Raw genomic sequence first — 57,671 nt, forward strand, 5'->3', positions numbered from 1 at the left:
TACGTGATCCATATTGGCGTTTTTTTTGAGCCGTGTGACGAAGATAGCCCCCATCTGATCGATCTGGTGCCACCAGTTGTAGTCGCAGTAACCCTTGTCGAAAACGTATGTCATGTCCGCTTCGAGCGGCATGGTCAGGGCATCGCTCAGATCGTTGACATTGGCGGCGGTGATGTTCACGTAAGTCGGGGCCGTTTGCCGTGGATCGATCGCCACATGCACCTTCAGACCTTGTGTTATGCGGGTCTTCGTCGCGGTGGTCCAGTCATCGAAGCCCGGACCGCGCAAGGTAATTGAGGTCGAGTCAATCAACGTAATCATGGCTTCGAGGGATTTACGCTGCTTGCGACCAACGCCTTGGAGCAGGTGTTCGCAGGCCAATCGAAACGGCTCTGGGCTGCGCTTGTTCAACGCATCACACAAGGTCGAGCGCACCATGTTCTTTGCGTTGAGATGGTAACGGTGAGGCTCCAGAGATTGCGACGCCGTTGCCAGAGTGCGCAAGCTTTGGGCCTGTGTGATCTGGCCAAAAATCAGCGTGATGAGCAGATCCCAAGAGGTGAATTGTTTGGCGTAGCGATCAGCTCCGCAGCGTTTGACTGCGTTTTTGAAGAGTTGATGAGGAAGTGCCTGGAGCATCTGTGCAAGGCGAGTGCTGCTGAACATGGCCGGAAATCGAGTCTGAAAGAACCGATTATCGCTGAGAAGCGGGCACAGCAAGGGGGAGCAAGCTCCCCCTTCAGTTTTTACCGGACACTAGTGACGCTCTGCGTGGGAATGCATCAAGGGACGCTCCGCGTCTCAAAGGGCGGACGCAGAGCGTCCAGGGAGGCATTCCCACGCGGAGCGTGGGAACGATTATTTACACCCAAAATATCCATCCAACGGGAACATCACACTGTCATCAGGGCCGGTTACACAAGTGACTGACCAGGACCGCACGACGGATGCGTGCAAAAACGCGACATTTTTTGTTGATCTCAAGGCCCTCACGCCCTAAAGTTCGCGCCGAACGTCCATGCTGGAAACGATCCATCCGGCTCAAGTACTGACGACGAGACAGCAAGGCCAAGGGAAGCACCATTTCCCATGGCCTTTTTGCTTTCGGCGACATGCCTTGGGAAGTAGGCGAACCAAAGTGGGGATACGGAGGACGTTCATTTGCACCCATTGATAATTTCAGTTTGCCAGTAGGAGTTCCCAGCATGTCGATCAACGTCGAAGACTATTTTGCGCGCGAAACCTTTCAGAAAATGAAGGCCTTCGCTGACAAGCAAGAAACCCCGTTCGTGGTCATTGATACTGCGATGATTGCCCAGGCCTATGACGACCTGCGCGCCGGTTTCGAATTCGCCAAGGTTTACTACGCAGTCAAGGCCAACCCGGCCGTCGAGATCATCGACCTGCTGAAAGAGAAAGGTTCGAGCTTCGACATCGCCTCGATCTACGAGCTGGACAAAGTGCTGGGCCGCGGCGTAACCCCGGACCGCATCAGCTACGGCAACACCATCAAGAAATCCAAGGACATTCGCTACTTCTTCGAGAAGGGCGTGCGTCTGTATGCCACCGACTCCGAAGCCGACCTGCGCAACATCGCCAAGGCTGCACCGGGTTCGAAAGTCTATGTGCGCATCCTGACCGAAGGCTCGACCACCGCCGACTGGCCTTTGTCACGCAAATTCGGCTGCCAGACCGATATGGCCATGGACCTGCTGATCCTCGCTCGCGACCTGGGCCTGGTGCCTTACGGTATCTCCTTCCACGTTGGCTCGCAGCAGCGCGACATCAGTGTCTGGGACGCCGCGATCGCCAAGGTCAAAGTGATCTTCGAGCGTCTGAAAGAAGAAGACGGCATCCACCTGAAGCTGATCAACATGGGCGGCGGCTTCCCGGCCAACTACATTACCCGCACCAACAGCCTGGAAACCTACGCCGAAGAAATCATCCGTTTCCTCAAGGAAGATTTCGGTGACGACCTGCCGGAAATCATCCTCGAGCCAGGCCGCTCGTTGATCGCCAACGCCGGCATCCTGGTCAGCGAAGTGGTGTTGGTCGCGCGTAAATCCCGCACCGCCGTCGAGCGTTGGGTGTACACGGATGTGGGCAAATTCTCCGGTTTGATCGAAACCATGGACGAAGCCATCAAGTTCCCGATCTGGACCGAGAAGAAAGGCGAGATGGAAGAAGTGGTCATCGCCGGCCCAACCTGCGACAGCGCCGACATCATGTACGAGAACTACAAGTATGGCCTGCCACTGAACCTGGCCATCGGTGACCGCCTGTACTGGCTGTCCACTGGTGCTTACACCACCAGCTACAGCGCCGTTGAGTTCAATGGCTTCCCGCCGTTGAAATCGTTCTACGTATAAGCGATCTCTTGAAATAAAAGGTCCATGTAAACATGGACCTTTTTTTTAATTCCGCAGCCATGCCTCAAGGTGGTTCAACATCGCCATATACTCATTAGTTCCCTCCATAGCTGCGCCCAATTTGAAATTCAACTCCCCGAGTTTGGACACACTCTTTGCCCACAAGAGTTCGTTAATTACGCCGTCTATACGCTGATAGACTTCTTCGATGAACAGGCCCATCTGCGAGTTTACGGAAACGAACCCGCTAAATAACGCCACAATATCGCTTTTATATTCTGCCGCCCTGATCGAAGCGTCCCTGGAAGAGTAAGTGATGTCCCAGACAGGGGTAGTACCAACCTCGCAAAACAACTCCTCCGCAACAGTCGGTTGTGGATGGCAATTACAGGATTGATGATTCATTGCACTCGTGAATACTGCTTTCAGTCCAAATGACTCGCGATACACTTCCTCGATTGTATATTTCAATTGCCGCATCGTAGCTCTTAGATCATAAAGCCGAAGCGTCAATTCGTGAACCAGATCCTGTACATTCTTTGGCGGAAATAACATCCAGGTCGGAGATCTGGATAAACTGTACAGTCTGAAATCCACTTGACCAATGGGTTCGTTCCTGGAGAACTGCCTGGTTATTTCTAACGATTCGCGGGTGAATGTTGCCAGGTCTTCAACATAAGCGCTGCATAAAAGCCTGGTTTCTTCAGTACCCCCCCAAAACGCTTGCAGATATCGCTCATTAAACTGAGCATTGTCCAAGCGCGAATCCTTGGCCAGAACCGCCAGTTGATGGCCGCTTCTTCTACGGCGCTCAAACACAACCGGTATACTGTTGAATGTCGGGTGCAGGGAACCAAGGAAATGGGTGTAACGATCTAACACGTGCCGCTGCGCCGCGGTAAATTCATAGGCAAGTATATTCATATTGCATATTAGAGGGGGCGGGCGTGCGACCCACCTCCTCGACTCCTTATTACTGCTGAATGGTTTTCAAGTATTGAATGACGTCGGCGATCCGGGCAATCGCGGTATCCGTTCGCGCCTCGACGGGCAGTGACTTATCCTGCTTAAATTCGCGGGAGAACTTTTCAATGTCGGAGACCAGATTCGAAAATTCACTCACGTATTCCCAGCGTCCATCGTCCAACTCGTCCAGCGTCTTTACCAATTCAATCTTCCCATTAATCTGGGCGATAGCTTGGGTGTGTTTTTGCAACTGCACCCTCAGATCACCCGCTCTCTCCTTTAGCCTGTTGTAGGCCGCCAGCATGTTGAGATAAGAAATGGCATCCCCAATACCAGAAATCAATTTTTTAAGCGTATCAATAGCCAACAATGCGACTTGAATCTGCGGCGGCGCCAAACCCAGCGCTTTCAAATTATCCAGCGACAACTGCGCCTCCTCACCGATTTTTTCGACTCCGGCTTTCCCGATCAAGTCAATCGCTTCGGACACGGACTTCATCTGTTCATTCAGTTCAGCACATTTTTCTTCGGAATTGATTTTGAGCTCTTCAGCGAATGCCCGATCCTGTTTCAGCGTAACAACCCATTTTTCCGAGGCAACTCTGTCAAACGGGGTGCTAATACTTTTATGGATACTTTTTAAATCTTCAGTGTGTGCGGACATTTTATCGAATACATTTTTGAGCTCGCGCTCCATGTCCTCACGAACCTCATCGACATCGTCCGGGTAATCAAGCTCTGCCTGATAGCCTTTCAGCTTCTTCTCCGCACGCTCCAAGTAGATACTGGTTGTCTGGGCCTGATTACGCAGATCGAACGTTGTCTTATTGATAGCGACCGCCAGATCATTCATTGCTCCGACAGTGCCAGGCAAGTAAGCGAATTGTTCGACAAGCATTTGTGCAGTGGTGTTCGTTCCTTGCACCGCGGCGTTATGGCTACGCAACTCCGCCATATTGAAAGCTGGATAATCCGAATTATCTAATAACGAACGCATCATTGTCTCACCCCAAAAAAACAGACGATTATTCTTGTATTCCTTATCCGCCTCAGCGAACACACCAAGCAATTGATCCGAACCTACTTTTATTTGCTCCCAAGGATCAATAATACTGAGTATCTGATTTTTAAACCGCCTCAATGAAGTCGCTTCTTCCAGAATATCGACCTCTTTGATGGAAGCAGCGATATAGGTACTCAGTGCATTCCATACCAGCATAAGATTTTGAGTCGCGACCTCAGCTTCGATCGCAACGTAGCTCAGGTTTTGAAGATCATCACGCACTTTATTCAAGGAGCTCAGCGTCTGGTTTTTGCTGGCCATCCTTTGATTATCGGCTTGTTGCAACTCCTTCAGCTTATTACGTTCACTGCGTATATTTTCAGCCTTGACACCCTGATAGATGCCAAGAATCAACCCGCCAATATTGAGGGTCGCTGCCGCCGTGATCGCTTCCTGAACCAGTTGATCGTATTGTTTATTGAGCTCGTCAATTTCTGCCGAGCGTTGGTCGATTTCCTTTTGCAGATCCTGAATATCTGCCTGGTACGTATTTTTCGAGATGAATTCCAGTCTCAGCTTTATTTCCGGGAGTACTTGTTCGCGCATATCAGTGCCAAAGCTATCCAATTGTTTCCTGACATGCTCGGCCTTCTCATGACAGTGTTTGACCTTCGTCAGCATGTCATTGAGGTAGTCCTTGATTTCCGGAACATCTCCCGAAGGCAAGCCAAGATCGGGAAGGTTCGGGATCTGGAGTTTCAGTTTCTGATACTCCTCCGGCGTATTGATATTGTGTTCTTCCAGGTATTTCGATGCCTTGAGGTCTTCATAGACCTCTACAATTGCCTTACCAATCCTGATAATGCTGCCGGCGAAAATCTTAAGGTCGGTACCCGTCAGCATTATTTGCTCGCGCAATGGCGACCAGCGCTTAGCATGGTCATACGTCGTGGTGAATGTGCGTAAAAAATCCCTGGCCGTCAGTCCCACGCCGCCCTCATCACCCGCGCCATAGTTTAAATACGCGATGACATCCTGTAGCCGAACGGGAAGAGACAGCCCTAAGGTTTCATATTTTCTTAGACTGACAATCTGCTCTTTTGTCAACTGCATTCCGGGTTCCCGGTTATATTCCTCCCCCTCGCCAAGCGATGCGTTCACAAATACCTGAGGCGCTTTTGCAGCGGCTTCGACCACCTTGCTATCCATCTTGAATTCCATCAGAGACTCCTTGTCTTCTTCGGACATTAATATATGCCCCATTTATTCACGACACTAATGAGCCGTTTCATCCAGCCCAATTACAGATACCGTGAAAACAGACCTTAATGTGCCGCGACGAATACTCACAAGACTTTAAATATTAAAAATCAAGACAACCAGCACAACAACCGCTTAACCAGGCCGATACTTCTTGAAAAACAACCACCACAAATAGAGTTACCTTGCATCAAAATCAAACCACTACAACTGCAGCTTCATCTCTAAACATCACGCACACCCGACGAGTACATCAACCCTATTCAGGCAATACTTTCTATCGTGTAATAGTCTAAAGAAAGCGAAACTTCGCTATCGAGATAGTTAACGGTAACAACTAACCGTTACAACGTGGCCAACTGAGAAAGCCGCAGCCGATACGCATCAGCCATCCCACGGATTTGCGGATGATGTGCGCCCAGCAATGACTCACTGCTCACCCGCAAGAAATTCACGTTCCCGCCGGCCAACGCCTTGCGCAACCAGCCCAGCGCATCATCGACATGCCCTTCATCGGCCAGTACCGCTGCATAACTGAACTGCCCGCGAAAATCCCCGCCTTCGGCCGAGCGTCGATACCACTCCCGAGCCGCCAATGGATCCGCGGTGCATTGGCGTCCCTCTTCCAGATAGCGGCCCAGCAGGTTCATGGATTTGGCGTGGCCCAACTCGGCGGCGCATCGATACAACGCCAGTGCTTGCGCCTGGTCCTCGGCTATGCCGCGTCCGGTGGCCAGCAGGTTGGCGTAGTTGTACATCGCCCAGTCCAGTCCGGCGTCGGCGGCGCAGCGATAATGCCCCACAGCGACTGTAGCGTCGGCATTACAACCCCAGCCATGTTCATGACAGCGACCGAGCATGTTGCGCGCCATCAGATGCCCGCCGTTGGCGGCGATCTCGAACCAGCGCAGGGCCAACACCTGATCCTTGGCGATGCCCTGCCCTTCGAGCAGTATTTGACCGAGCAAGGCCTGGCCGTCGAGGATCCCGGCCTTCGCGGCAATCAGGATTGCCTGAGCGGCACGGGCCGGGCTTTCGGCGAGCATCGCGCTGAGTTGATCGCCGTCGAGGACTTCCTCGCGGCGTAGTCGATAGCTCACGGTTAAACCTCGACCCAGCGGCGCAGCAGGTTGTGATAGGTGCCGGTCAGGCGAATCAGCGACGGGTGATCCGGCATGTCCCGGGTTAGTTGCTGGATCGCCTCGTCCATCTCGAACAGCAAGGCGCGCTGGCTGTCTTCGCGAACCAGGCTTTGAGTCCAGAAGAACGACGCATACCGCGTGCCGCGAGTAACCGCGTTGACCTTGTGCAGGCTGGTGCCCGGATAGAGCACCAGGTCACCAGCCGGCAACTTCACTCGCTGGGTACCAAAGGTGTCCTGGATTTCCAGCTCGCCACCGTCGTACTCGTCCGGGTCACTGAAGAACAACGTCGATGACAGGTCGGTGCGAACGCGCTCGATGCTGCCCTTGGGCTGACGCACGGCATTGTCGATATGAAAATCGAAACTGCCCCCCGCCGTGTAGCAGTTGAGCAGCGGTGGAAAGACTTTGTGCGGTAACGCCGCTGACATGAATCGCGGATGCTTCCACAACCGTTCAAGCATCGCTGCGCCGATTTCCTGCGCCAGCGGGTGACCTTCCGGCAGTTGCAGATTGTGCTTGGCCTTGGCCGACTGAAAGCCTGCGGTGATCTTGCCATCCGCCCAGTCAGCCTGCTCCAGAGCCTCGCGAATGCGCTGCACCTCTTCGCGGGAGAACAAGCCGGGAATATGCAGCAGCATGGGACGATACCTGAGGGCAAATGGATGCTAATGGTATTGATTCTTATTGGCTATGTAAAATCGCACTGACGGATGAATTCGTAAAAGCCGTAAGGAAAAACTGTAAAGAATGTAAATTCAACTCAAATAGCAATATATCTCAATTGATACAAATACGTATTTACCCTATATTCCGCGGCCTCAAACCCTGGGGAGGGGAATTCACAATGTCACGCCAACTACCACAATCATCGGTCAGCTCACCGCGTCTACTCGCCTCTGCAATTGGCGTGGCGATCACCGCCAGCTCTGCAGCGCACATGGCTTACGCGGCAGAAAAGACCGACGATAAAGCGCCGCGCAATGCGATTGCCCTGGATGCCACCAGTGTCACCGGTGAAGCTCAGGACTCCACCTCCTACCAGGTCGAAAAAGCCTCTTCGCCCAAGTACACCGCACCGCTGATTGACACCCCGCGTTCGGTGACCGTGATTCCACAGCAGGTCCTCAAGGACACTGGCGCCCTCAATATGCAGGATGCGTTGCGCACCGTTCCGGGCATCACTTTCGGTGCCGGTGAAGGTGGCAATCCGCAGGGCGACCGCCCGTTCATCCGTGGTTTCGACGCTCAGGGCGATACCTATCTCGACGGCGTGCGTGACACCGGCTCCCAGAGCCGTGAAATCTTCGCTGTGGAGTCGATTGAAGTCAGCAAAGGCCCGAACTCCGCCATTGGCGGTCGTGGTGCAGCCGGTGGCAGCATCAACCTGGTGAGCAAAAAGGCGCACCTGGGCGACTCGTTCAATGGCGGTTTCACCTGGGGTTCGGACCAGACCCAGCGCTACACCCTGGACAGCAACTACCAGTTCAGCGATACCGCCGCTGGCCGCCTGAACCTGTTGAGCCACGAAAGCAACGTCGCCGGCCGCGACAAAGTCGACTACGACCGTTGGGGCATCGCACCGTCGCTGGCCTTCGGCCTGGGCACCGACACCCGCGTCAACCTCGACTACTACCATCTGCAAAGCAACGACCTGCCGGACTCGGGTATTCCGTACACCGTACCCGCTTCGGGCAAGACCGCTGATCGCACCAAGAGCAACCCGGACAAACCTTATGCGGGTGGCGACAGCAGCAATTTCTATGGTTTGACCGACCGCGACTTCCGCAAGACCCGTACCGATACCGCGACCTTCGCCATCGAGCACGACCTGAGCGACGCGCTGACCATCAAGAACACCCTGCGCCACGGCACCAGCATGCAGGATTACATCCTGACCCAGCCGGACGACAGCAAGGGCAACGTGAACAACGGCAGCGTCTGGCGTCGTGCCAACAGCCGTGTCAGCAACGTCGCGACCACCACCAACCAGACCGATCTGTTTGGCAATTTCTACATCGCCGGCTTCAAGAACAGTTTCTCCACCGGTGTCGAGTTCACCCGTGAAGAAGGCGAAAAATCCTCGTACAACGTGAACACCGATACCACGCCGGGATCGCCCGCGACATCGAGCAGCAATTGCACGCCGTCGATGATCGGCGCGTCCAGCGGCTACAACTGCACCTCGCTGGCCAACCCGAACCCGAACGATCCGTGGAACGGGGCGATTTCGCGCAACTACGCGGGCACCGACACCACCGCCAATACACGTGCCCTGTACGTGTTCGACACGCTGGAACTGTCGCCGCAATGGCTGGTGAACATGGGCCTGCGCTACGACCACTTCGACACCCAGTACAAGACCTTCACCGCGGCGGGTGCCACCACGGCCAAAGGCGCTGACACCAGCGAGTTCGTCACCGGTCAGTTGGGTGTCGTTTACAAACCGGCTGAAAACGGCAGCATCTACGCCTCTTACGCGACCTCCGCCACACCACCGGGTAATACCCTGGGCGAAGGCATGGACGGCAACCCGCTGTCGGGCACCAAGGATCGCAACGGCAATCTGCTGAGCAGCGACATGGAGCCGGAAACCACCAAGAACTACGAAGTCGGCACCAAGTGGGACCTGCTCAACGATCGTCTGTCATTGACTGCCGCCCTGTTCCGTACCGAGAAAGAGAACGCTCGTGTTCAGGTTGATACCACTTCCTACGCAAACGCCGGCAAAACCCGCGTTCAAGGGATCGAGCTGTCGGCCAACGGCAAGATCACCGACAAATGGCAGGTCTTCGCCGGCTACGCCTACATGGACAGCGAGCAAGTCGATGGCGGCCCGCTGAACCACGCCACCGATGGCAATCAATTGCCTAACACCCCGAAAAACAGCGCCAGCCTGTGGTCGACTTACAACGTCACGCCGAAGCTGACCCTGGGTGGCGGCGCGTTCTATGTCGATGACGTGTTCGGCAGCGTGGCCAATACCACCATGGTCAACTCCTACGTTCGTTACGACGCAATGGCCAGCTACAAGTTGACCAAAAACGTCGACCTGCAACTGAACCTGCAAAACCTGACCGACGTGACCTACTACGACAAAGCCTTCGCCACCCACTTCGCCAATCAGGCGCCGGGGCGTACGGCATTGCTGAGCACCAACTTCCACTTCTGATAAAGAACGAAGTCGCCAAGCCCCGCTCATCCCGATGAGCGGGGCTTTTGCATGTAAAAAAGAATGTTTCTCGACAACTCACGGCATAATGCGCGCCGTGAAACACTTACTGAACACACAGTTTTTAAACGAACAAGGCGGTCGACGTGTTGAAGAAAACCCTGTTCCAGCTGCACTGGTTCTTCGGCATCAGCGCGGGTCTGGTGCTGGCCTTGATGGGCATCACCGGTGCGGCGGTGTCGTTTCAGGATGAGATCCTGCGGGCACTGAACCCACAGGTCCTGCAGGTCGAGAAGCAGGTGGCCGGCGTACTGCCGCCGGCGGATCTGGTGGCCAAGGTCGAGGCTGCCGAGGGCAAGAAAGTCGCGATGCTTTGGGTCGAAACCGAAAGTGGCTTTGCTGCGCGCGTGTTCTTCACCCCGCCGCCGGGCGAGCGCCGTGGCCAGATGCGCTACGTCGACCCGTACACCGGCGACTACATGGGCGATGCCGTTGGCCAGGACTTTTTTGGCCTGATGCTGCAACTGCACCGTTTCCTGGCGATGGGCGACACCGGCCGGCAAATCACCGGTGCCTGCACACTGATCCTGATTTTCTTCTGCCTGTCCGGGCTCTACTTGCGCTGGCCGCGTCAGGTCGCGAGCTGGCGTGCCTGGCTGACCCTCGACTGGGCGAAAAAAGGTCGCAGCTTCAACTGGGACCTGCACTCGGTCGCCGGGACCTGGTGCTTGCTGGTTTACCTGTTGGCAGCGCTGACCGGGCTGTCATGGTCCTATGAGTGGTACAACAAGGGCCTGAGCAAACTACTGTCGGACGCACCGCAAAACGAACGCGTCAGACAGGGGCGTGGTGCACCGCCACCGACCGGCCCCCTGCCGACCGCCGATTACAACGCGATCTGGAGCAGCATCTACAGCGCCGCGGGGCCGGGCCTGAGCGCCTATAACGTGCGCATGCCACCGGTGGCCGGACAACCGGCGACCGTGTTCTATCTGTTGAAAAACTCACCCCATGACCGGGCGCTGAACCAGATCACTCTCGACCCGGCCACCGGTGTTATCAGCCGTCATGATCGCTACGGCGACAAGAGCTTCAAGGCGCAACTGTTGAGCAGCATTTACGCGCTGCACGTCGGCAGTTACTTTGGTCTCGTCGGGCGAATTGTGCTGACACTCGCCTCGCTGACCATGCCGCTGTTCTTCATCACCGGCTGGTTGCTGTACCTGGACCGTCGACGCAAGCAACGCCAGATCAAAAACGCCCGCAAAGAGCTGATGCAAACCGCCAGCGATGTACCGGCATGGCTGATCGGCTTCGCCAGCCAGAGCGGTTTTGCCGAACAGTTGGCCTGGCAGACCGCCAGCCAATTGCAGGCCGCTGGGTTGCCGGTAAAGGTCCAACCGCTGGCGGCTGTCAGCGAGCAGGACCTGCGCGAGTCGAGCAATGCGCTGTTCGTGGTCAGTACCTTTGGCGACGGCGAAGCACCGGACAGCGCTCGTGGTTTCGAGCGCAAGGTGCTGGGTCGGGCGCTGAGCCTTTCGAGCCTGAACTACGCCGTGCTTGGCCTCGGTGATCGGCAGTATCAACACTTCTGCGGCTTCGCCAAACGCCTGCACAGCTGGCTGGCGGAACACGGTGGCACCACGCTGTTCGCCCCGGTGGAAGTCGACAGCGGCGACCCTTATGCCCTGCGCCATTGGCAGCAGCAACTTGGTCAACTGACCGGGCAGCCACCGGTCGATACCTGGAAAGCCCCGAGCTACAACAACTGGACCTTGCGCAAGCGCGAACTGCTCAACCCCGACAGCAGTGGCGCCGACGTTTACCTGCTGGGCCTGACGGCGCCCGATACCAGCAGTTGGCTGGCCGGAGACCTGGTTGAAGTGTTACCGCGCAACTGCCGGGGCGCGATTGAACAGTTCCTTGAAGGGCTGGGCATCGCCGGCAACAGTCGGGTGCAAATCAATGGCGAGCAGGAAACCCTGGAACACGCCTTGGCCAGCCGTCAATTACCCGAAAATCGCGTGCACCTGGTCGGCTTGCACGCTCAGGCGCTGGTCGACGCGCTGGTGCCATTGGCCATGCGCGAATACTCGATCGCCTCGATTGCCGCCGACGGCGTGCTCGAACTGCTGATTCGTCAGGAATGCCATGCGGATGGGCGTCTGGGCGTCGGCTCCGGCTGGCTGACCGAATACGCGCCATTGGGTTCTGCCATCAGCCTGCGGGTACGGCGCAACAGCGGTTTCCATCTGCCCGCAACGCCCGTACCGATGATTTTGCTGGGCAACGGCACCGGGCTGGCGGGCCTGCGCAGCTTGCTCAAGGCACGAATCGCCGATGGCCAGACACGCAACTGGCTGCTGTTCGGCGAACGCAATCGCGAGCATGACTTCCTCTGCCGCGATGAGCTCGAGGGATGGTTGATCGAAGGTGACCTGGAGCGACTGGACCTGGCATTTTCACGGGATCAGGCCGAGAAGATCTACGTTCAGGATCGCCTGCGCCAACGTGCCGTCGAGCTGAAAAAGTGGCTGGCAGACGGTGCATCGATCTACATCTGCGGCAGTCTGAAAGGGATGGCGACAGGCGTGGATCAAGTACTCAACGAAGTGCTCGGTGTTGATGAAGTCGAGCGGCTGATCGAGCGGGGCAGATATCGACGCGACGTGTACTAAAGCCTCACCCTGACCCTCTGGACTGGCAGAGGTGTCTTGTGCTGATCGTTCCCACACTCCCGCGTGGGAATGCCGCCAGGGACGCTCCGCGTTCCGCTTCGCGAGCTGACGCAGAGCGTCAGAGGATGCATTCCCACGCGGGAGTGTGGGAACGATCATCAGACCACACAAAATCTTACATAAGCCACCACATCGCTACGATTGCGCCTCCTCACCCGACCTACTAGCCTGAAAACGTCGCTGCCCATTCAGCGACCGGGCCTGATAACCCGGGTAATATATAGGCGCACCAACGCCCCTCATCACGATTGCCGGCGTTTTTTTATGCCCGCTATTTCGTGCCATGGCGGCTGTGCGTGGGAGACCCTCGGGTCTGCCGGGTCCTATATACCGGTTTATCAGCCTGCGCACGGCTGCCACCCATTCGCCTGATAACGAATGAAGCAGCTCTCACTGATATATAGGAGTTTTGCCAATGGTCGTTATCGATCCAACCAACGTTCGCGCTTTTACTACCTCCGCCCCCTCGGAGGTGTCCCATGACTAACCCCCCAGACCTGACAACCGCCGGCCTCACGCCCTTCTCCATCCACTGCGACCAACCCCTCTTCCGCGTCAACAGCGGCGTCCCGATCCGCGAAGCCCTGTCCCACGTTTCCGACTTGCTCCACCTCTCCAAGCTGCTGGCCGAAGATGCGGCAATGGTGCGCGGTACGGACCGCTATGCCTGGGCGTCTCACTATTTGCAGGAAATGAGCAAGGCAGTGATCGATGACGTGGTGAAGGTGCTTGGCGCACGGGACACCCCCCGCAATTGAACGAAAAAAGCCCCGCACTTCTCTCGAAGGCGGGGCTTTTCAGGTGCTCGGTTCTCTGCTCAAACAGCCTGGGACATAGGCAACTTCGCCCTAAGCGCGACGATTTCTTGCGCGCCTACCTCCGGAGCTGGCTTGTCCTCCAGCGTATTGACGTGCAGCGTAATCTTGCCTTCTCTTTGCTGTTAAGCCTGGGCTGGCTCTAGCGCCAACTCCACCGCTTCCGGGCGTTTGACCACTGCATAGACCACCGCCGTCAGCAAACTCCCGGCAACAATCGCCAACAAATACAGCAGCGCATGGTTGATCGCGTTCGGGATCAGCATCACGAACAGCCCACCGTGCGGCGCCATCAGTTTGCAGCCGAAATACATCGACAGCGCACCGGCCAGTGCACCACCGGCGATGCTCGCCGGGATCACTCGCAGCGGGTCCTTGGCGGCGAACGGAATCGCCCCTTCGGAGATAAAGCACAGCCCCAGCACCAAGGCAGCTTTACCGGCTTCGCGTTCGGTCTGGGCAAACTTGCGCCGGGCGATAAACGTGGCGATGCCCAGGCCAATCGGCGGCACCATGCCAGCGGCCATGGTCGCGGCCATCGGCGCATAACTTTGCGATGCCAGCAGCCCCACCGAGAACGCATAAGCGGCCTTGTTGATCGGCCCGCCGAGGTCGACGCACATCATGCCGCCGAGCAATACCCCCAGCAAAATCGCGTTGGTGGTGCCCATGCTGTCGAGGAAATGAGTCAGGCTTTCCAGCAGTCCGGCGACCGGTTTACCGACCACATAGATCATCACCAGGCCGGTGAACAGACTCGCCAGCAACGGGATGATCAGAATCGGTTTCAGTGCCTCCAGACTTTGCGGCAGGCGTGCATAACGATTGATCGCCTGCGCTGCATAACCGGCGATGAAACCGGCAATGATCCCGCCGATAAACCCGGCGCCCAGGGTACTCGCCAACAGGCCACCGATCATTCCTGGTGCCAGGCCAGGACGGTCAGCAATCGAGTAGGCGATGTAACCCGCCAGCAGCGGCACCATCAACTTGAAGGCGGTATCACCACCGATCTGCATCAGTGCCGCCGCCAGCGTGCCCGGTTCCTTGAACGCAGAGATGCCGAAGACAAACGACAGCGCAATCATCAAGCCCCCGGCCACGACCATCGGCAGCATGAACGAGACGCCCGTCAGCAGGTGTTTGTAGACCCCGGTTTTCTCTTGCTTGGCCGGGCCTTGGGCGCCGCTCGACGCGGTTTCTTGCTTGCCTTCGGCCAGTGCTTTGTTGAGTGTGGCTTCGGCCTGTTTCAGGGCGATGCCAGTGCCGCAGCGGTAAATTTTCTTGCCGGCGAAACGTTCGGTGGCGACTTCGATATCCGCCGCCAACAGCACCACATCGGCATCAGCAATGGCTTGCGCGCTCAACGGATTGCGTGCGCCGACCGAGCCCTGGGTCTCCACCTGCAAGTCATAACCCAGGCGCTTGGCCGCTTGCTGCAAAGCTTCGGCCGCCATAAAGGTGTGGGCGACACCGGTCGGGCAGGCGGTGACCGCCACCAGACGCGGCGCGATTTTGCTGACGGCTGCGGGCTCGACGACGGCTTGCGGGGCAACGTAGATTTGGGCTTCTTCAACGCCACGACGCAGCACCGCATCGACGTCTTGCAGGGCTTGGGACGGCGTGCTCTGGAACACCCGTTTGCCGACAAACCGCGACATATCCACAGTCCCGGTGCTGACCAGCAGCACCCACTCGGCGTCTTCCAGGGTCGCGGCGGACAACTGACGCTCCGGGTGCGCGACGTCATGCACTTCAACGCAGGTCATCCAGCCTTGACGCTGAGCGGCGGCATCGAGCAAACGCGCGCACAGCACACTGGTAACCATGCCATTCGGGCAGGCAGTAACAATGGCTAACTTCATGACCAACCCTCTTATTGTTCTGTCAGGAGGCGCACGCGCACGCCCTGTTCGAGCCGCGCCAGTTGCGCGGCGTCACCAATACCGAAACCGATCTGCGTGACGGCCATGGCGGCAATCGCGGTGGCGGTGCGCAAGGTCTGCTCAGGCGTATCGGCACTGAGCAAACCGTGGAGCATGCCCGCCAGCAATGAATCGCCTGCGCCCACCGTACTGACAACACTGACCCTGGGTGGCGTGGCGTGCATCGCCGAGCCGACACTGAACCAGTTGACGCCCTCGGCACCGTTGGAAATCACCACGTGTTCGATACCATGAGCGTGCAAACGACTCGCCGCTTCGGCTTGTGCAGCCACCGAAACCGCCTCGCAGTCCAGCGCCTCGGACAGCTCTTCGGTGTTCGGCTTGATCAACCACGGGCCCGCCGACAGCCCTGCGCGCAGGGCTTCGCCACTGGTGTCGAGGGCGACTTTCAAACCCCGCGACTTGAGGCGCAACAACAAGCCGTGCAACCACTGCGCGCTGACGCCACGCGGCAAACTGCCGGCGACCACTACGGCGTCATGACCCAAGGTGATCTGATCCAGACGATCGAGCAACGCCTGCTGCGCGGCGGCACTGACCACCGGCCCCGGACCGTTGATGTCAGTGATGCGTCCGTCCGCTTCCGCCAGTTTGATGTTGCTGCGAGTCTCGCCAGGCACGCGGATGAAGGCGTCGACAAAACCGCGTTTGGCGAACAGCGCTTCGAACGCCTGAAGATTGTCCTCACCGAGAAAACCGCTGACCGTCAGCTGATGCCCGAGGTCTGCCAGCACCTGCGCCACGTTGATGCCCTTGCCGGCGGCATGGGTGTGCATGGTGTCGCTGCGATTGACCTGACCAGGTTCCAGATGCGGCAACTGAACGGTGAGGTCCAGCGCCGGGTTGAGGGTCAGGGTTAGGATTTTGGCCATTACAGAGCCTCCACTAATGCGCGCACTTCATTCGCGCTGCCCACGGCCAGAGCCTGTTGGGCCAGATGTTTTACCTGCGCAAGACTCAGCTCACGAACCCGTGCCTTGACCTCGCCGATGCTGCGCGCCGAAACGCTCAACTCATCCACACCCAGGCCGACCAACACCGGTACCGCCAGCGGGTCTGCCGCCAGTTCACCACACACACCGACCCACTTGCCATGCGCATGGGCGGCACGCACCGTGATGTCGATCAGTTGCAACACCGCCGGGTGCAAGCCATCGGCCTGGGCCGACAGGGTCGGATGACCGCGGTCGATGGCCAGGGTGTATTGGGTCAGGTCATTGGTGCCGACGCTGAAAAAATCGACTTCCTTGGCCAGAACCGGCGCCAGCAAAGCCGCCGACGGCACTTCGATCATGATCCCCAGTTGCAGGTCCGCCACCGGGATTTCCAGACGCAGGCGCTCAGTCATGTCCCGCGCCTGACGCCATTCGTCAACACTGCCGACCATTGGGAACATGATCCGCAACGGGCGGTTGTCGGCGGCGCGCAGCAAGGCACGCAACTGCGCTTCCATGATCTGCGGACGTTGCAAGGTCAGGCGAATGCCACGTACGCCGAGGAACGGGTTTTCCTCCTTGGCAATCGGCCAATACGGCAACGGCTTGTCACCGCCAACGTCCAGGGTCCGCACCACCAGCGGCCGCCCGGCCAAGCCATCGAGCACCCGACGGTACTCGACTTCTTGAGTGGCTTCGTCCGGTGCTTGCGAATGGGCCATGAAAATCAGTTCGGTGCGCAGCAGGCCAATCCCTTCTGCGCCCTGCTCCACCGCACTGACCACACCTGCGCTTTCGCCGATGTTGGCAAACACTTCGACCGCATGACCGTCGGTGGTCAGCGCCGGTTGGTGACGCTGGGCCGCTGCCGCTTGCAGGCGTTGCTCGCGGTTGTCACGTTCTTCGGCGGCACGCTGCAACGTCGCCGCATCGGCGTCGACATGCAGCCGACCGCGCTGGCCATCAAGCAGCAACGGCGTGCCCGACACCAGCCGCAATACCGCCGCGCCAGCTCCGACCAGCGCCGGAATGCCCAAGGCCCGAGCGACAATCGCGCTGTGGGCAGTGGCACCGCCGCGCGCGGTAAGAATGCCGGCCACCCGCGTCGGGTCCAGGCGTGCAACGTCCGATGGGCCAACTTCATCCATCACCAGAATGTACGGCTGATCCGGTTCGCTCGGGGTCTCGATGCCGCACAGTTGCGCCAGCACCCGCCGACCGATATCGCGCAAGTCCGCTGCCCGTTCGGCAAGCAAGGCGTCCTGCAAGGATTCCTGTTGTCTGGCTGCCGCGTCGATCACTGCCATCCACGCCGCTTCAGCGCTTTCGCCTTGCTTGAGGCGAGTGTCGACTTCATCGGTCAGTTCCGGGTCGTCGAGCATTTCCTGGTGGGTGATGAAAATCTCGCGAATGGCCTTGGCCTTGCTGCGCTGGATCAGCCCTTCGATGTCGCGACGGACATCGGCCAGGGATGTTTTCAAACGCTCGCGTTCGATCGCCGTGGACTCGCCCCGCAACGGGTAATCGATCGCTTGCAGCACCTGAATATGTGCAGGACCAATGGCAATCCCAGGTGCAGCAGCGACAGCTTGAATCACACTGCCGGAGGCGGGAGCAACCACGACGTCAGCGATTTCATCGATGACCTCGCTCTGTGCACTCGCAGTCGGCAGCGGTTCGATGTCTTCGCCCAAGCCTTCTTCGATAGCCGCCAGCAGAGCTGGCAACGCATCGGCGGCGATGCTCGGCTCGGCAATCAACTCCAACACCTGGCCGCGACGGGCACCGAGGCTGAGCAGTTTACTCAAGCTCTTCACCGACACGGCGCTGTCCTGACCGTCGACGATGCGGATGCGGACCTCGCCTTCAAAACTCTTCGCCAACTGCGCAAGGATCTTCGCTGGCCGCGCGTGCAAACCGTGGGCGTTGGCCAAGGCAATACGAGCGCTCGGCCAATCGGCCGGCAATTCACCGCCGAGCACTTCCAGCACCGCACGACGGCTGGTGGCGCGACCGAGCTCGTGACCACGGCCTTCAATCAACAAGGCGCAAAGACGTTCGAGCAAGGCCTGATGTGCCTCGCCAAGGCTGGCCAGACAGAACAGCCCGCTCAGTGGCTGACCGAGGTAACGAATCGGCTTGTCCGGGGTGACGAAGGCCAGGCCCGGGCGTTTGACCGTTTGTTCGCTGTGCAGCCACCACAGGCCATCACCCAGCGGCAGCGCTTCAACCTGCTGCAATACCGCAGAAAAACCATTGCTCACGCAGTCGGCCTGACGCAACAACCGCGCGCCACGCCAGACCAGCTCTTCGAAGTCGTCGGCGGAGACCCCCAGGCCGATCATTTGCGCATCCAGCGCCAACTCTTGCGGCGCGCCTTGCAACAGTTTCAGCAAGGCTTCGGCGCTGCTGGCGCGGCGCAAGGCCTGGCCCAGATCGGTTTCACCGAGAGCGCGAGTCAGCAATTGCAGCAGGCGCAAATGCTCGTCGGATTTGGCCGCGATACCGATCGCCAGATAGACGATGTGGCCGTCGCCCCAATCCACCCCTTCGGGGAACTGCAGCAAACGCACGCCGGTGGTGTGCACCAGGTCGCGGGTATCGGGGGTTCCGTGGGGGATCGCAATACCTTGGCCGAGAAAGGTCGAACCTTGGGCTTCACGCGCCTGCAAGCCGCTGAGGTAACCCTCGGCCACCAGGCCATCGTTAACCAGCGTGTCGGCCAGCAAATGCAATGCGGCGGCTTTATCCACAGCCGACTGGCCCATGGATATCTGCTCTATGGTGAGCTCGAGCATGCTTTCTCCTTTTTGGCGCGGGATCGCGCCAGGTATTGTTTTGATTGAATCAGTTTAGGCTTTATTCAGAGCACTCTTTTTCAGAGCATCCTTTGTCGGTTTCGCGGCAGAACCGGCAAAATGAGCCAATAGCGCAGAAAATACGCTTGCTGAAACGTTTAATCTAGATGAGTTGGCACGTTACTCGATAATCTCCCAACCTTGAAGTCCAACTTGTCGGATGCGTTGCGACATGGGTCGCCTGCCGTAATCGGGTAGGATTGGACAAAATGTCGGGGCAAGCTCGAAAAAAACAAGGAAATCCCGGGTTGAAACTCAGTGATATCGCCCAGTTAGCCGGTGTGTCCGTCACCACCGCCAGCTATGTCATCAATGGCAAGGCCGAACAGCAGCGCATCAGCAACGCCACCGTCGAGCGCGTGCGCGCGGTAGTCGAGCAACATGGCTTTACGCCTAATCCTCAAGCAGCCGGATTGCGCAGTCGACACACCCGCACCCTGGGTTTCATTCTGCCGGACCTGGAAAACCCCAGTTACGCGCGGATTGCCAAGCTCCTCGAACAGGGTGCCCGGGCGCGTGGCTATCAGTTGCTGATTGCCAGCTCCGACGATGCACCGGACAGCGAGCGCCAGTTGCTCAAGCTGTTTCGCGCACGGCGTTGCGATGCGTTGATCGTCGCCAGCTGCCTGCCGGCCGGCGATGACAGCTATCGCCAGTTGCAGGCCAAGGGCTTGCCGATCATTGCCATTGACCGGGTCATGGAGCCTGAGCATTTCTGCTCAGTGATCAGCGATGATCGCGAAGCCAGCCTGAACCTCACCCGCAGCCTGTTGCAACCGCAGCCCAAGCAAATTGCACTGATCGGAGCGCGACCCGAGCTGAGCATCAGCCAGGAACGTGCCGCCGGCTTCAAACAGGCTCTGATCGACTTCAAGGGCGAAGTCCTGATCGAACACGGCGAGTCGTTCAGCCGCGACTGCGGCCGGCAACTGATGGAAGAATTACTGCAACGCCTCGGCCATTTGCCGGATGCGTTGGTGACGACGTCCTACGTGCTGCTTCAAGGCGTGTTCGATGCCTTGCATGACTTCCCGTTGAAAACCCGCCCGTTGCGCCTCGGCACGTTTGGTGACACGCAGTTGCTGGACTTCCTGCCGCTGCCGGTCAACGCCATGGCCCAACAGCATCAACTGATCGCCGATAAAGTCCTGCAACTGGCTCTCGCGGCGATTGAAGAGGCCCATTACCAACCCGGCGTGCAAGCCATCGCGCGGACCTTCAAACAGCGTATTCGCCAGGACTGAAACGTGGAGCTGATCGACAGCCACACTCATCTGGACTTCCCGGACTTCGACCCGAACTGTCAGGCGCTGCTGGCTCAAAGCCGCGCCGTGGGTGTGAAGCGGATGGTGGTGCTGGGGGTTTATCAGCGCAATTGGCAGCGGGTCTGGGATCTGGTGCAAAGCGATCCAGACCTGCATGCCGCGTTTGGCCTGCATCCGGCTTACCTCGATGAGCATCGTCCCGCTGACCTGACTGAGCTGGCGGACTGGCTGACGCGTCTGGCCGGCCATCGGCAACTGTGCGCCGTGGGCGAAATTGGCCTGGATTACTTTCTTGAGGACCTGGACCGCGAACGTCAGCAAACGCTGTTTGAAGCACAGCTGCAACTGGCGGCAGACTTCCAGTTGCCGGCGCTGCTGCATGTGCGGCGCAGCCATGCGGCGGTGATTGCGACCTTGAAACGCTTCAGGCTCAAACGCGCCGGCATTATCCACGCCTTTGCCGGCAGCCAGGAAGAGGCCCGCGAATACCTCAAGCTCGGTTTCAAACTGGGATTGGGTGGCGCGGCAACCTGGCCCCAAGCCTTGCGCATGCACAAAGTGATCGCCGGTTTGCCGCTGGAGTCGGTCGTGCTGGAAACCGATTCACCGGACATGGCGCCCGCCATGTACCCCGGACAACGCAACAGCCCGGCTCACCTGCCGGCGATTTGCGCGGCACTGGCGCAGATCATGGCCATCAGCCCCGAGCAACTGGCCGCCGCCAGCACCGCCAACGCCTGCGAGCTGTTCAACTGGTAATCCGTCGGTTTGCGGCGGCCAGTAATCGTCAAACCCTGAACGCGCTGATCAGGTGCTTCAACTGCACCACTTGGGCCGACAATGCACGGCTGGCATGCTCGGTCTGGTGCGCACCTTCGGCGGTGCGCTCGCCAGCCCGGTTGATCTCGACAATGTTCTGGTCGATATCATGGGCCACCGCAGTTTGCTGCTCGACTGCTGCGGCAATTTGCTGATTCTGATCAACGATCATGCCCACCGCGCCGAGGATGTTTTCCAGCGCTTGCTGGACCTTTTCCGACTGACCGACCGTGCCACTGGCCATCTGGTGGCTGACGCCCATGGCCTTCACCGCGGCGCCAACGCCACCGTGCAGCTTGGCAATCATCTGCTCGATTTCTTCGGTCGATTGCTGGGTGCGTTTGGCCAAGGTGCGGACCTCATCGGCCACCACCGCAAAGCCGCGTCCCTGCTCACCCGCACGGGCGGCCTCGATGGCCGCGTTGAGCGCCAACAGGTTGGTCTGCTCGGCGATGCTCTTGATCACTTCCAGCACGCGACTGATGGACTGGCTGTCGCTGGCCAGTTGATTGATCACCAGCACTGACGAGTCGATCTCACTGGCCAGTTGCGCAATGCTGCCTTGTTGCGACTCGACCAACCCGCGCCCGCTAATGGTTTCATCGTTGACACTGTGGGCGCTGCTGACGGCAGCCGCCGCACTGCGCGCAACTTCCTGAGCGGTGGCCGACATCTGGTTCATCGCCGTGGCGACTTGCTCGATCTGCGTACGCTGACCGGCCACCGCCTGATTGCTCTGCGCCGACACTGTTTCCACCTGACTCGCCTGACGCTCAACCTCGTTGACGGTCTTGCCAACCAACTCGATCAGGTCATGGATCTTGGCCACGGTGCCATTGAAGACGTTGCCCAACTCACCCAACTCATCACGGCTGTGGGCGGTAAACGTGATGGTCATGTCACCGGCCGCCACCTTGTCCATGACTCCGCCGAGACGCTTGAGGGTGGTGCGGGTGGAGGCATAGAAGCCACCGTAGAGATAAAAGATCAGCACGAACACCACCGACAGTGCCACCGCCTGCAGCACCATGTGCGTGCGATTCTGTTCCAGGCGTTGCTGCAATTGAACGCCGAGAAACTTAAGCGTCGCATCGTTCAGTTGATAGGTCTTGTCCATCAGCCCGGTGACCTGATCGTAAAAACCCTGCCAAGGTTTATCGAGGGTGTCGGCCATCACCACTTGCTCTTCAAACAGCTCGCTGGCTTGTTTGAGTGTGGCTTTGCTGACATTGGCCGAGGGCTCCAGCACCTCACGCGCCGCTTTGCCGGCTGCCAGTGCGTCCTGCAACTTCAAGGCGTATTCGGCCTGAAGCTTCTCGATCTGCGCCAGCAGTTCATCGAACCGGGTGCTCGAAGCGGAATTGAGAAACCCCTGCCCCAGTGAGTAGGCCCCCATCGCCCGGCCTTCGCCGAGGGTTTGCGTCACACGCGGGGTAACGTTGGTGATCAGCTCACTCAATTGGCGCAAATCACTCTGGTTGTCGCGACTCAGGCCGGCCTGGCTGGCGATGATCTGACTGAAAATCTGCGCATTGCCGAGCAGTTTGCCGATCAGCGCACTTTTGCTTTGCAGAGACGTTTCCGCTTGTTGAGCCTTGAACGCCGTCATCATTTCATCGCGCTTGCCATCAAAAACGCTGACCTGCTCAGGATCGATGATCATCGCGGTCAGGCTTTGCAGGCGTGCAAGCACGCTCTGCTCAAGGGCGCTGATCTTTGATTCGGTATCTCCCGCCTTGCCAGACTGGCCGAGGGTCGCGTTGATCTGTACCAGGTTGTTCAGGGTTTCCAGATCTCGCCGCAGCGTCAGACCACTGCCCAACAGGTCGAGGCTTTGCAACTCGACCTGGGTGCCCTGGAACTCGCGATACGAATCCCGAACCAGATAGAAATTGGTCACCAGCATGGGGAAGAAAAACAGCACGCTGATCAGGCTGAACTTCATGCCGAAGCTCAGGCGATTCATCAGTGCAACGGCGGGATAGAGCAAACTCTTCACGGACGTCCCCCTTTCATTTCTTATTTTTTTGGGCAGGCACGCCGATGCAGCAGATAGCCACTATGGCGTGCTGCTTCTGTATAGCTCAAATCGAAAGGGGGTTTTGTAACTTAAGGTTAACAGCCAAGAGATCCGCGATCCCTTTGTGGCGAGGGAGCTCGCTCCCGCTCAAGCGCAGCGGTCGCAAACACGGCTGAACGCATTCAGTCGGCTAAACGCACCGAAAATTTCGGGGTCGCTTCGCAACCCAGCGGGAACAAGCTCCCTCGCCACAGGGGGCCTACTCCAGATATTCGGTGTATTTCAGGGCAGCACGGTCCAAACGGCAAACCCGGCATACCAGACCACCGCCGCTCGCAGCAGCAGTTCCCAGATCTGATCCAGATTGTGAACCCCTTCTGGTCCCGCCACTGGCGCCGGAATCTCACCCGCTACCACGCCGACGTTCTCGATCAACTGCGCAGCGCTGATATTCCAGTTCAACAATTCATGGAGCATCACCCGGCTGACCGCGACGAAGTTGCCGACCAGGGCAAAACTCGCGGCCAACAAACGCACCGGCAGCCAGTCAAAGGCATGTCGCAATTGTGCGGCGCGCTCGACCACCGCCGGGTTCTTGCCGTGCTCGGCCGCCAGGGCCAGTAAGCGATAACTCAGGGCCGCCACCGGACCGAGCAGGAAGTACCAGAAAATCACCGCAAAAAAACTCTGATAAGCCTGCCACAGCAAATGAGCTTGAACCCTCTGCAGCAATTGCTCGCCGCTGTCAGCGCAAATATCCAGATCACGTTTGGCGACAAGCGCCGCCGCTTGCAGGTCTTCCCGGCGCCAGGCATCACGAAACGGTCCCAGGCCGCCGAGCAAATCACCACGGCCCAGGCTGTAAATCACCACCAGCAAATGCACCGGCAGGGCCAACAAGCCATAGGCCACCGGCTCTAGTACCAGCAACAAAAAGCCGAGTAACGCCACAGGGAACAGCACCAGCAATGCCAGTACCAGCCAAGGCCGATTCGCAAGCTTTGGGCTGGCTTCATATATGGCAAGCTCGCGCAGCCATCCACTGTCGCGCTGAACTTGATGACGCAAGGCCGAGAACTTCTCGATCCAGACCGCCAGCAGTAACACCAGAAAACTCATTGTGCTTCCCCTTTTTCCAGAGCCCCGCGATAGCGTGCCCAGTCGAACGCCGGCCCCGGATCAGTCTTGCGTCCGGGGGCGATATCGCTATGCCCCTGGATACGTGAATGGGTGATGGCTGTAAACGTAGACTGCAATTGGCGGGTCAGGGCAATCAGCGCGTGATATTGAGCATCGGTGAACGGCAGATCATCAGTGCCTTCAAGCTCGATGCCAAGGGAGAAATCGTTACACCCTTCGCGCCCCTCGAACCGGGACACGCCTGCGTGCCACGCCCGTTCAAGACAAGAGACAAACTGTGTGATCGCCCCGTCACGCTCAATCAGAAAATGCGCAGACACGCGCAAGTCGGCAATCCCTTCAAAGTAGGGGTGCTCGGTGACATCCAGACGGTTCTGAAAAAATTCCTGCACCTTGCCCGTCGCGAACTGCGCCGGTGGCAGGCTGATATTGTGGATCACCAGCAAGGAGATTTCGCCCGTGGGGCGCGTATTGAAGTTGGGGGACGGGCAATGGCGCACGCCTTCAAACCAACCGCTCGCGGGGTCCAACTGCATACAGGCTCCTTCAATGACGGCTCTGACGGGCTCCAGTATGCCGTGATCGCCCCTCAGGTTGCGATCACTTGCCGCAATTGAGTCGACGCAGGTTGCCAATCACCGACTCCAGCGCCCGATCGAACAACAAGCTGTCGTCGAGCGTACGCAGCGCGCCACGGCGAAACTCCAGGGCCAGCCCGCTGCGACTGCGCTCATCGCTGGTGAAGGCGAGAAAGTCGCTCAGCAGTTCGGAGAAAATAGCCGGATCATCGACAAAGTCATTCAGCAGCCGCTGCACCACCTGCTCGATGCGCAGGTACAGGCAGTCGCGCTGATGATCATCGCATTGCCCCCAGCCCATTGCCGCTGCGGCAATTTCATTGAGCAGACGCCGGGCCGGGTGACTGCTGCGGCTGAAGAAGCTTTTGTCGAGTACTGCGATCTTGAGCATCGGAATCTGCAAGCGGCCGATCAACGCCTTGAGGGAGTCTGGCAAGTTACGGTCGGCGAGAATGAATTCGAAGAGCATCGCGATCAGATTGATCACATCCTCGTCCGCCACCCCGACCACCCGCGACTTGCCACTTTTAACGCTGACCCGGGTCAGCAACTGTTCAAGCTGATTGCGCAGGTCAAAATCATCCTGGGCGCCAGGGGCCAGCACGTATTGCTGCAAGTGCGAGAGCAGGCGCAGCAGATCGCGGGTCGAGATGGGCTGGCTCTGGGCGCTGGCTTCGAGGGTCGGCGCAACACTGCCGCGCACGGGGTACAGCAACTCCTGCAAGGTGGCGAAGACTTCCTGCACGCTTTTATCGTCGTGCGTGCTGTTGGATCTGACACCCGACTCGCTGGACTCTGCATGAACACTGGCCGCCGCGCGGCCCGTGACACGGCGCGCGGGTGCGGCCTTGAGTTCAGGCAAAACGCCAGTGGCGATCAGCAACTGGTTGGCTTGCGCATAGAGCTGATCAGCATCGCTGAGCACATAGCGTTCGAACAATTTGAGGATGATCAGCTTGACCTTGATCTCCACACCCAGATTGCGTCCAGCCTGCAAAAAGTATTCGCAGAGCATCGCCGGCCCCATGGGATTGCGCGAATCCTCCAGGGGCTTGCCCAGCAAAGTGCTCAGGCGCGCGGTCAGTTGTCCAAGGGCAAAGCCGTCCCGGTTGAGCGCCTTGGCGACCATGGCTTCCAGCGCCACTTTCCGCTCAAGCTGGTCATCAGGGAGTTCGATCGAAGGGTCAGGATTCATCGCCAACGGCAAGGTGGCGTGTGCCAGGTCGTACGGGATGAGGCCGACAAAGGCTTCGAAGAAACTCTCGTGAAAGCTGCGCTCGATGTTTTTGCGCTTGAGGCGCAAATCACGCATGGCTTCAAAAAAGATGTTCTGCTCGACAGTGTGATGTGCCCGGTCGGCCATTTCGAACAAGGTGTCATCCGCGTTATCGAACAGCTCCTGCAAGCCAAGCCTGAGCTGTTGTGCAGCCTTGTCGCGAACCTGAAGCAGAATCACCGGCAGGCGGGCGAGCGGCGATGAATTCGCCTGATCGGTAGCTACCTTGTGCAAAGGCACTACATTCCCGTCGTTGTGCATCCAAGCCTCCTGCAAAGGGCTGACTCCTCCGTTCATGTGAAGCGACAAACGCTCACGGTCGGCTCACAACGCAATCGTGATGCACCGCGCTGCATTTCAAGTGTCGGGAAGCCAAAGAGACGTCAAGGCTATGACGTCAAGCGCAAGGCGCGATTATCTGCAAAAGACCTCCCAAGTGCCAGCAGACTCTTCATCAGCCCACAAAACAGCGCTCGATCACAGACCAGCACGCAGGAGGAATAATGCTGGCGAGTCGACCAAATGCAGGTTTTAGAACCCGCTGAAAGTAGTGGGCGCCTTGGGTTCACTTGCAGCATGGCCCTATAATCGGAGCACTTTGTTTGTGGAGCCCGTTATGCCGAATCTACGCCTCGCCGATTTGACCGCCGAAATCGAAGCCAACGTGCGCCGTGCGTTGCTTGAAGACATCGGCAGCGGCGACATCACCGCACTATTGATCCCGGCCGAGCGCCTGGCCAAAGCCACGATCATTACCCGTGATGCGGCCGTCATCAGCGGCACCGCTTGGGTCGACGCGGTGTTCCGGCAACTGGACCCGCGCGTTGCGGTGCACTGGCAAGTGCGCGACGGTGAGCGCGTGAGCCCCAATCAGCCGTTGTTTCACCTCGAAGGCCCCGCCCGTTCGCTGCTGACCGGCGAGCGTAGTGCGCTGAACTTTCTGCAACTGCTTTCCGGTGTCGCCACTCGTGCGCAATACCTGGCTGACTTCGTTGCCGATACTCAGGTGAAACTGCTGGATACCCGCAAAACACTGCCTGGGCTGCGACTGGCGCAAAAGTACGCCGTAACCTGCGGCAGCTGCCACAACCACCGCATCGGCCTGTACGACGCTTTTCTGATCAAGGAAAACCATATCGCTGCCTGCGGGGGCATCCCTCAAGCCATCGCCGCCGCGCACAAGATCGCGCCGGGCAAACCGGTGGAGATTGAAGTGGAAAGCCTGGAGGAACTCAAGGAGGCCCTGGCAGCGGGGGCCGATATCATCATGCTCGATGAACTGAGCCTGGACGACATGCGCGAGGCTGTGCGCCTGAATGCCGGCAAGGCGAAACTCGAGGCCAGCGGTGGCGTCAACGAAAGCACCTTGCGGCCAATCGCCGAGACGGGGGTGGATTACATCTCGATTGGGGCGATGACCAAAGATGTGAAGGCTGTAGATCTGTCGATGCGCTTGAGTCTCTGACAAAAAGAAACGCCAGCCTCAATGAGGCTGGCGTTACTTTCAAACCACCAGATTGTTCATCTCGCAGTATTCTTCCCACTCGACGCCCAGCACTTCGGCTGCTTCCTTGTGCAACGCAAGGCGCGTCGCTTCGTATTCTTCCGGCGTTGAGGTGTACTTGAGCGTCAGCTCCCAGGGCTGTAAGCCCTGTGCTTCTGCCTCGTCCTCGAACGCCCACTGAATCTGATCTTTCTGATCGTCGGCGCTCAGGTTCTTGATCTCTTCCATCAATTCTGGCGCATCAAGCATGTACTTCTTGAGGGCCTCTTCGTGTCTTTGTTCTTGAGTCATTTCGTTCACGGTCATGGCGTTCTCGCTGATCATGGGAATGGAAGATGGATCTGGATCATCAAGGATCTCTCTGACGCAGAAAACCGTTTGAAGCCCGGTTTGCCTGGCCTTCAGAACCATTCGGGATCATCTGAAAACTGCTGGGCGATGCTCATGCAGGCACCGAATATAGGACGTTTGGCCCGCGAATTACACGGCTCTTTACATCTATCCCAAAAAAAGTTTCACGCAGGATGCGTCGGGAGCCTTGGGAACATAATTTCAAATCCAAAGTCATAGCGATGTGCCATATCGGTACTTCACAAGGAATCTCAGTGATGCGCAGTTTTTCGAAGCTTTCCTTTGTTCTGTCCACCACCGCAATGACCGCCCTGCTCGGTGTCCTGGCTCTGCCGGGCACCGCAATGGCCAGCATTGAGCTGAGCAACAGCGGTCCGTCTTACGATGACAAACTCTCCGCCATCCACAATGAATACGGCAAGGACGTTCTGGTCAAAAGCGATTTCCGCATCAACGAACTGAAAAAGATGCAGGAAACCATCAACGACCAGACGCGCCAGATCGAAGAACTCAAGCGCAGCAGCGGTTCCAGCTCAAACTCCAGCAGCAAGGAGATCGACGACCTCAAGAGCAAGGTCAAAGAGCAGGAACGTGATCTGGATAAGCTCGGTCGGCAGGTGGAAGATCTCAATCGCAACAGCGGCTCTAGCTCCAGCTCGAACAGCAGCGAGATTTCGAACCTGAAGCGGACCGTCAGCGATCAGGATCGTGCGATGGATCAACTCAAACGTACCGTCGAGGAGTTGAGCAGAAAGGTGAAATAACGGAGGGAAGTGGTGCCCGAGACAGGAATCGAACCTGCGACCTTCGCGTTACGAGTGCGCTGCTCTACCGGCTGAGCTACACGGGCGGTGGGCTAAACCTAGCACTGACTTTGGGGTCGGGCAACTTGGTAAACCCCTCAATTTGCTTCAGACGATCTTTTGATTTAACGGCACACAGCAAAACGCCCCGAACCAGTCGGGGCGTTTGCTTGTTCAGCGCTTAAGCTGCGGGGTAATTAAACGCCCGAAGCCTTGGCTGCTGCTACGTCTTTGATGGACAGCTTGATACGGCCGCGGTTGTCCACGTCCAGTACCAGTACTTCCACTTCCTGGCCTTCTTTCAGAATGTCGGTCACTTTCTCAACGCGAGCGTCGCTCAGCATGGAGATGTGAACCAGACCGTCCTTGCCCGGCAGGATGTTGACGAATGCGCCGAAGTCGACGATGCGTTCAACTTTACCGACGTAGATCTTGCCGATTTCAGCTTCAGCGGTGATACCCAGAACGCGCTGACGAGCGGCTTCAGCTGCTTCCTTGGTTTCGCCGAAGATCTTGATCGAGCCGTCGTCTTCGATGTCGATCGAAGCCTTGGTCTCTTCACAGATCGCACGAATGGTCGCGCCGCCTTTACCGATGACATCACGGATTTTGTCAGTGTCGATTTTCATCGCGATCATGGTCGGAGCATTTTCCGACAGCTCGGTACGCGACTGGGCAATGATCTGGTTCATCTGACCGAGGATGTTCAGGCGCGCTTCCAGGGCTTGGCCCAGAGCGATTTCCATGATTTCTTCGGTGATGCCTTTGATCTTGATGTCCATCTGCAGCGCGGTAACACCTTTGGAGGTACCGGCTACCTTGAAGTCCATGTCGCCCAAGTGGTCTTCGTCACCCAGGATGTCGGTCAGGACGGCGAACTTCTCGCCTTCTTTAACCAGGCCCATGGCGATACCGGCAACCGGCGCCTTCATTGGCACGCCAGCGTCCATCAGGGCCAGGGAAGCACCGCAAACCGACGCCATCGAGCTGGAACCGTTGGATTCGGTGATTTCCGATACCACACGGATGGTGTACGGGAACACGTCAGCAGCAGGCAGCATGGCCTGAACCGAACGACGGGCCAGACGGCCGTGACCGATTTCACGGCGACCGGCGCCACCCATGCGACCACACTCGCCCACCGAGAACGGAGGGAAGTTGTAGTGCAGCATGAACGGGTCTTTTTTCTCGCCTTCCAGGGTGTCCAGCAGTTGTGCGTCACGGGCGGTGCCCAGAGTCGCAACTACCAGAGCCTGGGTTTCGCCACGGGTGAACAATGCCGAACCGTGGGTCTTCGGCAGAACGCCGACTTCGATGTTCAGCGGACGTACGGTACGGGTGTCACGGCCGTCGATACGCGGCTTGCCGTTGACGATATTTTCGCGAACGGTACGGTATTCGATTTCACCGAAAGCAGCTTTGACTTCGCTGGACGAAGGCTGGCCTTCCTCACCGGACAGCTTGGCAACAACCTGGTCTTTCAGTTCGCCCAGGCGAGCGTAACGGTCGGCCTTGACGGTGATGGTGTAAGCCTGGGAGATCGCGTCGCCGAACTCGGCACGGATGGCGCCCAGCAGTGCGGTGGCCTCTGGCTGAGGAGCCCAGGTCCAGGTTGGCTTGGCAGCTTCTGCAGCCAGTTCTTTAACAGCGTTGATCACAACCTGGAACTCGTCGTGAGCAAACAATACCGCGCCCAGCATCTGGTCTTCGGTCAGCTCTTTGGCTTCCGATTCAACCATCAATACCGCTTCCGAAGTACCGGCAACGACCATGTCCAGGCTCGAAGCTTTCAGTTGTTCGTAAGTCGGGTTCAGCAGGTAGCCGGTGCTTTCGTGGAATGCAACACGGGCAGCGCCGATCGGGCCATCAAAAGGAATGCCGGAGATCGCCAGCGCAGCCGAGGTGCCGATCATCGCAGCGATGTCCGGATCGGTCTTCTTGCTGGTGGAAACGACGGTGCAGACAACCTGCACTTCGTTCATGAAACCTTCCGGGAACAGCGGACGGATCGGACGGTCGATCAGTCGGGAAGTCAGGGTTTCTTTCTCGGAAGGACGGCCTTCGCGCTTGAAGAAACCGCCAGGGATCTTACCGGCTGCGTAGGTTTTTTCCTGGTAGTGAACAGACAGGGGGAAGAAGCCCTTGCCCGGATCGGCTTGTTTGGCACCGACTACGGTCACCAATACGCTGACGTCATCGTCAACGGTGACCAATACTGCGCCGGAGGCCTGACGGGCGATACGGCCAGTCTCGAGGGTAACGGTCGACTGACCGAACTGGAATTTTTTGATTACCGGGTTCACGGTGTCCTACCTTCTTTGTGGCTCTTGGGGGAACTGGTTTTCTTGCGAAATTCTTGGGCAATGCCGGGAATCGGCCCGACTTTGATTGTCCAGATAAAACTGTTGTCCAGATAAAACTTGAGGCTGGGAGCCTGCCATGCGCCGGCGGGAAACCCGCTGACGCACGACAGACAACCAACCTCTAGCGCAATCGCTTATTAGCGACGCAGACCCAGGCGAGCGATCAGAGCGCTGTAACGGCTCACGTCCTTGCCTTTCAGGTAGTCCAGCAGCTTACGACGCTGGTTTACCATGCGGATCAGACCACGACGGGAGTGGTGATCTTTACCGTTGGCCTTGAAGTGACCTTGCAGTTTGTTGATGTTGTGGGTCAGCAGTGCAACTTGCACTTCTGGCGAACCAGTGTCACCAACAGCTTGCTGATAGTCAGCTACGATTTGAGCTTTTTCTTGAACGTCGAGAGCCATGAGGCAATCCTTTTATCAGGAAACTGTTTCAAAGAAACAGCTTCAACAGGCCAGGGACAAATCCCTGTATCTAAAAATGAGTAGTGACCGTGCCTGTTAACAGCCACCCTCGTTCGGTCATTCTGACCGAATCAGTCGACGTGGCGCGATGCGCCCATCTTCGCTCACTTCACCGATACCGATGAAGCGACCATTGTGATCCTGTACTCGTACCATACCGAACTTCGGTGCATCCGGGGCGCGTACCGGCTGGCCGTTGAGCCAGTAGAACGAGCTGTGCTCCGAGAACTGCAACAGAGGCCAATCCAGCAGGCCGCTGTCCGATGGCATCAGGAAGCGATCAACCGCTTCGTTGCCGCCTTCGGCATGTACTGCTTCCAACTCTTCCAGCGTGACCGTCTGGGCCAGACTGAACGGACCGGCCTGGGTACGTCGCAACTGCGCAACGTAAGCGCCACAACCGAGCGCTTCACCAATATCCTCCACGAGGGTGCGGATATAGGTGCCTTTGGTGCAATCTACGGCGAAGCGCGCAGTATCACCTTCAAAGGCCAGCAATTCCAAGCGCGCAATAGTAACAGAACGCGGTTCGCGCTCCACCACTTCACCTGCACGCGCCAACTTGTACAACGGCTGACCGTCACGCTTGAGGGCTGAGTACATCGGCGGTATCTGACTGATTTGCCCACGAAATTTCGGCAAAACCGCTTCGATATCGGCGCGACCAACGGTCACCGGGCGCTCCTGCAAAACTTCACCTTCAGCGTCTGCCGTGGTGGTGGTCTTGCCCAATTGCGCCAGGGTTTCATAGCCCTTGTCGGAGTCGAGCAGGTATTGCGAGAACTTGGTCGCCTCACCGAAGCACAGCGGCAACACGCCGGTGGCCAACGGATCAAGACTGCCGGTGTGCCCGGCCTTCTCGGCATTGAGCAGCCAGCGAACCTTCTGCAAGGCCGCGTTGGAGGTGAACCCCAGCGGCTTGTCGAGCAGGATGATGCCGCTGACGTTACGACGGATACGTTTGACCTGAGCCACCGATTACTCCTTGGTGTCTACGGGTTCTGCCGCAACCGGGTGCTGATTGTCTTCAGCCACGGCGCGCTCGATCAATGCCGACAGATGAGCGCCACGCACGACGCTTTCGTCGTAGTGGAAGTGCAGCTGAGGAACGCTGCGCAGCTTCATCTCGCGAGCCAACTGCATGCGCAGGAAACCGGCGGCCGAGTTCAACACCTTGATGCTTTGAGCGATATCGTCTGCGCTGTCCTGCCCCATCACGGTGATGAAAATCTTGGCGTGACCGACGTCACGGCTGACTTCAACAGCGGTAATGGTGACCAGGCCGACGCGCGGGTCTTTGACTTCACGACGGATCAGCTGTGCCAGCTCACGCTGCATCTGATCGCCGATACGTTGGGTACGGCTGTATTCTTTTGCCATGTCTTGTTACCTGTTACTGCCTCACGGTGAAACCCGTGTGGTCTGAAAGCGGCAAACGCCCGGCCTGACAAAAGCCAGACCGGGCGTTGCGTTTAGAGTCCGGGTGATGCGCCGTGCATTTGCATGCGGCTGCCCATCACGGCTCTTGAAGTGCGCGAGTTAGAGGCTGCGAGCAACCTGAACCTTCTCGAAGACTTCGATCTTGTCACCGACTTTGACGTCGTTGTAGCTCTTCACGCCGATACCGCATTCCATGCCGGCACGTACTTCGGAAGCGTCATCCTTGAAGCGGCGCAGGGATTCCAGCTCGCCTTCGAAGATAACGATGTCTTCACGCAGTACACGGATTGGACGGTTACGGTGCACAACACCTTCGATAACCATGCAACCGGCGATCGCGCCGAACTTCGGCGAACGGAACACGTCGCGGACTTCAGCAATACCCAGGATGTTCTCCCGAACGTCGCTGCCAAGCATACCGGTCAGGGCTTTCTTGACGTCTTCGATGATGTCGTAGATCACGTTGTAGTAACGCATATCCAGACCTTCCTGTTCGACGATCTTGCGAGCGCCGGCATCGGCACGCACGTTGAAGCCGAACAGTACAGCGTTGGAGGCCAGTGCCAGGTTGGCGTCGCTCTCGGTGATACCACCGACACCGCCACCGACTACGCGCACTTGCACTTCGTCGTTACCCAGGCCGTTCAAGGCGCCGTTCAACGCTTCCAGCGAACCACGGACGTCGGATTTGAGGACGATGTTAAGCGTCTTCTTCTCTTCCTGGCCCATGTTCTCGAAGATGTTTTCCAGCTTCCCTGCGTGAGCACGAGCCAGTTTGACTTCACGGAACTTGCCTTGACGGAACAGAGCCACTTCACGGGCTTTCTTCTCGTCGGCAACTACGCTCATCTCGTCGCCAGCGTCCGGGGTACCGTCCAGGCCGAGAATCTCGACAGGGATGGAAGGACCGGCTTCCTTGATTGGCTTGCCGTTCTCGTCGAGCATGGCGCGAACGCGGCCATAGTTCGAACCGACCAACACCATGTCGCCTTGGCGCAGGGTGCCGTCCTGAACCAGAACGGTTGCAACCGGGCCACGACCTTTGTCGAGACGCGATTCAACCACGACACCACGGCCAGGAGCAGAAGGAGTAGCTTTCAGTTCGAGAACTTCAGCTTGCAGCAGAACAGCTTCGAGCAACTCGTCTACACCGGTACCGACTTTCGCCGAAACCGATACGAACGGAGTATCGCCGCCCCACTCTTCCGAAGTCACGCCGTGAACCGACAGTTCGCTACGGATGCGATCGAGATCGGCGCCCGGCTTGTCGATTTTGTTCACTGCAACAACCAGTGGAACACCAGCAGCCTTGGCGTGCTGTACGGCTTCAATGGTCTGCGGCATTACGCCGTCGTCCGCTGCAACCACCAGGATCACGATGTCGGTCGCCTTGGCACCACGAGCACGCATAGCGGTAAACGCGGCGTGACCCGGGGTATCGAGGAAGGTGACCATGCCGCGTTCGGTTTCAACGTGGTACGCACCGATGTGCTGAGTGATACCGCCGGCTTCGCCAGCCGCTACCTTGGCACGACGGATATAGTCGAGCAGCGAGGTCTTACCATGGTCAACGTGGCCCATTACGGTCACGACTGGCGCACGGGAGAAAGCCTCACCTTCAAACTTCAGGGACTCGGCCAGGGAATCTTCCAGGGCGGTGTCGCTGACCAGGGTCACTTTGTGGCCCAGCTCTTCAGCAACCAGTTGAGCAGTTTCCTGATCAAGTACCTGGTTGATGGTCGCTGGAGTACCCAGTTTGAACATGAACTTGATGATTTCAGCAGCCTTGACCGACATCTGTTGAGCGAGATCGCCAACAGTGATGGTTTCGCCGATCTTCACTTCGCGCACGACAGGGCCGGTTGGGCTCTGGAAACCGTGGGCGTTGCGTTTCTTCAGCTTGGCCTTGCCGCGACCACCACGACGGAAGCCATCGCTTTCTTCGTCGGTAGTCCGTGGAGCAACGCGTGGAGCAGGCGCCTTTTCCTTGACCGAAGCGCGATGTGGAGCGTTTTTGCGCTCACCATCACCCGCGCCACGACGATTGTTATCGTCGGCGCGTGGTTTGTCCGGACGACGCTGTTCGTCGCGTTTGCGAGTGTCAGCCGCTGGCGCAGCTGCTACAACCGGTGCTTCACGCACTGGCTCGGCAACTGCAACAGGTGCTGCAACAGCTTCAGTAGAAGCAGATTGCACAGCAGCAGGCTGGCGACGCGCTTCTTCTTCGGCGCGACGCTTGGCTTCTTCTTCAGCCTTCTGACGTGCAGCATTTTCTACTGCGCGACGCTCTTCCAGTTCGCGTTTGCGCTCGGCTTCGATTTCTTCCGGGCTGCGCTGTACGAAGACTTTCTTCTTGCGTACTTCAACGCTGATGCTTTTGCTGCCAGCAACACGCAGGGTGCTGGTGGTTTTACGCTGCAACGTGATTTTGCGCGGTTCTTCCACTTTCGCCTTGTGGCTGCTTTTCAAGTGAGTCAGCAAAGATTGCTTCTCACTATCGGTCACATGTTCCTCGGCGGCGGTGTGCGGCAGACCTGCCTCACGCATCTGCTGCAGCAGGCGCTCTACCGGTGTTTTGACCTCATCGGCCAGTTGTTTCACCGTGACTTGCGTCATGCACTTCTCTCCTCAGGCCGCGCCTATTACTCGAACCAATGGGCTCGGGCGGCCATGATCAACTTGCCGGCACGATCATCGTCAATGCCGTCGATGTCGAGCAGGTCGTCAATAGACTGCTCGGCCAGGTCTTCGCGGGTAATTACGCCGCGCACCGCCAGTTCCATCGCCAAATCCTTGTCCATACCCTCAAGCGAGAGCAGGTCTTCGGCCGGATGGGCGTCTGCCAGCTTTTCCTCAGTAGCGATGGCTTTAGTCAACAAACGATCCTTGGCCCGAGCGCGAAGCTCGTTGACGGTGTCTTCGTCAAAGCCATCGATGTTGAGCATTTCTTCCAACGGTACGTAGGCAATCTCTTCCAGGCTGGTAAAGCCCTCATCAACCAGCACCTGTGCCAGATCTTCGTCGACTTCCAGCTCGTCGATGAAGTTGCGCAGGATGTCGCCGGTTTCTGCTTGCTGTTTAGCCTGGATGTCCGATTCGGTCATCACGTTCAGGGTCCAGCCAGTCAACTGGCTAGCCAGACGCACGTTCTGACCACCGCGACCGATGGCCTGAGCCAGATTGTCTGCGCCAACGGCGATGTCCATTGCATGGGCATCTTCGTCAACGATAATTGCCGCAACCTCAGCCGGGGACATGGCGTTGATCACGAACTGCGCCGGGTTGTCGTCCCACAGGACGATATCCACACGCTCACCGCCCAATTCGCCCGATACTGCCTGGACGCGCGAACCGCGCATACCAATGCAAGCACCTTGCGGATCGATGCGTTTGTCTTTGGAGCGGACCGCGATCTTGGCGCGCGAGCCCGGATCACGGGACGCAGCCATTACTTCGATCAGGCCTTCAGCGATTTCCGGTACTTCGATGCGGAACAACTCGATCAGCATTTCTGGCGCGGTACGCGACAGAATCAGCTGCGGGCCGCGGTTCTCGGTGCGGATTTCCTTGAGCAGTGCACGCAGGCGCACACCCACCCGGAAAGTTTCGCGAGAAATAATATCTTCACGAGCCAGCAGCGCTTCAGCGTTGTTACCCAGATCAACAATCACGTTGTCGCGGGTTACTTTTTTCACGGTGCCTGAGATGATTTCTCCCAGACGCTCGCGGTAGGCATCAACGACTTGAGCACGCTCGGCTTCGCGAACTTTCTGCACGATAACTTGCTTGGCAGTCTGCGCAGCAATGCGGCCGAATTCGATGGACTCGATTTTTTCTTCGACTACATCACCGACCTTCGCGCCAGGATGCGTTTCCTGAACCTTGCTCGGCCAGGTTTCAACAGCCGGATCATCCAGGTCTGCTTCTTCGACTACCGTCCAGCGACGGAAAGTTTCATAAGCACCGGTGTGGCGATTGATTTCCACACGCAGATCAACTTCGTCTTCAAAACGCTTTTTGGTAGCGGTGGCCAGAGCCAGCTCCAGCGCTTCAAAAATTACGTTTGCCGGTACGCCCTTTTCATTGGATACCGACTCAACAACCAGCAGTACTTCTTTGCTCATCGTACGCCTCGCCTTTCGCAAGCCATTGGATCCGCGGGATCCGCGTCTCAGTCAAAACTGGGAATAATGTTGGCCTTGTCGATCATATCGATCGGCAACAGGAATTCATGGTCTTCAACCTGCACCACGACGTCCTGCTCTTCTACACCGCGCAGAAGGCCCTGAAAGTTGCGTCGACCTTCGAAAGGCGAGCGCAGCTTGATCTTCACTTGGTCACCGGCAAACTTTGCAAACTGTTCAAGCGTGAACAGCGGGCGTTCCATGCCAGGCGAGGAAACTTCAAGGGTGTATTCAACGGAGATCGGATCTTCAACATCCAGCACACCGCTGATCTGACGGCTGACGATGGCACAATCGTCCACCAGCACTCCGCCTTCTTTATCGATATAAACGCGCAACAGTGAGTGGCGACCTTGAGCCGAAAACTCAATACCCCAGCATTCATAGCCAAGGGCCACGACCACCGGGGCCAACAAGGCCTGCAACTGTTCTAGCTTGCTCGACACCTGAACCCCCTCGTGCATGTATGTGCATGCTATGCAAAATAAAAAAATGGGCGAAACGCCCATCCCTGAAACGCCGTTGAACAGCGGCGTTATAAAGTGTCCAGCTAACAAAAAGCCCCTGAAAAGGGGCTCCTGAAACTGGTTGCGGGGGCCGGATTTGAACCGACGACCTTCGGGTTATGAGCCCGACGAGCTACCAGACTGCTCCACCCCGCGACAAAGCTGGGGCGGAAGTATACGACCGATCCCTAACAGGGTCAATGTAACCTTCCACCTACAAGAAAGCCCGCAACAGCGGGCTCTCCTGATAATTGGTACCGAGAAGGGGACTCGAACCCCTACACCCTATGGGCACAACCACCTCAAGGTTGCGTGTCTACCAATTCCACCACCTCGGCAATACTACGCTTGAAACCCTTCTTACTTTTGCTCTTGAGCTGGAGGTACGTCAGTCGCATTGGTTGCCGACTTTTGCTCTTGAAGCACCGGGACATCATCAGAAGCCGGTTTTTGCTTTGGAACTTCCAACACTGCTGGGTTTGGCAAACCTACTTGAGTCAGCTGGTGAGCTTTCTCTTTAGCAAAGTAACCTAACCCTAAGCTGGTTATGAAGAAACCTGCGGCAAGTATAGCAGTAAACTTACTAAGAAAGGTAGAGGAACCTTGGCTTCCGAACACAGTATTTGAAGCACCTGCTCCGAAAGACGCGCCAGCGTCCGCACCTTTACCCTGCTGCAGCAATACGAGAGCAACTACGCCCAGTGCACCCAGCAGATGAAAAACGACTACGACTGTTTCCAGCATTTTTTCAGTTTCCCGCGGCGCGACAAATCGCACCGAACTCATCTGCATTCAGGGAAGCTCCACCAATGAGCCCCCCATCGATATCCGGCATGCCGAACAGTTCGACCGCATTGGCCGCCTTCACGCTGCCGCCGTATAGAAGCCGCACACCTTGTGCGACCTCAGAATTCTCTGCCGCCAACTGTGCACGAATGGCTGCATGCACATCCTGCGCTTGTTGCGGCGAAGCAGTCAGCCCGGTGCCAATGGCCCAGACCGGCTCGTAAGCGATTACTGCTTTTGCAAATACACCAACACCCAGCTCGTCGATGATGCTGCCCAGCTGATGCCCGACAACCTCAAGCGTTTTTCCGGCCTCACGCTGTTCAAGGGTCTCCCCTATGCACAACACCGGAATCAAGCCACATGCCTGTGCCGCTGCAAACTTGCGAATCAGCGTCTCGTCACGCTCGCCGATGATCTGGCGACGCTCGGAGTGCCCAATGAGCACCAGGGAACAACCTGCATCCACCAACTGACTCGGCGCAATCTCACCGGTCAATGCACCTTGCATGGCTTCCACCGCAGAATTCTGCGCACCGACCGAAATCGACGTACCTTCCAAGCCATCAATCACTTGATTGACATACAAGCAAGGCGGGAATACCGCGACCTCAACACCGCTCGGCAAGGCCAGATGACGAAGGCCGTTTATCAGCTCAGCGACGCTGGCGCGGGTACCGTGCATCTTCCAGTTACCAGCTACCATAGGGCGACGCATGCTGTACCTCGTCGGTCAAAGTGGGCGCAGATGTTACCCAACCACATCATTACTGGCAAGCCGAAATCAGGCAGAAACTTCAGCAACCAGTTTTGCCAGCTCTTCGGCGTAACCGCGAACCAGTGTTTCGTCCTCACCTTCGACCATGACCCGCACCAGCGGCTCTGTGCCAGACTTGCGCAACAACACGCGACCACGCCCGGCCATAGCCTTGGTGACGCGCTCGCTGACTTCTTTGACAGTCGCATGCTCGACCGGGTTTTCGCCGCCGCCGAAACGCACATTGATCAATACCTGAGGACACTTGCGTAGCGCCTGACGCGATTGAGCAAGCCCTTCGGAACGACGCTTCAGCGCCAACAACACCTGCAACGCAGCGATAATCGCGTCACCCGTGGTGGTATGACTGAAGCACACGACATGGCCGGAGTTCTCACCACCCACCAGCCAATTGCGCTCAAGCAGTTCGGCGATTACATAGCGGTCACCGACGTTGGCCCGTACAAAAGGAATCCCCAGATCCGCCAGGGCCAGCTCCAGCCCCAGGTTACTCATCAAGGTTCCAACAACACCGCCCTGCAATTTGCCACGCTCATGCAGGTCGCGCGCGATGATGAACAACAATTCGTCGCCATCGACGATCGCGCCCGTGTGATCAACCATCAGTACCCGATCGCCATCACCATCGAAGGCAATACCAAGATCTGCGTGCTCAGCCACTACAGCTGCCTGCAATTGCCCCATATGGGTCGAACCGCAATTGTGATTGATGTTCAGACCGTCAGGCTGCGCAGAAAGCACCGTCACCTGCGCACCCAGCTCACGGAAAACACTCGGAGCCACCTTATAGGTAGCACCGTGTGCGCAATCGATCACAATTTTCAAACCAGCGAAATTGGTGCCGGTTGGCACACTGCTTTTGCAGAACTCGATGTAACGACCCGACGCATCGTTGATTCGCGAGACCTTGCCGATCTTGCTCGACTCAACCACGGTCATCGGCATATCGAGCAATTCTTCGATCATCAGCTCAACATCATCCGGCAATTTCGTGCCTTGGCCGGAGAAGAACTTGATGCCGTTATCGTCATGAGGATTGTGCGAAGCACTGATTACAATACCGGCCTCAGCATTGAAGGTACGCGTCAAATAGGCGATAGCCGGAGTAGGCATCGGCCCCAGCAGCATGACATCAGCCCCGGCAGAGGTAAGCCCGGCCTCAAGCGCCGATTCGAACATATAACCAGAGATTCGAGTGTCCTTGCCGACAAGAACCTTGCAAGCACCCTTACTGCGAAAGGCCATGCCCGCCGCCCAACCAAGCTTGAGCATGAATTCAGGGGTAATCGGATATTCACCGACCCGACCACGAATGCCGTCGGTGCCAAAATATTTCTTAGTCATAAGTGCTCCATCATTCTTATTCGGCTGATTCAACTGCTGTGATCATCCGTACCACATCGACTGTTTCGGCCACGTCATGCACACGCAAGATGCGCGCACCCTTGACGACAGCCAACGCCGCGAGAGCCAGGCCGCCATGCAGCCGCTCTCCCACCGGGCGATTCAATGCCTGCCCGATCATGCTCTTTCGCGAAACCCCGACCAACAGGGGCCGCCCCAAGGCATGCAGGGCTTCCATATGCTTGAACAGACTCAAATTGTGCTGCAAGTTTTTCGCAAACCCGAAACCCGGATCAAGAATGATCCGTTCGGCCGGAATACCGGCCGCAGCACACGACGCCATACGCTCGGCGAGAAACTCACCAACCTCTCTCGTCACGTCATCATAATGCGGGTTGTCCTGCATATCTCCCGGCTCACCGAGCATATGCATCAGGCACACCGGCAATCCGGTGGCTGCTGCTGCATCCAGCGCGCCGTCTCGACGCAGCGAACGCACGTCGTTGATCAGACCTGCTCCCAGGCGTGCAGTTTCACGCATGACCGCAGGTGTCGAGGTATCGACCGAGATAATCACGTCCAGTTCGCGATGAATACGCTCGACGATCGGCGCCACGCGCTCTAACTCCTCAAGCGGCGAGACCGCCCGTGCGCCAGGCCGGGTCGACTCGCCACCAACATCAATGAGGGTCGCACCAGCAGCCACCATCGCCTCAGCGTGTCGCAGAGCAGCATCGAGCTGACTGAAGCGACCACCGTCGGAGAAGGAATCGGGAGTGACATTGAGGATGCCCATGACATGCGCATGAGCCAAATCAAGAACCCGGTTACCGCAAGGCAACCGGGTTGAGGACTGTACAAGAGTCATTTCAAACCTTAGACGTCGGCGGCCGGGCCACCGATGGGAGTTTCCGGACGCTCTTCCTGTACGACAGGAGGAGTACCGGTGCCACCCGACCAGTCACGAGGCTCACGCGGCGTGCGGCCAGCCATGATGTCATCGATCTGTTCGGCATCAATGGTTTCGTACTTCATCAGCGCATCGGCCATGGCATCGAGCTTGTCGCGGTTATCCGTCAAGATCTGCTTGGCCGTGCCGTAGCACTGATCAATGATGCTGCGCACTTCCGAGTCGATCAGCTTGGCAGTCTCGCCCGAGAAGCTGGCGTGCTGACCACCGCCGCCGCGACCGAGGAACACTTCGCCCTCTTCTTCGGCATACATCAAAGGACCGAGTTTTTCTGACAGGCCCCACTTGGTGACCATGTTTCGTGCAATCTGGCTGGCACGCATGATGTCATTCGACGCACCCGTGGTCACGCCATCGAAGCCCAAGGTCATCTCTTCAGCAATACGGCCGCCGTACAGCGAGCAGATCTGGCTGATCAACGCACGCTTGGACAGGCTGTAGCGATCCTCTTCTGGCAGGAACATCGTCACACCCAACGCTCGGCCGCGCGGGATGATCGAGACCTTGTAGACCGGATCATGCTCGGGAACCACACGACCAACGATCGCGTGCCCCGCTTCGTGATAGGCAGTGTTCTGCTTTTCTTTTTCGGACATGACCATGGACTTGCGCTCAGCGCCCATCATGATCTTGTCTTTCGCCAGCTCGAACTCTTTCATCTCGACAACGCGCTTGCCGGTACGGGCAGCGAACAGCGAAGCCTCGTTCACCAGGTTGGCCAGGTCGGCACCAGAGAAACCAGGCGTACCACGCGCGATAACCGCCGGAGCAACGTCATCACCCATCGGCACTTTGCGCATGTGGACTTTCAGGATTTGCTCACGACCACGAATATCCGGCAGCCCTACGACAACCTGACGGTCGAAACGGCCCGGACGCAGGAGCGCAGGGTCAAGTACGTCAGGACGGTTGGTTGCGGCAATGACGATGATGCCGTCATTCATTTCGAAACCGTCCATCTCTACCAGCAACTGGTTGAGAGTCTGTTCACGCTCGTCGTGACCACCCCCCATGCCAGCACCACGATGACGACCGACAGCGTCGATTTCATCGATGAAGATGATGCATGGAGCGTGTTTTTTAGCCTGCTCGAACATGTCGCGAACACGGCTGGCACCCACACCGACGAACATTTCGACGAAGTCGGAACCGGAGATGGTGAAAAACGGGACTTTGGCTTCACCGGCAATGGCTTTGGCCAGCAGGGTTTTACCGGTACCCGGAGGCCCCACCATCAGCACACCGCGAGGAATACGCCCACCCAGGCGCTGGAACTTGCCCGGATCACGCAGGAACTCGACCAGCTCACCCACTTCTTCCTTGGCTTCGTCGCAACCGGCAACGTCAGCCAGGGTGGTTTTCACCTGATCTTCGGAGAGCAGGCGCGCCTTGCTCTTGCCGAAGCTCATCGGTCCGCCCTTACCGCCGGCACCGCCCTGCATCTGCCGCATGAAGAACATGAAGACGGCGATGATCACCAGGATCGGGAAGCTGGCAACCAGGAGCTGAGTCCAGATGCTTTGCTGCTCAGGCTGCTTGCCCTCAACGACTACGTGATTATCCACCAGATCGCCGATCAGACCGTTGTCCTGAATGGCCGGACGAATGGTCTTGAAGCTGTCGCCATCATTGCGCTTGCCAGTAATGACATAGCCGTCCACGGCTACGCGCTCGACCTTGCCATCCTTGACCTGCTGGATGAAGTCGGAATAGTTGAGGGTCTGTGGCTCGTTAGGGCTGGAGAAGTTGTTCATCACCGTCACGAGGACAGCCGCGATGATCAACCACAGGATCAGATTCTTTGCCATATCGTTCAATTAACTACCCTCTGAAGCAAGCTCCGCTACTGGCGCGCGCTTCGCATGATATTCACCGGCCTAACTTACTACATTACCTACGGCTCTGGCAGGCGCCGTCTGTAACCCTTTGTGAAACAATGACTACACAATATTCGTTATACCGGCTCTGTAAAGCGATACAAAAAAACCTATCGCCCCCTTAGAAACGCTCGACGCTCTCGGAACCTTCAACACCGCGGAAACCGCGTCCCAGCAAGTACTGCTCGCGAGACCTGTCACGCGAAGACAAAGGTTTGCGCATCTGTACCTTGTCAAACAGCTTGCGGATTTCCTTGTGGTATTCGTCGAAGCCTTCACCCTGGAAGACCTTGATCAAAAAATCACCACCTGGCCGTAAAACCCGACCGGCGAGATCCAGCGCCAACTCGCAGAGGAACATCGCCCGTGGCATATCTACAGCTGCCAATCCACTCATATTGGGGGCCATATCGGAAATCACAAGGTCTACCTGCGTATTTCCGACCGCCTCGAGGATCTGAGCCAGCACCGCATCTTCGGTAAAGTCGCCCTGAATGAAGGTCACATCGGGGATGCTGTCCATTTCCAGGATGTCGGAGGCGATCAAACGACCCTGACCACCAATCAGACGACTGGTCACTTGAGACCAGCCACCCGGCGCTGCACCGAGGTCGATAACGGTCATGCCCGGACGGATCAGGCGATCCTTTTCCTGGATCTCCAGCAATTTGTAGCTGGCACGCGAACGATACCCGTCTTTTTGCGCCATTTTGACGTATGGGTCGTTGAAATGCTCTTTCAGCCAGTTAAGGCTAGTCTTGGAACGGGCCACGGGCCACCTCAAAAAAATAAACGAGTCGCGATTAACTGGGCGGTCCCGGACTCGCTCGGGTAAACTGGCCGCCGCTTTTTACAAGATCAGACGCAGGGGTCAGATTATGCCGCTCACTCAAGAGCAGAAGAAACAGTACAAGTCCATTGGCCACCATCTGAAACCAGTTTTGACTGTGGCTGACAACGGTTTGACTGAAGGTGTTTTAGCCGAACTGGAACGCGCATTGGGCGATCACGAGCTGATCAAGATCAAGCTCAGCATCCTCGATCGCGAATCGCGCCTGGCAGCCATTGCAGAACTGTGCAAGGCCGGCAAAGCGGATCTGGTGCAAGTCATCGGCAAGATGGCGCTGATTTACCGCAAGAACTTCAGCGTCAACAAGCAGTTGTCGAACGTTCATCGCTTCAAGTGATGATACGGGTCAAGGGTGTGCTTCGCGCACCCTGCCACCCCATCCCGGCACCGGCTGTAAAACCAGCAGCAACCCGGAAAAACCCAGCACAAGATAGCTGAACAACAACCAGTGCTGCGCCTGCGGCCAGTCGATTCGCACGACGAAGTACATCGCACTCGCGTATAGCGCCATCAACAGCAGTTGCCCGCGAATATCGCGCCATAGACTGACAAGGCCCTTGGCCTGGACCAGCACCAAAACCTGAAAAACCACGCACGCCGCTGAAAACCCGACCAGCAGCGCACTCAGCATGCTTGAAATTTCTTCGATCAGCAGCGGTGCCAAGCCAATACGGCTCAGCACCGGCAGCAGACCGATGTGCAACAACCACAGACCACCAACCCATAACATCTGAGTCAGTTGCCAAAGCATGGCGCCCGCACGAAGCAGGCGCTTGCCTTCAGATATGGCGGACTTCGACAATCTCGTACTCGATAACGCCGCTAGGCGTTTTGACCGCCACCACATCGCCCTCTTCCTTGGCAATCAAGGCGCGAGCAAGTGGTGAACTGACGGAGATCTTGCCGAGTTTGAAGTCAGCCTCATCCTCGCCCACGATGTGGTAAGTGACACTTTCATCCGTTTCGACGTTGGCGATTTCAACGGTGGTACCGAAAATCACTTTGCCGGTGTGAGGAATACTCGTGACATCGATGATCACCGCATTCTGCATGCGGCCTTCGATGTCACGGATCCGCGCCTCGACCATACCCTGCTGCTCGCGAGCAGCGTGGTATTCGGCGTTTTCCTTCAAGTCACCCAACTCGCGAGCCGTACCGATGTCCTGGCTGAGCTTCGGACGGACGACCTTGGTCAGGTGAGCGTGTTCTTCTTCCAGGGCTTTCGCCCCCTTAACGGTCATTGGGTATTTGATCATGCCTTCAATCCTGCGTGTAGATCCTGCAAGCGGCGCACAGTCTTCTCGGGACCGAACTTCAGCGCTTCGCAGATAGCTTCGCCAGCAGCAATGGTGGTAGTGCAGTAGATCTTGTGCTGCAAGGCATTACGACGAATGGAGTACGAATCAGCGATCGACTGACGACCTTCGGTGGTGTTGATGATCAGCGTGACTTCGTCATTCTTGATCATGTCGACCACGTGCGGACGACCTTCGGTCACCTTGTTCACACGGCGCACTTTCAGCCCTGCAGCTTCAATCACCTTGGCAGTACCGGCAGTGGCGACCACTTCGAAACCCAAGTTGATCAGATCACGGGCTACGCCTGCAACCAGTGGCTTGTCGTCATCACGCACGCTGATGAACGCAGTACCGCCGGTCGGCAGCACTTCGCTGGCGCCCATCTGGGCTTTGGCAAAGGCTTCGCCGAAGGTGTCGCCCACGCCCATCACTTCACCGGTGGACTTCATCTCCGGGCCAAGGATCGGGTCAACGCCAGGGAATTTGGCGAATGGGAACACCGCTTCTTTCACGCTGTAGAAGTTAGGAATGATTTCCTTGGTGAAACCGATTTCCTTCAGGGTTTTACCGGCCATCACGCGAGCCGCGATCATTGCCAGGGAAACACCGATGCACTTGGACACGAACGGTACGGTACGGGAAGCGCGCGGGTTGACTTCGATGACGTAGATGTCTTCGCCTTGCAGCGCCAGCTGAACGTTCATCAGGCCGACCACGCCCAGTTCCAGGGCCATCTTCTTGACCTGCTCACGCATCTCGTCCTGGATATGTGCAGGCAGCGAGTACGGCGGCAGCGAGCACGCGGAGTCACCGGAGTGAACACCTGCCTGTTCGATGTGCTGCATGATCGCGCCGATGACTACGTCGGTGCCGTCGCAAACCGCATCCACGTCCATTTCAATGGCGCAGTTGAGGAAGTGGTCCAGCAGCACAGGACTGTCGTTGGACACTTGAACCGCTTCACGCAGGTAGCGCTTGAGTTCGTCTTCTTCGTAGACGATTTCCATCGCCCGACCGCCCAGTACGTAGGACGGACGCACGACCAGCGGGTAACCGATCTTGCTGGCAGCGCGAATCGCTTCATCTTCGCTGCGCACGGTGGCGTTCGGCGGCTGACGCAGGTTCAGACGCTCAACCATTTGCTGGAAGCGTTCACGGTCTTCAGCACGGTCGATGGCATCAGGGCTGGTGCCGATGATCGGCACGCCAGCAGCTTCCAGAGCGCGCGCCAGTTTCAACGGGGTCTGGCCGCCGTATTGAACGATCACGCCTTTTGGCTTCTCGACGCGGACGATTTCCAGCACGTCTTCCAGGGTCACTGGCTCGAAGTACAGACGATCGGAGGTGTCGTAGTCGGTGGAAACGGTTTCCGGGTTGCAGTTGACCATGATGGTCTCGTACCCGTCTTCGCGTAGCGCCAGTGCTGCGTGTACGCAGCAGTAGTCGAACTCGATGCCCTGGCCGATACGGTTAGGACCGCCACCCAGAATCATGATCTTGTCGCGACCCGACGGCGCGGCTTCACACTCTTCCTCGTAGGTCGAGTAGAGGTAAGCGGTATCAGTGGCGAACTCGGCCGCGCAGGTGTCGACGCGCTTGTAGACCGGGAACACTTCCAGCTTGTGACGGTGAGTACGCAGGCTCTTCTCGGTCACACCCAGCAGCTTGGCCAGACGCTGATCGGAGAAGCCCTTGCGCTTGAGGCGGTACATCATGTCGCGGTCAATGCTGGACATGCCCAGGGTCTTGACCTTCTCTTCGTCCTTGATCAGATCTTCGATCTGCACCAGGAACCAAGGATCGATCATGTTCATGCCGAAGATTTCTTCGACGGTCATGCCGGCACGGAAGGCGTCAGCCACGTACCAGATACGCTCGGCGCCCGGCACGGTCAGTTCACGCTTGAGCACGCTCATGCTTTCCGGATTGCTCAGGTCGAGCTTCTCGTCCAGACCGCAAACGCCTACTTCCAGGCCGCGCAGGGCTTTCTGCAGGGATTCCTGGAAGGTCCGGCCGATGGCCATGACTTCACCGACCGACTTCATTTGAGTAGTCAGGCGGGCGTCGGCTTTCGGGAATTTTTCGAAGGCGAAGCGTGGCAGCTTGGTCACGACGTAGTCGATGGACGGCTCGAAGGACGCAGGAGTAGCGCCGCCGGTGATTTCGTTCTGCAGTTCGTCCAGGGTGTAGCCGATCGCCAGCTTGGCAGCGATACGCGCAATCGGGAAACCAGTGGCTTTCGAGGCCAGTGCCGAAGAGCGGGACACACGCGGGTTCATCTCAATCACGACCATACGGCCAGTGTCTGGGCAGATGCCAAACTGAACGTTGGAGCCGCCGGTTTCAACGCCGATCTCACGCAGTACCGCCAACGAGGCGTTACGCAGGATCTGGTATTCCTTGTCGGTCAGGGTCTGTGCCGGAGCCACGGTGATCGAGTCACCGGTGTGCACGCCCATCGGGTCGAAGTTTTCGATCGAGCAGACGATGATGCAGTTGTCCTTCTTATCGCGGACAACCTCCATTTCGTACTCTTTCCAGCCGATCAGCGATTCGTCGATCAGCAGCTCTTTGGTCGGCGACAAGTCCAGACCGCGGGCGCAGATTTCTTCGAACTCTTCGCGGTTGTAAGCGATACCGCCACCGGTGCCGCCCATGGTGAAGGACGGACGGATGATGCACGGGAAGCCGAGCTTCTCGAGGACCGCGTTGGCCTCTTCCATGCTGTGGGCGATGCCGGAACGCGGGCAAGCCAGGCCGATGGATTTCATCGCCTTGTCGAAACGCGAACGGTCTTCAGCCTTGTCGATGGTGTCAGCGTTGGCGCCGATCATCTCTACGCCGAACTTCTCCAGAACGCCTTCGCGCTCCAGGTCCAGGGCGCAGTTCAGAGCGGTCTGGCCGCCCATGGTCGGCAGCAGCGCGTCCGGGCGCTCTTTCTCGATGATCTTGGCAACGGTCTGCCACTTGATCGGTTCGATGTAGGTAGCGTCGGCCATGGCCGGGTCGGTCATGATGGTGGCCGGGTTGGAGTTCACCAGGATGACGCGGTAACCCTCTTCGCGCAGGGCTTTGCAAGCCTGGGCGCCGGAGTAGTCGAATTCGCAAGCCTGGCCGATCACGATCGGGCCAGCGCCGAGAATCAGGATGCTTTTAATGTCTGTACGTTTTGGCATGGGTAGTCACTCAAATCCGCAGGTCCGACGGCAATCCCCGAGGAGAAGCCGTCTTGATCAATCTCTGAAGCCCTTCAGGGACCGCCGGGTTACCGGGGCCACCCTCAGGGACTTCTCGCTACATGCTCAAGCCCGGCGATTAACGTCGCTTGGCCATCTCGTTGATGAAGCGATCGAACAGCGGCGCCACATCGTTCGGACCAGGGCTGGCTTCAGGGTGACCCTGGAAGCTGAACGCGCTCTTGTCGGTACGCTCGATGCCTTGCAGGGTGCCGTCGAACAGCGATTTGTGGATCGCGCGAACGTTGCCCGGCAGAGTCGCCTCGTCTACCGCAAAACCGTGGTTCTGGCTGGTGATCATGACGACACCGGAATCCAGATCCTGAACCGGGTGGTTGGCACCGTGGTGACCGTGACCCATTTTCAGGGTCTTGGCGCCAGAGGCCAGGGCCAGCAGTTGGTGGCCCAGGCAGATACCGAACACCGGGATCTCGGTTTCAAGGATGTCCTTGATCGCCTGGATCGCATAGTCGCAAGGCTCCGGATCACCCGGGCCGTTGGACAGGAACACGCCGTCCGGCTTGAGTGCCAGGACTTCGCTGGCCGGGGTTTGCGCCGGCACCACGGTCACGCGGCAACCGCGCTCGACCAGCATGCGCAGGATGTTCAGTTTGACGCCGTAGTCGTAAGCCACCACGTGATGCGGCAGCTCGGAGGCTTCGAGGGTCGCGTGGCTGTCGGTTTTCAGGTCCCAGACCGTCGAGCGCCATTCGTACTGTTTTTTGGTGCTGACGACTTTTGCCAGATCCATGCCCTTCAGACCCGGGAAGCCGCGCGCCGCTGCAATCGCAGCTTCGTCGGAAATGTTGTCGCCAGCCATGATGCAGCCGTTCTGCGCGCCTTTTTCACGCAGGATGCGTGTCAGGCGGCGAGTGTCGATACCGGCGATTGCCACAACGTTGTTGGCTTTCAGGTAGTCGGACAGGGACATCGTGTTACGCCAGTTGCTCGCAACCAGTGGCAGGTCACGAATCACCAGACCTGCAGACCAGACGCGGTCGGACTCGGCGTCTTCCGGCGTGGTGCCGGTGTTGCCGATGTGCGGGTAAGTCAGGGTAACGATCTGTTGGGCGTAGGAAGGATCGGTAAGGATTTCCTGATAGCCGGTCATGGCAGTGTTAAACACCACCTCACCAACGGTTTGACCGTCGGCTCCAATGGCTTCGCCGCGAAAAATGCTGCCATCAGCAAGGGCGAGTATGGCTGGCTTAGTCAAGAAGACCTCCCGTAAATAAAGCCTGAAAGGGCGATCGCAGGTTGCAAAAAAGCGGAGTGACGTATGGACACGTCACCCCGCTTCTTCACTGAATTATTCTGCGCGCTTTTAGTGGACACACTAAAGCTGTAGCTTACAGAAAAAGGCTTTTTTGGTCTACCGCCAATGAGCCTAAAAGGCCGGGGAATGCGACAGGACGTCGCTTGGCGGGATAAATCGGGCTCAAACGTTGTGTTTGAACCCGATTTCGACTGCATCTTAACGCAGGTCGAGCACGTCTTGCATGTCGTAAAGACCCGGCTCACGACTATCCAGCCACAATGCAGCACGTACCGCGCCCTTGGCGAAGGTCATGCGACTGGACGCTTTGTGGGTGATCTCCAGTCGCTCGCCCTCGCAGGCGAACAGCACCGTATGATCGCCGACCACATCACCGCCGCGAACCGTGGCGAAACCAATGGTTTCACGCTCGCGCACACCGGTGTGACCTTCACGCCCATAGACCGCAACTTTCTGCAGATCACGATCCAGTGCACTGGCGATCACTTCGCCCATGCGCAAAGCCGTACCTGAAGGCGCATCGATCTTGTTTCGATGATGGGCTTCGACGATTTCGATATCAGCATCATCACCCAACACGCGAGCCGCCATATCGAGCAGCTTCAGCGAAAGGTTCACGCCAACACTGAAATTGGCCGCGAAGACAATTGGAATGTCCTTGCCTGCCTCGGCCAGCAACTGCTTTTGCGCCGCATCCAGCCCCGTAGTGCCGATGACCATGGCCTTGCCCGCCTTGCGGCAGAACGCCAGGTTTTTCAGCATGACCTCCGGAAGCGTGAAGTCGATCAACACATCGAACTCATCCGCTACCGCATCCAGGTTACCGGACAGCGGTACACCGATCCGCCCCAGCGAGGCCAGCTCACCGGCATCCACGCCGATCAGCGTGCTGCCGGGGCGCACGATTGCCGCCGTCAGCCCGGTGAATGGTGCGCGCTGCTGCACCGCTTCAATCAGGATCTTGCCCATGCGCCCGGCAGCGCCCATCACAGCTATACGTCGCATGCCCGACTCCTTACAGATCGCCGAAGAAGCGCTTCACGCCTTCGAACCAACCGGTGGTTTTAGGTGAATGGCTGTTGTCGTCCGCCAGGGAACTGCGGAACTCTTCCAGCAACTCGCGCTGACGACGCCCCAGATTGACCGGAGTCTCGACCACCACACTGCACATCAGGTCGCCCGCGCCACCACCACGAACCGGTGCCACGCCCTTGCCACGCACCCGGAACTGCTTGCCGGTCTGCGTGCCTTCAGGAATCTTCAGCCTGACCCGACCATCAAGGGTTGGAATCTCCAACTCGCCGCCCAGCGCTGCATCGACGAAGCTGATAGGCACCTCGCAGAACAGATGCTTGCCGTCACGCTGGAAGATCGCGTGCTCGCGCACGTTGATCACCACGTACAGGTCGCCAGTCGGACCACCTTGAGTCCCCGCCTCGCCCTCGCCAGACAGACGAATGCGGTCGCCGGTATCAACGCCAGCCGGTACTTTCACCGACAAGGTCTTGTACTCTTCGACACGGCCTTCGCCATTGCAGGAGTTGCACGGATCGGAAATGATCTTGCCCTGACCATGGCAACGCGGGCAGGTTTGCTGCACCGAGAAGAAGCCTTGCTGCATGCGCACCTGACCGATACCACCACAGGTCGGGCAGGTGACCGGCGCAGAACCTTTCTTGGCACCCGAACCGTCGCACGGCTTGCAGTTGACCAGTGTCGGAACACGGATATTCACGGTTGTGCCGCGCACCGCTTCTTCCAGGTTCAGCTCCAGGGTGTAGCGCAGATCGCTACCGCGCTGAGCACCACCACGGGAACCGCCGCGACCACCACCGAAGAAGTCACTGAATACATCACCGAAGATATCGGAGAAGTTCTGACCACCAAAACCAGCACCGCCGCCACCCATGCTTGGGTCGACACCGGCATGACCGTACTGGTCGTACGCCGCGCGCTTGCTGGAATCGGACAGTACTTCGTAGGCCTCGTTGGCCTCTTTGAATTTTTCTTCCGACGCTTTGTCGTCAGGATTACGGTCCGGGTGGTGCTTCATTGCCAAGCGACGGTAGGCCTTTTTCAGGTCCGTTTCGCTCGTGCCACGCTCAACACCCAACACTTCGTAATAGTCACGCTTTGCCATAAGTCTTTGCACTCTTAAGGACGTTCGGCAAACCCCTCCTGAGCTTCACCAAACTCGTTGAGCCCCAATACAGGCCCGGACCCAACTCACGTCAATTCAACGATCCTGGTCTTTGATTCGATGCGATACCTGTGGATCGGAAAGCAGGAGCATCCCCGTCCGCACCGCCAGCATGCGAACGCAGTTCACATGCTGTAAAAATTCATCTACTCCAGACACGCCAACGCGGGAGCAAGCTCCCGCGCGGCGACATCCTACCAGTCACCGCACAAAGGCAGTCAACCGGCCGACCAACAACTTACTTGTGGTCTTTAACTTCTTCGAACTCAGCGTCGACAACGTCGTCAGCCTTTTCAGCCTTCTCAGCGTGCGGTGCCGCACCTTCAGCTGGCTGGGCTTGCTCGGCGTACATCTTCTGCGCCACCGGAGCGGAGACTTTCGACAGTTCTTCAACCTTGGCTTCGATGGCAGCCTTGTCGTCGCCTTTAACAGCGGCTTCCAGGGCAACCACGGCGGCTTCGATTGCGGTCTTCTCTTCAGCAGTCACTTTGTCGCCAGCATCAGCGACCATTTTGCGCGTCGAGTGAACCAGCGCGTCGCCCTGGTTACGGGCAGTGGCCAGCTCTTCGAACTTGCGGTCTTCGTCAGCGTTGGTTTCAGCATCGCGAATCATCTGCTGAATTTCTTCCTCAGACAGACCGGAGTTAGCCTTGATCACGATCGACTGAGTCTTGCCGGTGGCCTTGTCTTTGGCGCCTACGTGCAGGATGCCGTTGGCGTCGATGTCGAAGGTCACTTCAATTTGTGGCACGCCACGTGGTGCTGGTGGAATCTCGGCCAGGTCGAACTTGCCCAGGGACTTGTTCTGGGCAGCTTGCTTGCGCTCACCTTGCAGCACGTGAATGGTCACTGCGCCCTGGTTGTCATCGGCAGTCGAGAACACTTGCGATTTCTTGGTAGGAATCGTGGTGTTTTTCTCGATCAGCGCAGTCATCACGCCGCCCATGGTTTCGATACCCAGAGTCAGCGGGCTGACGTCGAGCAGCAGAACGTCTTTCACGTCACCGGCCAATACTGCGCCCTGGATAGCAGCACCCATGGCAACGGCTTCGTCCGGGTTAACGTCTTTACGGGCTTCTTTACCGAAGAACTCGGTCACCAGCTTCTGAACCAGTGGCATACGGGTCTGACCGCCGACCAGGATCACGTCGTTGATCGAGCCAACTTCGATACCCGAGTCTTTCAGGGCAATGCGGCAAGGCTCGATGGTGCGTTGAACCAGGTCTTCAACCAGCGCTTCCAGCTTGGCGCGGGAGATTTTCACGTTCAAGTGCTTAGGACCGGTTGCATCTGCAGTGATGTACGGCAGGTTAACGTCGGTCTGCAGGCTCGAAGACAGCTCGATCTTGGCTTTCTCAGCGGCTTCTTTCAGGCGCTGCATGGCCAGCGGGTCACCTTTGAGGTTCATGCCGCTTTCTTTCTTGAATTCGTCAACGAGGTAGTCGATCAGACGAATGTCGAAGTCTTCACCGCCGAGGAAGGTGTCACCGTTGGTGGCCAACACTTCGAACTGGTGCTCACCATCGACTTCGGCGATCTCGATTACGGAGACGTCGAAAGTACCGCCACCCAGGTCATAAACGATCACGGTGTGATCGCCCTTGGCCTTGTCCATACCGTAAGCCAGAGCGGCTGCGGTTGGTTCGTTGATGATGCGCTTTACGTCCAGGCCAGCAATACGGCCGGCGTCTTTGGTCGCCTGACGCTGACTGTCGTTGAAGTAGGCCGGAACAGTGATGACCGCTTCAGTCACAGTCTCGCCGAGGTAGTCTTCGGCGGTTTTCTTCATCTTCTTCAGGATTTCAGCCGAGATCTGTGGCGGCGACATTTTCTGGCCGTTCACTTCAACCCAAGCGTCGCCATTGTCAGCCTTGGCGATTTTGTAAGGGACCATCTTGATGTCTTTCTGTACGACTTCTTCGTCGAACTTACGACCGATCAGACGCTTCACCGCATACAGGGTGTTGTGCGGATTGGTCACAGCCTGACGCTTGGCCGACTGACCCACCAGGATCTCGCCATCGTTGGCATAAGCGATGATCGACGGCGTAGTACGTGCGCCTTCAGCGTTTTCGATAACTTTGGCTACGCCGTTTTCCAGCACGGAGACGCAGGAGTTGGTAGTCCCCAGGTCGATACCGATAATTTTGCCCATGTTCACTCTCCCGAAACTTTGGATTTGGTTGCCGCAGCAGTGGTGGCTAACTGCGGTAGCACTTAAACGCTTGACATCTAAATGGGGGCCTTACGGCGGATTTCAAGCCTGCTCGTCAATCGAAGGCGAAACCGGCGCCGGAGCCTTGCTGACCACGACCATGGCCGGGCGCAGCAGACGACCGTTGAGCATGTAACCCTTCTGGAACACCTTGAGCACGCTGTTAGGCTCGACGTCTGCACTTTCCTGCATGGCCATCGCCTGATGATGTGTCGCGTTGAACGGCTCACCTTCAGGATCGATCGCTTCCAGCTGATAACGCTTCAGGGTGTCCTGGAACATTTTCAGGGTCAGCTGAATGCCTTCACGCATAGGGCGAATGCTTTCGTCGTCCGGGTTGGACAGCTCAAGACCACGCTCCAGGCTGTCGACGATCGGCAGCAGGTCGTTGGCGAACTTCTCCAACGCGAATTTGTGAGCTTTTTCTACATCCTGCTCAGCGCGACGACGGACGTTCTGCAAATCGGCAGCAACACGCAAAGACTGATCCTGCGCGCCAGCCAGTTGCTCTTCGAGCACTTGTACACGAGCCGCCAGGTCTTCACCCGATGCTTCGGGAGCCTGATTGGCGTCTGGATTTTGCGTATCCAGCGTCTGTTCGTCAGCCATAGATTTCTCCTTTCAAAATCGTGCGCGAACTCGACTCGCGCTTCTGCCCCGGTATATGGGGTCGCAAATTCCAGGTTCAAGGGCTCCCGGAGCGCTGAACGCCATTACCCTTACAAAACGACTGATTTAATATCCCAGCGGTTTTAAAAAAATCCATTTTCCAAGCAAATCGAGCTAAACACGGGCATTGTCAGCCAGAAACAAAACACTGTATAAATAACCAGACCTAAACCCTGGGAGCGGCCTCTATGCTGGTGCACCTGTCCGTACATAACTACGCCATCGTTGAACATCTCGATCTGGAACTTGATCGCGGGATGAGCGTGATCACAGGGGAAACCGGCGCCGGCAAGTCGATCATGCTCGATGCCCTGGGCCTGACCCTTGGTGATCGCGCCGACAGCGGCGTGGTTCGCCCAGGCGCCGAGAAGGCCGACATCCTGGCCACGTTCGACCTGGCCGATATTCCGGAAGCCAGTACCTGGCTGGCCGAGCGCGACCTCGATACCGACGGCCCGTGCATCCTGCGCAGGGTGATTACCGCCGAGGGTCGCTCGCGCGGCTACATCAATGGCAGCCCCTGCCCGCTGGGCGACCTTAAAGCCCTTGGCGAACTGCTGATCGATATCCACAGCCAGCATGAACACCAATCGTTACTGAAAACCGACACACACCGTCGGCTGCTCGACGAATATGCCGGCGCCACGGACCTCGCCCGCCAGGTACAACTGGCCGCCCAGCGCTGGCGCCAGACCCGCCAGGAGCTGGAGCGCCTCTCCAACTCCGGCGACGAGCAGCGTGCTCGCCACCAATTGCTCAGCTACCAACTCGAAGAACTGGAAAACCTCGGCCTCGGCGAAAGTGAGCTGGAGCAACTGGAGCAGGAACACAAAAACCTGACCAACGCCGAAACCTTACTGGGAATTTGCCGACAAGTGGTCGAGCAGTGCAGCGAAAGTGATTCCGGCAATGTACTGAACGCCCTGACAGCCAGCCTCAATCGCCTGTCGAGCGTGAACAATACGGTCGGCGCCCTGGGCGAAGCGACCAACCTGCTGACCAGCGCGCAGATTCAGGTGGAAGAAGCCGTCGGCGAACTGAACCGTTTTCTCGACCACTTCGATGCCGATCCGGCACGCCTCCAGCAACTCGAAGAACGCCTGGATTCGATCTACACCCTGGCGCGCAAACACCGGATTCAGCCCACCGAAGTCGCGGAGCTTCAGCAACGACTGCTGGACGAAATCGAAACACTGAATGCCAACGACGAGTCCATCGAACGACTGAGCGAAGAGCTGGGTGCATTCGCCCGGCACTACCAGGAAAAAGCCCGGGAGCTGAGCGATTTGCGTCATCAGGCTTCGACCAGCCTGGCCAATGCCGTCGAACAGGAAATCCAACGCCTGGGCATGCCTGGCGGCCGCTTCACCATTGAACTACGCCCCAACACCAGCACCGAACTGCTGCCCAACGGCCTCGAACAGGTGGAACTGCTGGTCAGCGCCAACCCGGGGCAACCGCTCAAGGCCTTGGCCAAAGTCGCATCGGGTGGTGAGCTGTCACGAATCAGCCTGGCCATCCAGGTGATCACCGCACAAACCTCGCGAGTGCCAACACTGGTGTTCGACGAAGTCGACGTCGGCATTGGTGGCCCGACGGCGGAAATTGTCGGCCAGCTCTTGCGCCGACTCGGGGAGCGCGGACAGGTGCTGACCGTCACTCACTTGCCGCAAGTAGCCTCCCAAGGCCATCAGCATCTATTTGTCCACAAGGTGCGCGGTGACGATGCCACGCACACCGCCGTGTCCAAGCTGAGCAAAAATGAACGAATTGAAGAAGTGGCGCGAATGCTGGGAGGGATCGACCTGACCAAGGAGTCCCTGGCCCATGCAAAGAAAATGGTCGTGACGGCAAAAATTTAAAGTCACCAGACAGCACGAAGGCGACCCTTGGGTCGCCTTCGTTCGTTTCGCGGACCAGAAATCCGCGCGACATGCTTACTTTTTCTTGCGCACGTACAGCACCAGGTTGTGATCCACCAACTCGAAGCCGTGCTTCTCGACGATCGCCTTCTGAAGCTTTTCGATTTCTTCCTCGAAGAACTCGATCACTTCACCGTTCTCCACGTTAACCATATGGTCGTGGTGGCCGCCGTCAGCCAGCTCGAAGACCGCGTGGCCGCCATCGAAATTGTGACGGACCACCAGACCAGCCGCTTCGAATTGGGTCAGTACACGGTAAACCGTGGCCAGACCGACATCCTCGCCAGCTTCCATCAGCGCCTTGTAAACATCTTCAGCACTCATGTGACG

General features: G+C 57.7%; 44 protein-coding genes, 3 tRNA genes and 1 pseudogene (1 of these 48 running past the window's edge). 10 read left to right on the forward strand and 38 right to left on the reverse strand.

The annotated features are described in order from the left end of the window. Positions 1 to 666, reverse strand: a 666-nt coding sequence (locus tag BK658_RS26080) for an IS4 family transposase (protein ID WP_123584807.1), incomplete at its 3' end; no start/stop codon positions are given. Positions 667 to 1,205: 539 nt separating this feature from the next. On the opposite strand from BK658_RS26080, the gene BK658_RS26085 reads away from it, so the two are divergent. Continuing rightward, entirely contained in the window at positions 1,206 to 2,369 is a 1,164-nt protein-coding gene (locus BK658_RS26085) for a type III PLP-dependent enzyme (RefSeq protein WP_123584808.1), read from the forward strand. 45 nt (positions 2,370 to 2,414) lie between these two features. Here BK658_RS26085 and BK658_RS26090 read toward each other — a convergent pair whose 3' ends face one another. From BK658_RS26090 to BK658_RS26105, 4 genes are all read right to left on the reverse strand, one after another. Next, a complete protein-coding gene (locus BK658_RS26090; RefSeq protein ID WP_123584809.1) occupies positions 2,415 to 3,293 on the reverse strand; it encodes a hypothetical protein in 879 nt (292 codons plus the stop codon). 49 nt (positions 3,294 to 3,342) lie between these two features. Continuing rightward, a complete protein-coding gene (locus BK658_RS26095; protein WP_123584810.1) occupies positions 3,343 to 5,559 on the reverse strand; it encodes an alpha-xenorhabdolysin family binary toxin subunit A in 2,217 nt (738 codons plus the stop codon). Positions 5,560 to 5,942: 383 nt separating this feature from the next. Further along, a complete protein-coding gene (locus tag BK658_RS26100; protein WP_123584811.1) occupies positions 5,943 to 6,698 on the reverse strand; it encodes a tetratricopeptide repeat protein in 756 nt (251 codons plus the stop codon). 2 nt (positions 6,699 to 6,700) lie between these two features. Continuing rightward, positions 6,701 to 7,381 carry a Fe2+-dependent dioxygenase gene (locus tag BK658_RS26105; RefSeq protein ID WP_054594043.1) on the reverse strand — a complete coding sequence of 227 codons (681 nt, stop codon included), beginning with the start codon at positions 7,379 to 7,381 and terminating at the stop codon, positions 6,701 to 6,703. Positions 7,382 to 7,587: 206 nt separating this feature from the next. On the opposite strand from BK658_RS26105, the gene BK658_RS26110 reads away from it, so the two are divergent. The 3 genes from BK658_RS26110 to BK658_RS26120 all read left to right on the forward strand — a co-directional run bounded on the left by BK658_RS26110 (position 7,588) and on the right by BK658_RS26120 (position 13,408). Beyond that, positions 7,588 to 9,912: a TonB-dependent receptor gene (locus BK658_RS26110; RefSeq protein WP_123584812.1), complete on the forward strand. Its 2,325-nt coding sequence runs from the start codon at positions 7,588 to 7,590 to the stop codon at positions 9,910 to 9,912. A gap of 146 nt (positions 9,913 to 10,058) precedes the next feature. Next, the gene (locus BK658_RS26115; protein WP_123584813.1) at positions 10,059 to 12,590 is read left to right on the forward strand and encodes a PepSY domain-containing protein; all 2,532 of its coding nucleotides are present in this window, start codon (positions 10,059 to 10,061) and stop codon (positions 12,588 to 12,590) included. A gap of 539 nt (positions 12,591 to 13,129) precedes the next feature. Then, positions 13,130 to 13,408, forward strand: coding sequence for a DUF3077 domain-containing protein (locus BK658_RS26120; protein ID WP_123584814.1), 279 nt, complete (start codon positions 13,130 to 13,132; stop codon positions 13,406 to 13,408). A 182-nt stretch (positions 13,409 to 13,590) separates the two neighbouring features. Here the strand turns inward: BK658_RS26120 and BK658_RS26130 are convergent, their stop codons facing one another. Genes BK658_RS26130 through ptsP form a run of 3 tightly spaced genes read right to left on the reverse strand, consistent with a single transcriptional unit; the run spans position 13,591 to position 19,144 of the window. After that, positions 13,591 to 15,330, reverse strand: a complete 1,740-nt coding sequence (locus tag BK658_RS26130) for a PTS fructose-like transporter subunit IIB (RefSeq protein WP_123584815.1) — start codon at positions 15,328 to 15,330, stop codon at positions 13,591 to 13,593. An 11-nt stretch (positions 15,331 to 15,341) separates the two neighbouring features. Further along, positions 15,342 to 16,283: a 1-phosphofructokinase gene (gene pfkB, locus BK658_RS26135; protein WP_123584816.1), complete on the reverse strand. Its 942-nt coding sequence runs from the start codon at positions 16,281 to 16,283 to the stop codon at positions 15,342 to 15,344. Then, a complete protein-coding gene (ptsP, locus tag BK658_RS26140; RefSeq protein WP_123584817.1) occupies positions 16,283 to 19,144 on the reverse strand; it encodes a phosphoenolpyruvate--protein phosphotransferase in 2,862 nt (953 codons plus the stop codon). Before ptsP ends, pfkB begins: the two co-directional genes overlap by 1 nt. A gap of 308 nt (positions 19,145 to 19,452) precedes the next feature. Here ptsP and cra point away from each other — a divergent pair, with 308 nt between their 5' ends. Both cra and BK658_RS26150 read left to right on the forward strand, forming a co-directional pair. Continuing rightward, complete coding sequence (gene cra, locus BK658_RS26145) at positions 19,453 to 20,448, forward strand: catabolite repressor/activator (RefSeq protein ID WP_123584818.1); 996 nt, start codon at positions 19,453 to 19,455, stop codon at positions 20,446 to 20,448. A gap of 3 nt (positions 20,449 to 20,451) precedes the next feature. After that, the gene (locus tag BK658_RS26150) at positions 20,452 to 21,228 is read left to right on the forward strand and encodes a TatD family hydrolase (RefSeq protein WP_123584819.1); all 777 of its coding nucleotides are present in this window, start codon (positions 20,452 to 20,454) and stop codon (positions 21,226 to 21,228) included. Between the two features lie 28 nt (positions 21,229 to 21,256). On the opposite strand, the gene BK658_RS26155 is transcribed toward BK658_RS26150, so the two are convergent. From BK658_RS26155 to BK658_RS26170, 4 genes and pseudogenes are all read right to left on the reverse strand, one after another. After that, complete coding sequence (locus tag BK658_RS26155; RefSeq protein ID WP_123584820.1) at positions 21,257 to 23,287, reverse strand: methyl-accepting chemotaxis protein; 2,031 nt, start codon at positions 23,285 to 23,287, stop codon at positions 21,257 to 21,259. 303 nt (positions 23,288 to 23,590) lie between these two features. Continuing rightward, entirely contained in the window at positions 23,591 to 24,427 is an 837-nt protein-coding gene (gene ampE, locus BK658_RS26160; RefSeq protein ID WP_123584821.1) for a regulatory signaling modulator protein AmpE, read from the reverse strand. Then, the gene (gene ampD, locus BK658_RS26165; RefSeq protein ID WP_123584822.1) at positions 24,424 to 24,984 is read right to left on the reverse strand and encodes a 1,6-anhydro-N-acetylmuramyl-L-alanine amidase AmpD; all 561 of its coding nucleotides are present in this window, start codon (positions 24,982 to 24,984) and stop codon (positions 24,424 to 24,426) included. The genes ampE and ampD overlap by 4 nt, the downstream gene beginning before the upstream one ends. A 151-nt stretch (positions 24,985 to 25,135) precedes the next feature. After that, positions 25,136 to 26,563, reverse strand: a pseudogene (locus BK658_RS26170) (DUF1631 family protein); the annotation flags it as partial. A 355-nt stretch (positions 26,564 to 26,918) separates the two neighbouring features. On the opposite strand from BK658_RS26170, the gene nadC reads away from it, so the two are divergent. Next, positions 26,919 to 27,767, forward strand: a complete 849-nt coding sequence (gene nadC, locus BK658_RS26175) for a carboxylating nicotinate-nucleotide diphosphorylase (protein ID WP_123584823.1) — start codon at positions 26,919 to 26,921, stop codon at positions 27,765 to 27,767. A 39-nt stretch (positions 27,768 to 27,806) separates the two neighbouring features. Here the strand turns inward: nadC and BK658_RS26180 are convergent, their stop codons facing one another. Next, on the reverse strand, positions 27,807 to 28,112 hold the full coding sequence (locus BK658_RS26180) for a DUF6388 family protein (protein ID WP_054598178.1): 306 nt from the start codon (positions 28,110 to 28,112) through the stop codon (positions 27,807 to 27,809). 302 nt (positions 28,113 to 28,414) lie between these two features. Here BK658_RS26180 and BK658_RS26185 point away from each other — a divergent pair, with 302 nt between their 5' ends. Then, complete coding sequence (locus tag BK658_RS26185) at positions 28,415 to 28,921, forward strand: hypothetical protein (protein WP_123584824.1); 507 nt, start codon at positions 28,415 to 28,417, stop codon at positions 28,919 to 28,921. Positions 28,922 to 28,931: 10 nt separating this feature from the next. Here BK658_RS26185 and BK658_RS26190 read toward each other — a convergent pair. The 16 genes from BK658_RS26190 to rlmE form a co-directional block, all read right to left on the reverse strand. Continuing rightward, positions 28,932 to 29,007: transfer RNA gene (locus BK658_RS26190), tRNA-Thr, on the reverse strand. 150 nt (positions 29,008 to 29,157) lie between these two features. Further along, complete coding sequence (gene pnp / locus BK658_RS26195) at positions 29,158 to 31,263, reverse strand: polyribonucleotide nucleotidyltransferase (protein WP_103318613.1); 2,106 nt, start codon at positions 31,261 to 31,263, stop codon at positions 29,158 to 29,160. 197 nt (positions 31,264 to 31,460) lie between these two features. Beyond that, positions 31,461 to 31,730 carry a 30S ribosomal protein S15 gene (rpsO, locus tag BK658_RS26200; protein ID WP_003197723.1) on the reverse strand — a complete coding sequence of 90 codons (270 nt, stop codon included), beginning with the start codon at positions 31,728 to 31,730 and terminating at the stop codon, positions 31,461 to 31,463. Positions 31,731 to 31,847: 117 nt separating this feature from the next. Beyond that, a complete protein-coding gene (gene truB, locus BK658_RS26205; protein WP_123584825.1) occupies positions 31,848 to 32,765 on the reverse strand; it encodes a tRNA pseudouridine(55) synthase TruB in 918 nt (305 codons plus the stop codon). A gap of 3 nt (positions 32,766 to 32,768) precedes the next feature. Further along, positions 32,769 to 33,170: a 30S ribosome-binding factor RbfA gene (rbfA, locus tag BK658_RS26210; protein ID WP_019691795.1), complete on the reverse strand. Its 402-nt coding sequence runs from the start codon at positions 33,168 to 33,170 to the stop codon at positions 32,769 to 32,771. Positions 33,171 to 33,329: 159 nt separating this feature from the next. Further along, positions 33,330 to 35,846 (reverse strand): translation initiation factor IF-2, encoded by a 2,517-nt coding sequence (gene infB / locus BK658_RS26215; protein ID WP_054594059.1) that lies wholly within the window; start codon positions 35,844 to 35,846, stop codon positions 33,330 to 33,332. Between the two features lie 26 nt (positions 35,847 to 35,872). After that, the gene (gene nusA, locus BK658_RS26220) at positions 35,873 to 37,354 is read right to left on the reverse strand and encodes a transcription termination factor NusA (protein WP_019691793.1); all 1,482 of its coding nucleotides are present in this window, start codon (positions 37,352 to 37,354) and stop codon (positions 35,873 to 35,875) included. Between the two features lie 47 nt (positions 37,355 to 37,401). Further along, positions 37,402 to 37,860, reverse strand: coding sequence for a ribosome maturation factor RimP (gene rimP / locus BK658_RS26225; protein ID WP_024265126.1), 459 nt, complete (start codon positions 37,858 to 37,860; stop codon positions 37,402 to 37,404). Positions 37,861 to 37,999: 139 nt separating this feature from the next. Next, positions 38,000 to 38,076 (reverse strand) — tRNA-Met (locus BK658_RS26230). A gap of 96 nt (positions 38,077 to 38,172) precedes the next feature. Further along, positions 38,173 to 38,258, reverse strand: a tRNA-Leu gene (locus BK658_RS26235). 22 nt (positions 38,259 to 38,280) lie between these two features. Continuing rightward, complete coding sequence (gene secG / locus BK658_RS26240; RefSeq protein WP_054594060.1) at positions 38,281 to 38,664, reverse strand: preprotein translocase subunit SecG; 384 nt, start codon at positions 38,662 to 38,664, stop codon at positions 38,281 to 38,283. A gap of 4 nt (positions 38,665 to 38,668) precedes the next feature. Continuing rightward, positions 38,669 to 39,424: a triose-phosphate isomerase gene (gene tpiA, locus BK658_RS26245; protein ID WP_123584826.1), complete on the reverse strand. Its 756-nt coding sequence runs from the start codon at positions 39,422 to 39,424 to the stop codon at positions 38,669 to 38,671. A gap of 66 nt (positions 39,425 to 39,490) precedes the next feature. After that, the gene (gene glmM, locus BK658_RS26250) at positions 39,491 to 40,828 is read right to left on the reverse strand and encodes a phosphoglucosamine mutase (RefSeq protein ID WP_123584827.1); all 1,338 of its coding nucleotides are present in this window, start codon (positions 40,826 to 40,828) and stop codon (positions 39,491 to 39,493) included. 16 nt (positions 40,829 to 40,844) lie between these two features. Beyond that, complete coding sequence (gene folP / locus BK658_RS26255) at positions 40,845 to 41,696, reverse strand: dihydropteroate synthase (protein WP_123584828.1); 852 nt, start codon at positions 41,694 to 41,696, stop codon at positions 40,845 to 40,847. 8 nt (positions 41,697 to 41,704) lie between these two features. After that, on the reverse strand, positions 41,705 to 43,606 hold the full coding sequence (ftsH, locus tag BK658_RS26260; protein ID WP_054594064.1) for an ATP-dependent zinc metalloprotease FtsH: 1,902 nt from the start codon (positions 43,604 to 43,606) through the stop codon (positions 41,705 to 41,707). A 190-nt stretch (positions 43,607 to 43,796) separates the two neighbouring features. Further along, a complete protein-coding gene (rlmE, locus tag BK658_RS26265; RefSeq protein ID WP_019691786.1) occupies positions 43,797 to 44,447 on the reverse strand; it encodes a 23S rRNA (uridine(2552)-2'-O)-methyltransferase RlmE in 651 nt (216 codons plus the stop codon). Positions 44,448 to 44,553: 106 nt separating this feature from the next. Between rlmE and BK658_RS26270 the strand changes: the two genes are divergently transcribed. Then, entirely contained in the window at positions 44,554 to 44,862 is a 309-nt protein-coding gene (locus BK658_RS26270) for a YhbY family RNA-binding protein (RefSeq protein WP_019691785.1), read from the forward strand. 9 nt (positions 44,863 to 44,871) lie between these two features. Here BK658_RS26270 and BK658_RS26275 read toward each other — a convergent pair whose 3' ends face one another. The 8 genes from BK658_RS26275 to grpE all read right to left on the reverse strand — a co-directional run bounded on the left by BK658_RS26275 (position 44,872) and on the right by grpE (position 55,359). Continuing rightward, positions 44,872 to 45,276 (reverse strand): hypothetical protein, encoded by a 405-nt coding sequence (locus tag BK658_RS26275; protein ID WP_054594065.1) that lies wholly within the window; start codon positions 45,274 to 45,276, stop codon positions 44,872 to 44,874. A gap of 28 nt (positions 45,277 to 45,304) precedes the next feature. Then, a complete protein-coding gene (gene greA / locus BK658_RS26280; RefSeq protein WP_054594066.1) occupies positions 45,305 to 45,781 on the reverse strand; it encodes a transcription elongation factor GreA in 477 nt (158 codons plus the stop codon). Further along, entirely contained in the window at positions 45,778 to 48,999 is a 3,222-nt protein-coding gene (carB, locus tag BK658_RS26285) for a carbamoyl-phosphate synthase large subunit (RefSeq protein WP_123584829.1), read from the reverse strand. Before carB ends, greA begins: the two co-directional genes overlap by 4 nt. Positions 49,000 to 49,138: 139 nt before the next feature. Next, on the reverse strand, positions 49,139 to 50,275 hold the full coding sequence (gene carA, locus BK658_RS26290; protein WP_123584830.1) for a glutamine-hydrolyzing carbamoyl-phosphate synthase small subunit: 1,137 nt from the start codon (positions 50,273 to 50,275) through the stop codon (positions 49,139 to 49,141). A 258-nt stretch (positions 50,276 to 50,533) separates the two neighbouring features. Next, the gene (dapB, locus tag BK658_RS26295; protein ID WP_123584831.1) at positions 50,534 to 51,340 is read right to left on the reverse strand and encodes a 4-hydroxy-tetrahydrodipicolinate reductase; all 807 of its coding nucleotides are present in this window, start codon (positions 51,338 to 51,340) and stop codon (positions 50,534 to 50,536) included. 10 nt (positions 51,341 to 51,350) lie between these two features. Beyond that, complete coding sequence (gene dnaJ, locus BK658_RS26300) at positions 51,351 to 52,475, reverse strand: molecular chaperone DnaJ (RefSeq protein WP_054594070.1); 1,125 nt, start codon at positions 52,473 to 52,475, stop codon at positions 51,351 to 51,353. A 298-nt stretch (positions 52,476 to 52,773) separates the two neighbouring features. Then, positions 52,774 to 54,690 (reverse strand): molecular chaperone DnaK, encoded by a 1,917-nt coding sequence (dnaK, locus tag BK658_RS26305; RefSeq protein WP_123584832.1) that lies wholly within the window; start codon positions 54,688 to 54,690, stop codon positions 52,774 to 52,776. Between the two features lie 102 nt (positions 54,691 to 54,792). Then, a complete protein-coding gene (gene grpE / locus BK658_RS26310; RefSeq protein WP_123584833.1) occupies positions 54,793 to 55,359 on the reverse strand; it encodes a nucleotide exchange factor GrpE in 567 nt (188 codons plus the stop codon). A 248-nt stretch (positions 55,360 to 55,607) separates the two neighbouring features. On the opposite strand from grpE, the gene recN reads away from it, so the two are divergent. Beyond that, positions 55,608 to 57,281: a DNA repair protein RecN gene (gene recN, locus BK658_RS26315; RefSeq protein ID WP_123584834.1), complete on the forward strand. Its 1,674-nt coding sequence runs from the start codon at positions 55,608 to 55,610 to the stop codon at positions 57,279 to 57,281. Between the two features lie 75 nt (positions 57,282 to 57,356). Here the strand turns inward: recN and fur are convergent, their stop codons facing one another. Further along, positions 57,357 to 57,671, reverse strand: the 3' portion of a protein-coding gene (fur, locus tag BK658_RS26320) for a ferric iron uptake transcriptional regulator (protein WP_019691775.1). It continues 90 nt past the right edge of the window; only the last 315 of its 405 coding nucleotides appear in the window; its start codon lies off the right edge, out of view; it ends in the stop codon at positions 57,357 to 57,359.

Source organism: Pseudomonas brassicacearum (genome assembly GCF_003732175.1).
GTDB lineage: Bacteria > Pseudomonadota > Gammaproteobacteria > Pseudomonadales > Pseudomonadaceae > Aquipseudomonas > Aquipseudomonas brassicacearum_G.

Coding starts and splice junctions, on each gene's coding strand:
- tpiA (WP_123584826.1), bottom strand. CDS start 39,424: ATGCGTCGCCCTATGGTAGCTGGTAACTGGAAGATGCACGGTACCCGC.
- BK658_RS26105 (WP_054594043.1), bottom strand. CDS start 7,381: ATGCTGCTGCATATTCCCGGCTTGTTCTCCCGCGAAGAGGTGCAGCGC.
- BK658_RS26120 (WP_123584814.1), top strand. CDS start 13,130: ATGACTAACCCCCCAGACCTGACAACCGCCGGCCTCACGCCCTTCTCC.
- BK658_RS26130 (WP_123584815.1), bottom strand. CDS start 15,330: ATGAAGTTAGCCATTGTTACTGCCTGCCCGAATGGCATGGTTACCAGT.
- rbfA (WP_019691795.1), bottom strand. CDS start 33,170: ATGGCAAAAGAATACAGCCGTACCCAACGTATCGGCGATCAGATGCAG.
- BK658_RS26270 (WP_019691785.1), top strand. CDS start 44,554: ATGCCGCTCACTCAAGAGCAGAAGAAACAGTACAAGTCCATTGGCCAC.
- nusA (WP_019691793.1), bottom strand. CDS start 37,354: ATGAGCAAAGAAGTACTGCTGGTTGTTGAGTCGGTATCCAATGAAAAG.
- nadC (WP_123584823.1), top strand. CDS start 26,919: ATGCCGAATCTACGCCTCGCCGATTTGACCGCCGAAATCGAAGCCAAC.
- secG (WP_054594060.1), bottom strand. CDS start 38,664: ATGCTGGAAACAGTCGTAGTCGTTTTTCATCTGCTGGGTGCACTGGGC.
- grpE (WP_123584833.1), bottom strand. CDS start 55,359: ATGGCTGACGAACAGACGCTGGATACGCAAAATCCAGACGCCAATCAG.
- glmM (WP_123584827.1), bottom strand. CDS start 40,828: ATGACTAAGAAATATTTTGGCACCGACGGCATTCGTGGTCGGGTCGGT.
- folP (WP_123584828.1), bottom strand. CDS start 41,696: ATGACTCTTGTACAGTCCTCAACCCGGTTGCCTTGCGGTAACCGGGTT.
- BK658_RS26185 (WP_123584824.1), top strand. CDS start 28,415: ATGCGCAGTTTTTCGAAGCTTTCCTTTGTTCTGTCCACCACCGCAATG.
- pfkB (WP_123584816.1), bottom strand. CDS start 16,283: ATGGCCAAAATCCTAACCCTGACCCTCAACCCGGCGCTGGACCTCACC.
- dnaK (WP_123584832.1), bottom strand. CDS start 54,690: ATGGGCAAAATTATCGGTATCGACCTGGGGACTACCAACTCCTGCGTC.
- BK658_RS26085 (WP_123584808.1), top strand. CDS start 1,206: ATGTCGATCAACGTCGAAGACTATTTTGCGCGCGAAACCTTTCAGAAA.
- BK658_RS26110 (WP_123584812.1), top strand. CDS start 7,588: ATGTCACGCCAACTACCACAATCATCGGTCAGCTCACCGCGTCTACTC.
- recN (WP_123584834.1), top strand. CDS start 55,608: ATGCTGGTGCACCTGTCCGTACATAACTACGCCATCGTTGAACATCTC.
- infB (WP_054594059.1), bottom strand. CDS start 35,846: ATGACGCAAGTCACGGTGAAACAACTGGCCGATGAGGTCAAAACACCG.
- BK658_RS26090 (WP_123584809.1), bottom strand. CDS start 3,293: ATGAATATACTTGCCTATGAATTTACCGCGGCGCAGCGGCACGTGTTA.
- dnaJ (WP_054594070.1), bottom strand. CDS start 52,475: ATGGCAAAGCGTGACTATTACGAAGTGTTGGGTGTTGAGCGTGGCACG.
- rpsO (WP_003197723.1), bottom strand. CDS start 31,730: ATGGCTCTCGACGTTCAAGAAAAAGCTCAAATCGTAGCTGACTATCAG.
- dapB (WP_123584831.1), bottom strand. CDS start 51,340: ATGCGACGTATAGCTGTGATGGGCGCTGCCGGGCGCATGGGCAAGATC.
- BK658_RS26095 (WP_123584810.1), bottom strand. CDS start 5,559: ATGGAATTCAAGATGGATAGCAAGGTGGTCGAAGCCGCTGCAAAAGCG.
- ftsH (WP_054594064.1), bottom strand. CDS start 43,606: ATGGCAAAGAATCTGATCCTGTGGTTGATCATCGCGGCTGTCCTCGTG.
- ampD (WP_123584822.1), bottom strand. CDS start 24,984: ATGCAGTTGGACCCCGCGAGCGGTTGGTTTGAAGGCGTGCGCCATTGC.
- ampE (WP_123584821.1), bottom strand. CDS start 24,427: ATGAGTTTTCTGGTGTTACTGCTGGCGGTCTGGATCGAGAAGTTCTCG.
- greA (WP_054594066.1), bottom strand. CDS start 45,781: ATGATCAAATACCCAATGACCGTTAAGGGGGCGAAAGCCCTGGAAGAA.
- carB (WP_123584829.1), bottom strand. CDS start 48,999: ATGCCAAAACGTACAGACATTAAAAGCATCCTGATTCTCGGCGCTGGC.
- BK658_RS26275 (WP_054594065.1), bottom strand. CDS start 45,276: ATGCTTTGGCAACTGACTCAGATGTTATGGGTTGGTGGTCTGTGGTTG.
- BK658_RS26180 (WP_054598178.1), bottom strand. CDS start 28,112: ATGACCGTGAACGAAATGACTCAAGAACAAAGACACGAAGAGGCCCTC.
- ptsP (WP_123584817.1), bottom strand. CDS start 19,144: ATGCTCGAGCTCACCATAGAGCAGATATCCATGGGCCAGTCGGCTGTG.